We start from the raw sequence: 55,200 nt of genomic DNA on the forward strand, positions 1-55,200 counted from the left end.
GGCACGCTCCAAAGCGCATTACAAACTTTTTCTGACGCTGCGACCGCATTGTCATCGACCAATACTTACGGGGCGACCACGGCTTCGTCGAGCAACACGTCTGCGTTCAGCGTGACAACCGGCACCGGCGCCGCGGCGGGTAAATATTCCGTTTCCGTGACACAGCTGGCCTCTGCGCAGTCTTTGGTTTCTGCCACGCAGTCGAGCAATAAAACCGCACTGGGCGCCACGACCACTGATAATACCCGTACCCTGACCATCAGCCAGGGCGACGGCAGTAAACCACTGAGCATCAAACTGACCGATGATCAGACTTCACTGACCGGCGTTCGTGATGCGATCAATAAAGCCGGTGGCGGTGTCACGGCCAGTATCGTCAAAGTGGATGACAGCAGCTACAAGCTGGTACTGAGCGCGAACAATACCGGTACCAATTCAGAAATGACCGTCAGCGTCACCGGTGATGACCAGCTGAATAATATTATCGGATATAACTCATCCACCGGCACCGGTGCGATGACCGAAAATGCCACAGCAGGCAATGCCAAGCTGACCTTTAATGGCATCGATCTGGAACGTCAAAGCAACACCATCAGTGATGCGCAGGACGGGATTACGTTAAATCTGACCGGTACCACCACCACTGCTGCAACGCTGACAGTGGCGAAAGATACCTCTACAGCCTCCACCGCTATCCAGACTTTTGTTGATGCGTATAACAAGTTGCAGGATACGTTCTCCAGCCTGACCAAGTTCACAGCCACCGCGACGAACACCGATACGGCTGACAGTACCAACGGCGCATTACTGGGTGACAGCGCACTGCGTACCATCCAGACACGTCTGAAGTCAGCGATCACCGGCGTCTCGGGTTCTGGTTCAGTAAGTTCATTGCAGAGTATCGGTATTACCACTGACCCGGACACCGGTAAGCTGGAAGTTGACAGCACCAAGCTGAGTGCAGCGTTAACCAGTAACCCGAATGCTGTGCAGACCATGATGGTAGGTGACGGCAAAACCACCGGCGTGATGACCAACATCAGCAACCTGAACAGCGGGTTCCTGAACACCAGCACCGGTACGATTGCTAATGCCCAGACGGCTGTGAACACCACGCTGAAAAGCCTCACCGAGCAGTACAACAAGGTGAACACCAGCATTAACGACACCATCGCCCGTTATAAAACGCAATTCACGGCACTTGATGTCTCGATCCAGAAGCTCAACAGCACAGCGGATTATCTGACGCAGCAGTTCGAAGCTATGTCCTCATCAAGTTCAAGCTAGTAAGGAAACTGAATATGTATAATGCAAAAGGAACTCAGGCCTACGCACAGGTAGGCCTTGAAAGTGGCGTCATGAGCGCCACTCCGTATCAGCTGGTGACGATGTTATTCGACGGGGCGCGCAGCGCCCTGATCCGTGCTCGTATTTTTATCCAGCAGGGCAGCATTGCCGAAAAAGGCAAATCACTGTCTATGGCAATTAACATTATCGACAGCGGACTGAAAGCCGGATTAAGTCGTGAAAAAGGCGATCCTGAATTAGTGGATAACCTCGAAGCGCTTTATTCCTATATGGTCCGTCGTTTATTGCATGCAAATTTACACAACGATCAAGAGGCCATCGCTGAGGTGCTGACCTTGCTTGAAAATATCGCCGATGCCTGGCGGCAAATCGGCCCAAACTACCACCCGTCGCAGGACCAATATAATGGATCAACATCAGTATCTGGTTAATGAATATCAACTGATCCTGTCTTTAAGCGAGCAGATGTTGCGGCTGGCGAGAGAAGAGAAATGGGATGAGCTGGTTGAGCTCGAAGTCAGTTACGTCAAAGCAGTCGAAGCCACGACCCGGTTACCGATGTCAGAACAGACATCGGTAATGATTCAGAATGATGTCCGCCGCTATTTGCGCATTATTCTTGATAACGAAAATACGATTAAAACATTGTTACAAGCCCGGATGAATAAACTCACCGAGCTGATTGGTCAGTCGTCCCGACAACAACAAGTGAATACGACTTACGGAAAAATTGACCTCCGTTCGATTGCCTTCGGCGATCGCCAATAATTATTAAATATTTGTTTGTTTTCTTTCCAATATTTCTTGTGCAAAAATAAGGTTTCAGAGGCAGAGAGCGCCTGGCTGCCAGGGCTAGTTCTCTCTGTCTGCTCCCATAACTTACACATATTAACCGGCAGCCTGTTTGTATTAGCAAAGCGGGAATTATTTATCAGGCAGCACACTACAGGTTGCCGTCGTCATTTTCGGGCATCATCATCATGGTTCGTAAAATAAAAGTGACTCCAGGGATAGGAACCATTTCTCTGCTTATTCAGCATAGTGAACTTTTTATTCATGATGTTTATATTGATAAGCCACAATTGGTTCTCATTCAGAACGGAAGCCTCTCAATTACGGATCAGGCACAGCAAGTCACACTGCAGGCTGGCGAAATGCTGGTGCTTAACAGTGGACAAACGTTGAGCATGACTCACCATTTATCCGGAAATGGCCCTTTCAGCTGCGCCATCATGGCATGGGATCATCAGTTACTCAGTGATGCAGGCCTGCACGCAACCGGCTTCAGCCCGCCACTTCTTGCTGTTAATACCCTGCAAGTCATTCCGCACATCCCCGGTGCGTTCAAACAAAGTTTTACCGACACTCACTCAGCCATTCTCTGGCACCATGGTCTGCCCGCACCGATAACCCGCCACCGCATGCTCGAACAGTTACTCTGGCTTTCGCAACTGGGTGTGCGGTATTCCGTACAGCACAGTGAAAGCGTGACAGATAACGTACGTGAATTATTAGTCAATAATCTGCATAAATCATTTACCGCCGCTGAAGTGGCAGAAAAGCTGATGATGAATGAAGTGATGTTGCGCAGACGTCTTGCGGGCGAAAATTGTGTGCTGCGAAATCTGATGATCGATGTACGCATGACCCACGCACTGCGGTTGTTGCAATGCACCGATCTGGCCATTTCACATATTGCACATCAGGTAGGTTATGAAAGCGGCTCGCGTTTTGCCGAGCGTTTCCGGAAACGTTTTGGATTCGCCCCTACCGCCATCCGTGGTCATTTACGCCCCCTTTCTAGCCCTGCGCTGCTCACAATCGACAACATATAACAACTCGCGCCAAACAGATACAATACAAAACCTTGAGTAACATCACACAATATTTGATTACCAGATGTTAACGGAATATCATACACGCCGTTATTTTATTCATGGGCAGGAGTGAGTTGTGCACGTTTGGTGGGAAGTGATTAAAACAATTTACTGGGGCGGATTGGGCATTGCGGTGCTGTTCACTTTGCTGGTGAGCCGCGATACGATAAAAATAAGACTGTTAACTTCCGGTATTATCGGATTTACCTGGCCGATGAGTCTGCCGGTCGTCCTTCTCTTCTCTCTGTTCTGAGTTTGCCTGCACTGAATGTCCTCTTAATATCTTGAACCCGGCCTGCTGACCGGGATCAGATAACGGCAAGACTGTGTTATTGCAAGCCAGTGTTATTGCAAGACAATGTGTTATTTGCGAGTCTGCACCCAAAATCCGTGGATTAGACCCGGCAGGTAACCGCAAAGTGTCAGGATAATGTTCAGCAGAAACGCACCGCCGAAACCGTTGCCAATCAATACGCCCAATGGCGGCACAAGAATTGTGATCAATACTCTCCAGAATCCCATCTTACTCTCCCTTTGGTTATCATTGTGTTAACGATAGCGCATGAGAAATGAAACGGGCATCAGATGAAACCTAATTGATCAGCTCCAGCATAATTTCAACATCCCGCCGTGTTTTTTCCAGCATGTCGGTATCGCCGTTGCGGTGTTCAGCATCCGACACCTGGTGGATCTGGCGCATCTGCCATCTCACCTGATTCTTTTGTTCGTCGGTCATACTGCGACACATCACAATGATAAAGTTTCGCAGCATTATCTGTTGCATGGCAGTTTCTTCAGCTTGCTTGTTGACCGACATGACCAAATCTATAACATGTTTTTCTGCCATTGCAGGTTCCTGCGGGAGTGGAATAGTCAGGCCAGACTAACATGGTCTGGCAGCCGCTGATGGCGACTGATGATGTGATTAACGCCGCTATTTCTGCGCCTAGAATTGACCCGGACATCCAGATTATGTTTTCCATCGATCATGTTTTTAAGCGCCTGGCCGCTTCACCTTTCCGTCAGCGTTTCCATCTCGGTGCCAAAGAGTACCGGTATTGCCAGGATAAAGGGCCGGAGACGGTCAGCCAGCACGCGGCGGATTTCATTGCTAAGCGCCTTGCCCCGGCAGAGCCAGAGCAGGATGGAAAACAGACGCCGATGCGCGGTCACCCGGTATTCATTGCCCAGCACGCAACGGCCACCTGCTGTCGCGGCTGTCTGGAAAAGTGGCATCACATCCCCGCACATACGGCTATGACACCCGCACAGCAGCACTATGCCGTGACGGTGATTTTGCACTGGCTTCATCAGGAAATGCAGCGCCCTGCTCCGGTCGCTAAAGAACGAAAATCTAACAAAAAAATCTCAGACACACCGGACAACGCACAACAGATGAATTTGTTGTAAGAGGTGCATCACACTCGTTAAAAAATAAAAAGTGATAATGGTCACATTTTTCCCGCTTTTCCATCCCCAAGTAAGATCGTGCTCTATAATTTTAGAGGAATAAGAATTGTGCGACGGGTTGTCTTCAGCACGCCCTTTGAAGTTTTTGCAGTCTTTCGGATGAGCTTTTCCAGGTGAAACGAGTTTTACACTTGTTGTCAGGATAATTGCCCGTATTGGGAAAAGGAGGATGCATGTCTGAATATCATTATTTACTGGTTGGCGGAAGCCGCAACGGACAACGGCATGTTGATAAACAACATCAGTTTTCGTTGTGCTTTTGGGAAGACGCAGCACAGAACGCGGAACGCGAGTTTTACGGTAAACGCAACGAACGCTACAAAGTTAATCCGGAAAAAGGCGCAGACGGGAACTGGTATCTTGTGGGCTATTGTGGAAATTGTTCGAAAATTAAAGCCGACGAATTAACCACCCAGGCGCTCACCAAGCACGTGAAACCCCTGATGTAAAAATTGTTTTTTGAAAGCCATAAACCCCGCCATTAACGCGGGGTTTTGTTTTCAGGAGCCACCTGACTTTCAGGCCGCCATCCCCTGAATGTTGCGGGCGAAAAATTCAACATGCCCGCCCACCGTAAAATGCGCCTCGTGATGCCCTAGACGGCCAAGTGGCGCAATGCGCACAATTTCACCTTCAAATTCACCATCATGAATTCTGGTGATCGCCACATCAAGCTGATAGCTGGCCGGATGTACGCCTACCGGAAACGTCAGCAACTTGACCCTGTCACCGATCTCAAACCGGGTAAGCAGCGGCAGCGGTGCCTGTTCAAACAGATCCTGATCCATATGTGACTCCTTGTTTTCCAGTGGAATTAATTAGAGGATAGAATATATTGCCGCGTCCTGCCGGATACCGGCGTGAAGCACTTCTCTCTTTCAACATTTATATTGCGCAAGAGCTGGCGTAACCGTCTTTTGCCCCCCGAAAATCATGAGGAACCCCTGTGAAAAAACTGACGCCACAGCAATGCATCATACTGACCGGATTTACCGGCATCCTGCATGGCGAATTTGAGTGGTTTCACGAAGATTTGGAAAAGCGACTTGGCCGTGAAGTTCAGACCTCAGAACTGGGATACCCGGAGTTTATGGAAGAATGCCGCAGCCTGTATGAAGAGGATTTTAACAACCTGATGCCGGACTAAAAACGAAAGGCCGGGCAAACAGTATTGCCCGGCCTCCTGAGTTCATCGTCATTTAATACAAATCACTAAGGCTTCACGATGCCGCGGATAAAGTGTTCATTCACCCTGATCACATTGCCCGTTTCAACGTTAATGACCTGATATTGCACTGGTTTAACCTCATCCAGAACAGCGACAATTTCAAATAAACCTGGTGTAAAAGTAAGCGTGACAAAAACGCCAACAGGATAGACAGCCATAATTTTATCCTTTCAATCAACCTCTTATAATATACTTCCTTTCCCCCAGCGCGATAACACGCAAATCATTAATCACTCCAGGTTATTTCATCGCATACATTAATCACTCGGGATGAATGTTACATAAAAGAAATAAAGAACATGTATAAAATGAAGCGGAGGCACTTAAAATCGGATAACTCTGACAGACGTATCAGGAACATAATTAAATTTTACACTCTTCTTACGCAAAGGCGGTTTTCCGCCACACTTCTGCCTGCCAGTCCCTTGTTTTCGGGGTGATTTAAGTTAAAAATATAAATCCACTTTGTTACATTGAGAGCCTGCGCTGTGAGTGCCCAGATTTTTGAAACCGATGCGACTCATCCGCATCTGACACGACTGATTGCTGAGCTGGATGCCTATCAATATCCGCTCTACCCGCCGGAATCGTTTCAGGGAATTAACATCACTGAACTTGATGAAGGTGAGATCACGTGTTTTATGGCGAGGGTTGATGATGACTGGGCCGGTTGCGCCTGTCTGTTTATCACAAAACACGGCCTCGCGGAAATGAAACGTGTTTACGTGAGCCCGCTGTATCGCGGTCAGGGCATTGCCTCATTACTGATTGCCGCAATGGAAAAGAAACTGAAAGCGTTGGGGTACAAAGACCTGTTTCTGGAAACGGGTGTGTTTCAGGAAAAAGCCATCACGCTGTATGAAAAACTGGGTTATTGCCGGACAGAAGCGTTTGGCGACTATGCGTTGTCCCCGGATCCGCTGAGTGTTTATATGATGAAAGCGATGAGGTAACGCACGGGAAACGGCAGAAGCGGCAATAAATACCTCCATAACGCTGTCTTATGACAGGGTTATGGAGATGCAAAAAGCAATTACATCAGAACGTTGCTTTTTGTTGCAGTCTGGTCATTCGACGGAATAACCCATTTTTTAAGTGTGATGATAAAGAAATTTTTACCCTTGGTAATTTTCGCACCACGGTCACCACATTCCAGCGCAAGTTTGAAAAACTCATCACTGTTAATATTAAAAGCCAGCTCGACTTTTTTCACCATACCGGAATTAAGCAGATCTTCAGCTTCGTGCAATGATTTGGCCTGAATAACTGACATAACGACCTCGTGATATCGGAAGGGATTGTTTTAGCTCCTACATCCTATTTCACTTTTGTTTCTAAATTATGACAGCTTCATGAACATTAAGAATTTTGCCATTGCACTGATTAATAATTAGCCAATTTGTGCGCACGATCACCTCTACGTCAGACGGAAGCGCGGATCCGGCATCGGGGTATCCGGCAGTTGCGTCTGGTTGTTCATCTCACGCAGGTTAATCTCTACGTTGGTACACATGGCATCCAGCGGCAGATGGTTATTGGCCAGACCAAAAGGCATTTCCAGCTCTTCCGCCAGCGTATCAAGCGACAAAAAACTATAAGAAATAAAACCTGACACCAGCAACGTCATGTAGTGCAAATCCACCACCAGTGCAAACGGCAACAAACTACAGAACAGATATACCGTCCTGTGCAGCAACAGACCGTACGCAAACGGAATCGGCATGCTAACGATGCGTTCACACCCACCGACCACTTGTGAAAGCTGTAACAGCGTGGAATCCATATGGGTATAGACAATATCCGACAGTTCACCGCTGCGGCGTCGTTCAGCCAGCCATTGTGACAACCGCAGCTGAACCATATTTGTCGGCGCACGGCGCGACAGAATATCTTCCGCATCGTCACCCAGCAAACGCTGAAGATCCGGACGCGGATCGCTGGGACGCAACTGGTGCTTGAGGCTGAAACAGAACGCCAGCAGCAACGCAGTCACGCGCTGCGCCTCTCCCGGACACACAGCCATCACCTGACTTTGTAATGTCCGGCAGGCAATCAGCAAACCACCCCATAATTGCCGCGCCTCAATATAACGTGCGTACGCAACGCTGTTACGAAAGCCGAGGAAGATCGCAATAGAGACACCGAGCAGGCTGAAAGGCGCGAGTGTGAGTTTCACGCCAAGGGTCTCATACCAGGGAAGAGTGAGAATGGCGGCAAGTGACATCAGTAAATTGAGACTCAGACGGAACAGAATACTGGGCAGGACAGAACCATGCCAGGCGAACAAACGCAAGAACCAGTGACGAGGGGGACGGATTATCATTTTGTGCAGGTGCTTTATGCAGGTGAAGCGTTTTTTTTGCGATTCTGGCAAATAAACCTGCCCATGCAAAGGACAATTTTGTGACACCGGTAACATTTTTTCTGAAACTTACAGTTCTCCGTTACAACTCGCCGGTTATCCCATTCACAACGCTGATTTATTCCCTCTGCAACCTCAAGTTACTGCCCGTTAAGGTCGATAATAGTAACAGGAGGAAAGTAAATAAAGTGGCCAAAATTCCCCCATAACTGACTTCCTGTAACAATTCGATCAGATGCTCCGTAAAGATGCAACTCACCCTACTGACGTGAAGGACTGGAGCCATGAACATAATGTTAAGTATTGCGATGGTCACAGGTATTGCGGCATGGTTCTTTATCAGCTCATCAATAGATGATATCCGAAACGATTATTGAGTGATTCACAACCCCGCCGGGCGGCATCCCGTCCGGTCATTTTCAATCATGAGCGGTGTTAATTTCATTGTCTTTTTCATCTCTTAAATTAAACTTTTTATAACGTAACGTTTTGAAGCAATAATTACGCTTACTTCACGCCGAAATAGATTGTCAATTTATGTCAATCTGAGAGAGCATGGCGGAAAATTTAAGCATGGTGTACTGATGAAAATTCTTTTTATTGTACTCATCGTTCTGGCGGTCATCGGGTTGTTGATCTGGCTGATACTCCGGTCAGCCGCGAAGGATGCTGATAATGATTATTAATCATTTTCCCCTGCCTGCGCATGGATCTACAGGCTTCATAAGAATTACCGGACAATAAATATCCGAACACCAAACTTAATACAAATTAAAAACAATGGTGTCAGATTGTAAAAATTCGGGTGAAATAACTCGCATGATGATTAACAAGCTAATTAAAAGCCATCATGCGAATAACAACGGTAAAAGTACGCCTTAAACGTAAAAAACGGATGTGTTTCTGATGTTATTTATTAAGTGAAATAGGAAGAAGAAATAATTAGCAGTTATTAATACAAATTAATCAGTTAGAAAATAATATTTTCATTGTGTTCAATGGAGGTGATAACAGGGCAAACTTTTTGCTCACCCCCTGCACTCGCTTTATCCGCCAGATTCTCCCCTACACCGACATGTTCATCACATCCTGATACGCTGCTACCAGTTTATTTCTTACCTGGACCCCAAGCTGCAATGAAATCGAGGATTTTTGCAGATCGACCATCACGTCGTTCAGACTGACACCGGGAACACCCATCTCCAGCTTTTCAGATTCCAGTTTTGCGTTGTTCTGGGTCTCGCTGATCTTGCCTAATGCCGCTTTTAATTCGCTGGCAAAACCGGCCTCTGATGCGGTATCGGTCTTTGGTGCGGCACCGGCCTGGATAGCCGTGGCCTGCATCTGCTGTAAAACGCTCTCAATGCCTTGAATTGACATGCTTTCTCCGGTTATCGGGGTGTCGGTGAACAAATGGCTTCTTTCATGGAATGACACCCTATCACATCAGTTTTTTCCTAAACGCGGTAATTGAACCTAAAAACCATGGCTTATCGGGCCATTAACTTTGCGTTAAGCGGCAAATAATGGCTCACCTAGAAAATAGGCCTGCCTGTATGGAGGACTGAAAAATGTCACGCTTCAACGATTGCGCACTTGGGAGTCTGTTTTGTTAAGAGACAACATGAACACCACCATTCAACAGCTAAATAGGGATCTTGTATGAGTTCCGCAATAGCCGGCGCAGAAACCCCTCCAAGCGGTTTTACTGCGTTGCTTAATCGCCTGCGCGCCAACCCAAAAGTTCCTATCGCCATCGCTGCTGCGGCAGCCGTGGCTATTGTTGTTGTCATGATGCTGTGGGCTAAGCAGCCTACTTATAAGGTGCTCTTCAGTAATCTCGGTGACCAGGATGGCGGCGCCATCGTCACTCAGCTGACCCAAATGAACATTCCTTATCAGTTTTCTGATAACGGCGGTGCGTTGCTGATCCCTGCCGACAAAGTGTATGAAACGCGTCTGAAACTGGCGGCTGCCGGTTTACCTAAAGGCGGCGCGGTTGGTTTTGAATTAATGGATCAGGAAAAATTCGGCATCAGCCAGTTTAGCGAGCAGATCAACTATCAGCGTGCGCTGGAAGGTGAACTCTCACGTACCATCGAAACGCTGGGCCCGGTCAGCAGCGCCCGTGTCCATTTAGCCATTCCTAAGCCTTCCTTATTTGTCCGCGAACAAAAAAATCCTTCCGCCTCTGTGACCCTGAATTTACAGCCGGGGCGTGCGCTGGATGACGGCCAGATCAATGCCATCGTTTATATGGTGTCGAGCAGTGTTTCCGGCTTACCGCCTGCGAACGTTACCGTGGTGGATCAGAGCGGTCATCTGCTGACGCAATCTGATAACAACGGGCGCGACCTGAATGCTTCCCAGCTGAAATATGCCAATGAAGTGGAAGGCCGTCTGCAACGTCGTATCGAGTCCATTCTGCAACCGGTGGTCGGCAACGGTAACGTGCATGCGCAAATCACCGCGCAGATTGATTACGCCAGCCGTGAACAGACAGATGAAAACTATCAGCCAAATGGTTCAGCCGATAAAGCGGCTGTGCGGTCACGTCAGTTAAGCACCAGCGACCAGATTGGCGCGTCATCGGTCGGCGGCGTGCCGGGTGCACTGAGCAACCAGCCTGCTCCGGCAGCGACGGCACCGGTGACGAACCCGCCAGCGGCAAACAATGCAAATGGCACACAAAATCAGACCGGCAATAATGCGCAAAATGCAGCCACCACCGCGAATGCCAATGTGCCGTCTAACCGTCGTCGTGATGAAACCACCAACTATGAAGTTGACCGCACCATCACGCATACCCAGCACAGCGCCGGTGCCGTTCAGCGTCTGTCTGCGGCGGTTGTCGTTAACTACCAGGTCGGACCGGATGGCAAAGCGAAGCCGCTGACTGACGATCAGTTGAAGAAAATTGATGATCTGGTACGCGAAGCGATGGGCTTCTCTCAGGAACGTGGCGATACGCTGAACGTGGTGAATACACCGTTCAACGAAGCGGCTGACGATTCCGGCGAGCTGCCGTTCTGGAAACAACAGGCGTTCTTCGATCAGTTACTCAATGCAGGTCGCTGGTTACTGGTGCTGATTGTGGCCTGGCTGTTGTGGCGCAAGATGGTTCGTCCGATGCTGCGCAAACAGCAGGCAGAGAAAGATGCCGCAGCCGCAGCCGCGCTTGCCGCCACCATGCCACAGCCTGAAGGCAGTAAACCGGTCAAACTCAGCAATGACGAGCTGGAAAAACGTAAACGTTCACAACAGCGTGTCAGTGTTGAAGTTCAGACCCAACGTGTGCAGGAGCTGGCCGATAAGGATCCTCGTATCGTCGCCCTGGTTATCCGCCAATGGATGAGTACCGAACAACCATGACTATGACCGGAACCGAAAAAAGCGCCATTTTGATGATCACGCTGGGTGAAGACCGCGCGGTGGAGGTGTTCAAACACCTCTCCCCTCGCGAAGTGCAGCAAATCAGTGGCGCGATGGCGAATATCCATCAAATTTCTAACAAGCAGCTGGCGGAAGTGCTGAACGAGTTCGAGGACGAATCCGAGCAGTACGCCGCACTGAGCGTCAATACCAGCGAATATCTGCGTGCGGTACTGACCAAAGCGCTGGGCGAGGAGCGTGCGTCAAGCCTGCTGGAAGACATTCTGGAATCGCGCGAAACCACCAGCGGCATGGAAACACTGAACTTCATGGAACCGCTGATGGCAGCCGATCTTATCCGCGACGAACATCCGCAGATTATCGCCACCATCCTCGTTCACCTCAAACGTGGTCAGGCTGCCGATATTCTGGCGCTGTTCGACGAGCGTTTGCGCAACGACGTCATGCTGCGTATCGCGACCTTCGGCGGTGTCCAGCCAGCGGCGCTGGCGGAACTGACCGAAGTGCTGAACAACCTGCTCGACGGCCAGAACCTCAAACGTTCGAAGATGGGCGGTGTTCGTACTGCGGCAGAAATTATCAACCTGATGAAAACTCAGCAGGAAGAGGCGGTTATCGAAGCCGTTCGCGGTTACGACGGCGAACTGGCGCAGAAAATTATCGACGAGATGTTCCTGTTCGAAAACCTGGTGGATGTGGACGACCGCAGTATCCAGCGCCTGTTGCAGGAAGTCGAAGGCGAATCGTTACTGGTTGCACTGAAAGGGGCGGAACAGCCATTGCGCGACAAATTCCTGCGCAACATGTCGCAACGTGCAGCAGATATCCTGCGCGACGATCTGGCAAACCGCGGACCGATGCGTATGTCTCTGGTCGAGAACGAACAAAAAGCAATTCTGCAGACGGTTCGCCGCCTGGCAGAGTCCGGCGAAATGATGGTTGGCGGCGGCGAGGATTCTTATGTCTGATGCTCCTAATACTGACTCACCAGAGTCTGACAAACCGGCACCGGAAAAGAAAACGGCGGAAGAACGTCATGCTGAGCGCATCAATGCTTTGCCATGGCAGCGGTGGAGACCGGGCGACCTCAGAATGCCCGTCTTTACCACGCCCGATGAACCTTTGCTGGCCGGCGGCGAACCAGAGCAAGACGACGGTCTGCCAAAAGTTCAGGTAGACCAGAATGAATTGCTCAATCTTCAGCGTCACGCCGAACAACAGGGTTTCCAGCAGGGTCTTGAAGCCGGACAGAAACAAGGTTACGCCGCCGGTTTCCAGCAAGGTCTGGAAGCCGGGCAGCAGCAGGGTTTGCAGGAAGGTCAGCAACAGCAGGCGGTTCTGACTGAACACTGGCAGCATATGGTTTCTGACTTCCAGCAAACACTGGATGCGCTGGACAGCGTCATTGCTTCCCGTCTGATGCAAATGGCGCTGACTGCCGCCAAACAGATTATTGGTCAGGCGCCGATTTGTGACGGTTCCGCCCTGCTTAATCAGATCCAACAACTTATCCAGCAGGAACCGATGTTCAAGGGCAAACCGCAACTGCGCGTTAACCCGGCAGATTTCGAGCGTGTGGAACTGCAACTGGGAGCCAGCCTGAGCATGAACGGCTGGCGACTGCTGGCCGACAGCCAGATCCACAGCGGCGGCTGTAAAGTCAGTGCCGAAGATGGCGATATGGACGCTTCGCTGGCCACCCGCTGGCATGAACTGTGCCGTCTCGCCGCACCGGGAGATCTCTGATGACCGCCCGACTGAGCCGTTTGCTGAAAACGCTGGATGACGCGGAAAAACGCATGGCGCGTACGCCGTCAGTCCGTCGTTATGGCCGTCTGACGCGGGCAACAGGTCTGGTACTGGAAGCCACCGGTTTGCAGTTACCGCTGGGTGCGACCTGCCTGATTGAGCGCCATGACGGGCCGGTCGTGCAGGAAGTCGAAAGCGAAGTGGTCGGCTTCAACGGTCAGAGCCTGTTCCTGATGCCACTGGAAGAAGTGGAAGGTATTTTGCCGGGCGCGCGGGTGTATGCCCGTATTGCCGCCGACGGCCAGACCGCAGGTAAACAACTGCCGCTCGGTACGCAATTACTTGGCCGTGTGTTAGATGGCAGCGCCAAGCCACTGGATGGATTACCGCCGCCGGACACCGGCTATCGCGCGGCGCTTATCACGCCGCCGTTTAACCCGCTGCAACGTACCCCGATCACCGATGTGCTGGATGTCGGCGTCCGCGCCATTAACGCCCTGCTGACCGTGGGTCGCGGACAGCGTATGGGGCTTTTCGCCGGTTCAGGTGTCGGGAAATCCGTCCTGCTCGGCATGATGGCGCGCTACACCAAAGCCGACGTGATCGTGGTCGGACTGATTGGTGAACGTGGCCGTGAAGTCAAAGACTTTATCGAGAACATTTTGGGCGACGAAGGTCGTGCCCGTTCTGTGGTTATCGCAGCACCGGCTGACGTGTCTCCTCTTTTGCGTATGCAGGGTGCCGCTTACGCCACGCGTATCGCCGAAGACTTCCGCGACCGCGGTCAGCACGTATTGCTGATTATGGATTCCCTGACCCGTTATGCCATGGCGCAGCGTGAAATCGCCCTGGCGATCGGCGAACCACCGGCCACCAAAGGCTATCCGCCTTCCGTGTTTGCAAAACTGCCTGCGCTGGTTGAACGCGCGGGTAACGGCATCAGCGGCGGCGGCTCGATTACCGCGTTTTATACCGTACTGACCGAAGGGGATGACCAGCAGGATCCGATTGCTGACTCCGCCCGCGCCATTCTTGACGGCCATGTGGTGCTGTCGCGCCGTCTGGCGGAATCCGGCCATTATCCGGCAATCGATATTGAAGCGTCGATCAGCCGTGCCATGACCTCGCTTATTGACGACGCCCAGTACGGGCGCGTTCGTAATTTCAAACAATTGTTGTCCAGCTACCAGCGCAACCGTGACCTGATCAGCGTCGGTGCATACGCCGCAGGCAGCGATCCGATGCTCGATCGCGCTATCAAGCTGTATCCGCAGATGGAGAACTTCCTGCAACAGGACATCATGGAACGCAGCACATATGAAGACGCCTGTCTGGAACTAAACATGTTGTTCCCGGGCTAAACCAAGATAAGCGAGGCATAAATGGAAAGTTCATCGCCGTTAATCACACTTTGCTCGCTGGCGCAAAAAGCGCTGGATCAGGCGACCAGTCATTTGGGCCAAATCCGACAATCGCAACGTCAGGCTGACGAGCAGCTCACCATGCTGCTCAATTATCAGCGTGAATACCGGGAAAAACTCAATTCCACCATGACCGACGGGATTGCCGCGAATACCTGGCAAAACTACCAACAGTTTATCGGCACACTGGAAGTGGCGATTGAGCAGCACCGCAAACAGCTACAACAATGGGATCAGCGGCTGAATATGGCGGTTAACCAGTGGCAGGACAAGCAGCAACGGCTCAATGCGTACCAGACGTTGCAAACCCGCGCCAGTGAGCAGCAACGTTCTCTGGAAAATAAGATTGATCAAAAGCAGAACGATGAGTTCGCCCAGCGCAGCGCACACAGGAAGAAACAACCATGAATCTGAATATTTTGCCTGCAGCCGTTACCACGGCGAAGACCACCGCGAGCGCGGCGACCGGCAGTGCCTCTGTCAGTACGTCACCGGCAACGGACGTCAGTGCGATCACCGAGCCGGGCGCTACCAGCCCGGCGGATTTCGCCAGCCAGCTTGAAGCCCAGCTCGGCGAAAAAGTGGATCCGAAAATCACCAGTACGTTAGCCAAACTCGGCCAGCAAATCTCTGCCAAAGGGGTGGTCGTCGATAAAACAACCCTGACGCAGGCAGTGACTTCTGGTGAAGAAGACGGCAGCCTGATGCTGGATGAAAGTGATCTGAGCAAAATGATCGCCGCGATTCAGATATTGCCGACCGGCAATCTGAAAGGCACGGGCTCCGTCCCGGTCAAAGATGCCGCCCTGAGCGATAAAGATAAAGACAGCACTGACGCCGGTGCTGACCTTTCTGTTCAGTCATTGCTCGCGCAACTTGCGGCGCAGCAGCAACCGGCTCAGCAGATTCAAACCGCTACCACCGTCGCCACGCAAACCGTCAGCAGCGAACCCACCACAACCGATAAGCAGAGTTCACTGCTCGCCGGTCTGACCGCCTCTTCCTTACTGACGGCTGATGGCAAAACCGCCGCAGTAACGGACACCGATCCGAAAGCAGCGGCCGCCGCCTCAGGCAATACCGCGTCGGGCTCCGCACAACATGCCGCCAGCAGTAAAGCGGCCACCAGCAACACACCTGATTTTAGCAGCGCGCTGGCGTCAATGAGCGCAGCAGCCGGCAATGCCGCGGCTCTGCAGCAAAATGACAGCCGCGCTGCCGATAACGGCACGCAGGCACTGAATCAGCTCAACACCGCCGCCGTTGCTGTCTCTTCCGCGCCGGTTTCCAGCACGCCAACCATGACCAGCGCCGTGACCGCGCCAACAACGCCGCTGCTTAATGCACAGCTCGGTACACCGGAATGGCAGCAACAGCTGGGTCAGCAGGTGATGATGTTCAACCGTCAGGGGCAACAGACCGCGGAACTTCGTCTGCATCCGGCTGATCTGGGCTCTATCCAGATCAGCATGAAGATTGAAAACAATCAGGCACAGCTCCACTTTGTGTCCGGTCACAGCGGTGTGCGCTCGGCAATTGAAGCCGCCATGCCGGAGCTTAAAACCGCGCTGGCAGACAACGGCATCAGCCTGGGTCAGAGCAGCGTCGGCAGTGACAGTTCGCAGTGGCAGCAAGCCCAGCAGCAAAGTCAGTCAGGTTCGCAGCAAGGTAATGCCGCCAGTTGGGCAGCGTTCAGCTCCGGCAGCACTCCCTCTGCCAGCGGTGCCTTGCCGGTTCCGGCCTCCCTCGCTTCACGGGTCAGCGGCAACAACAGCGTGGACATTTTTGCGTAGGAATTTGCGTAAAAGTTCGCAGAATTGTTTCAGATAATTGCTGACGGTCAGTTCGTCCTTAATTCAAACGGCAGAGCTGACCTTATTTACCCCGCCTATTCTGACTATTGAACAACGGGATAAGCGGGATAATCGTTTTCAGAATTGACTCAGCAGTGTGGTGCTTCTCGCGCCAGACGGCTCATACTTACAGGAAATCGCCTCATCCATGTCTGACTCTGCTCTCTCGGCATCGCGTAAAAAAAAGCGGCCGTTAATGATCATTCTGCTGTTACTGATTGCCATCGGAGCCTGTGGTGCGGCCGGTTACGCCTGGTGGATGTTGCACAAGCAACAATCCGGAAATGGAACACAGACGACTGAAGTGAAAAAGAACGAACCGCCTGCGGCACCGATTTTCCTGGCACTGGATACCTTCACCGTTAACCTGCAAACGGCGGATAACGATCCTGACCGCGTGCTGTATGTCGGGCTGACCCTGCGTCTGCCGGACGAAAAAAATCGCGCTACGCTTAATGAATACCTGCCTGAAGTTCGCAGCCGCCTGCTGTTGCTGCTCTCCCGTCAGAAGTCGACGGAGTTAGCCAGCGAAGCGGGTAAACAACAGCTGGTTCAGGACATCAAACAGGTTCTGGACGCGCCACTGGTCAAAGGTCAGCCTCCTCAGGTGATCAACGACGTGCTTTTCACTGCTTTCATACTGCGATAAACAAATTATGGGCGACAGCATACTTTCACAGGCCGAGATCGACGCGCTGCTCAATGGTGACAGTGACAGTGATAATGCAAGCAACACTGCGGCTGCAGCAAAGACTGCCGCGTCTGATGACGGTGTAAAACCTTTTGACCCTACGACGCAGCGTCGCGTTGTGCGTGAGCGGTTGCAGGCTCTGGAAATCATTAACGAGCGTTTTGCCCGTCATTTCCGTATGGGGCTGTTCAACCTCTTGCGCCGTAGCCCGGACATCACCGTAGGGGCGATCAAAATCCAGCCCTACCACGATTTCGCACGCAACTTACCGGTGCCCACCAACCTGAACCTTATCCACCTGAAACCTCTGCGCGGCACGGCGCTGTTTGTGTTCGCACCGAGCCTGGTGTTTATCGCAGTGGATAACCTGTTCGGGGGCGATGGTCGTTTCCCGACCAAAGTGGAGGGCCGCGAATTTACCCACACCGAACAGCGCGTGATTAAGCGCATGCTCAGGCTGGCACTGGATGCCTACGAAGATGCCTGGAGCGGCGTTTACAAGCTCAGCGTTGAATATGTGCGTGCCGAATTGCAGATCAAATTCACTAACATCACCTCTTCCCCGAACGACATCGTGGTGACCACGCCGTTCCATGTGGAAATCGGTGCGCTGAGCGGTGATTTCAACATCTGTATTCCGTTCAGCATGATCGAACCTTTACGTGAGTTACTGACCAATCCGCCGGTCGAAAACTCACGTAATGAAGAAAGTCAGTGGCGTGAAAACCTGGTGCATCAGGTTCAGCAGTCTGAGCTCGAACTGGTGGCGAATTTCGTCGAAATCCCGCTGCGCCTGTCGCAGATCCTGAAACTGAAACCGGGCGATGTACTGCCGATTGAGAAGCCGGACCGCCTGATCGCTCACGTCGATGGCGTGCCTGTGCTGACCAGCCAATATGGCACCTTAAACGAACAATACGCCCTGCGCGTTGAACATTTGATCAACCCAATTTTAAATTCTCTAGATGAGGAACAGCCCCATGAGTGACACCAATAAACCGTCTGACGCCGGATCGGATAACGTTGACGATTTATGGGCTGATGCGTTTAACGAACAACAGTCTGCGGGCGGCGCGAAAGCGTCAACTGACGGTGTTTTCGCCGCGCTGGGTGCCCAGGACGGAACAGGCAGTTTGCAAGATATCGACATGATCCTCGATATTCCGGTGAAACTGACCGTGGAATTAGGTCGCACCAAAATGACCATCAAAGAACTGCTGCGTCTGTCGCAGGGTTCCGTGGTGTCGCTCGACGGTCTGGCCGGTGAACCGCTGGATATCCTGATCAACGGTTATCTGATTGCTCAGGGTGAAGTGGTGGTGGTCGCCGATAAATACGGTGTGCGTATCACTGACATCATCACCCCGTCCGAACGTATGCGTCGCCTGAGCCGCTGATGAGCCAGAATGCCGCGACGGATTCTCCGTACATTTCCGGCCCGGTCAATCACGCTACCACCCAGGCATCACCTCAGGCGATGCCTGCCAGTTCTGTACTGACACAAGTCAGTACTGTACTCGGCGGCATCCTGCTACTGATCCTGTTTATCGGCTGGGTGGTTAAGCGTGCCGGTTTCGCGCCACAGTCTAAAAATAACAAACTGCTGAAAGTGACCGCCAGTGTACAGGTCGGTCGCAGTGAAAAAGTAGTGATCGTAGAGGTCGACAATACCTGGCTGGTGCTGGGCGTGACGGCGCAAAACATCACCCCGCTGCATACGCTGAGCGCGCCTCCGGTTGAACAGACGCCAGACTCAGGCAATCCCAATCACCCACCCGCTGATTTCCGTCAGCTGATGCAGAAAATGTTGAAACGTCCGGGAAAGCAGGCATGACCTTGTTGAAATCCGCCCTTACCGCTGCCCGTCAGCGCCCTGTTCGCCTGGTCACTCACCTGTGTCTGCCGCTGCTATTGCTTGCCAGCCCGGCAGCTTTTGCACAGTTACCGGGGATCATCAGCCAGCAGATGTCTAACGGGACACAAAACTGGTCGCTGCCGATCCAGACGCTGGTGTTTATCACCACACTGACCCTGTTACCTGCGATGCTGCTGATGTGTACCAGTTTTACCCGCATCATTATCGTGCTGGGTTTACTGCGAAATGCACTGGGTACTCCTTCCGCGCCGCCAAACCAGGTGCTGCTCGGCCTTGGCCTGTTTCTGACCTTCTTCGTGATGGCACCGGTATTCGACAAAATTTACAGCGATGCTTATCAGCCCTTCAGCGAAAACAAGATCACCATGCAGGAAGCAATGGACAAAGGCGCTCAGCCGTTACGCCAGTTTATGCTGCGCCAGACCCGCGAAAGCGATCTCGCTTTGTATGCGCGTCTGGCCAATATCCCGCCTCTTGCAGGCCCGGAAGCCGTGCCGATGCGTATTTTGTTACCGGCTTACGTCACCAGCGAACTGAAAACCGCTTTCCAGATTGGCTTCACCGTATTCATACCGTTCATGATTATCGACCTGGTGGTCGCCAGCGTACTGATGGCGCTGGGGATGATGATGGTGCCACCCGCCACCATCTCACTGCCGTTCAAGCTGATGTTGTTTGTGCTGGTCGATGGCTGGCAACTGCTGCTCGGATCGCTGGCGCAGAGTTTTTACAGTTAATTCAAAACGCTAAAATTGTTGGGCGTTTTTTTGCTCCTCCCCCTGCGAAGGGGGAGGCCGGGAGGGGGTTTTACAGGCAACTTGAAATTCTGAGCTGCTATTCATACCCCACCCCAACCCTCCCCTTCGCAGGGGAGGGAGTCGCCCGTCTTCTTTTACGAGAATCTTATGACTCCTGAATCGGTAATGGCACTGGGTAACGAGGCAATGAAAGTGGCGCTGGCCGTTGCTGCGCCTTTGTTGCTGGCCGCGCTGGTGACCGGGCTTATCGTCAGCCTGTTGCAGGCGGCGACACAAATCAACGAACAAACGCTGTCCTTCATTCCTAAAATTCTGGCCGTTGTGGCGACTATCGTGATCGCCGGGCCGTGGATGCTGAATCTGCTGCTCGATTACATGCGCACGTTGTTTACCAACCTGCCGTACATCATCGGGTAATCTATGGTTTCCTTCGACAGCACCCAGTTAGCCGGATGGCTGAGCATGTATTTCTGGCCCCTGCTGCGAATTCTGGCGCTGATCAGCACCGCGCCGATCACCAGTGAAAAGTCAGTGCCAAACCGCGTGAAACTCGGTCTTGGGATGATGATTACCTTCCTGATTGCGCCTTCCCTGCCGCCGGTGGACACGCCGATCTTCTCCACGCCTGCACTGTGGCTGGCGATGCAGCAGATTATGATTGGCACCGCGCTGGGTATCACCATGCAACTGGCCTTTGCCGCCATCCGTATGGCCGGTGAAATTATGGGTTTGCAGATGGGGATTTCCTTTGCGACGTTTTATGATCCAAGCAACCGTCTCAATACCCCGCTGCTGGCACAGTTTTTAAATCTGCTGGCGGTGTTGTTGTTCCTGAGTTTCAACGCGCATCTGTGGCTGATTTCCCTGCTGGCCGACAGTTTTCATACCCTGCCCATCAGCCATAATCCGGTGAATGCCGAAGGTTTTATGGCCGTCGCCAAAGCGGGCAGCATTGTATTCAGCGGCGGGATGATGCTGGCTCTGCCAATCGTGACATTGCTGCTGACGCTCAACATGGCGCTGGGTCTGTTAAACCGCGTGACGCCACAGCTTTCCGTTTTCGTCATCGGTTTCCCGCTGACCCTCAGCATTGGGATTCTGGCGATCAGCCTGATGATGCCGATGCTCGCCCCGTTCAGCGAGCATCTGTTCAGTGAAATTCTGGATAAGATTGTGTTGATCATGAATCAGCTGGCGGCTGACTGAATGGCTTAACGCCGCACCAGCAGCGCCATCACTTCGTAATGCGCGGTATGCGGGAACATGTCGAAAAGCCGGACACGCAGAATGTGATAGTCCGGCAGTAACGCCAGATCCTGCGCCATAGTTTGGGCGTTACAGCTTGAATAGAGAATCGTGTCCGGCGCCATGTGGCTGAGATATTCGCACAACGCTTTGCCGATGCCGCGACGTGGCGGATTCACCAGCACCAGATCCGGCACCTCGCCTTTGCCGGTCGCAAAACCGGTGGAATCGAGCGCCTGAAACTCAACGTTTTGCAGCCCCAGACGCACCGCCGATTCTTTCGCACAGGCAATGGCTTCCGCGCTGATTTCGATACCGGTCAGTTTCATCTGCGGCGTTGCACAATGCAGACCAAAGCCGCCCACGCCACAGAACAGATCCCACATACTTCGAATATCCCCTCGCCCCCTCACCCAGTCACGCGCCGTGGCGTAAAGCTTTTCAGCCACCACCGGATTGGTCTGGAAGAAGCTTTGCGGGCGGATAAACAGGGGGACATGGTTAAAATCTTCTTCCAGCCGCTGAACATCCGTCAGTGGAATTTCAGTGTCACCTTCGAGGATCGCCATATGCACCGGCTGTATGTTGGCGGAAATCACTTTCAACTGTGGCAACTGCTGTTGCAACCACGGCAGTGCCGCACGCAGTTGCGCCAGTTTGGCGTCTGAACGCAACACAAAGCGCAGCATCATGCCGCCATCTTTCTGGCTTTCAGTCAGTAACAGGAATTTGAGCTCGCCGCGTTTGCGCGCAACGTTGTAAGGGGTCAGGCCCGCGCGGGCAATAAAGATTTTGAGAACTGAAAATACCGCCGGGAAACTGGTCGGATACAACGGGCACTCACACAAATCGACCGGCGTGCCGTCGCGGTGCAACATCCCAAGTAAAGGGCGTTCCACGCTGCCGCTGACCACCATTTTGGCTTTATTACGAAACGCACTTTCCGGGCCGGTGACCGGTTCACACCATTCAGCCACCGGCAAATCTGACAGCAAATCGCTGAGATCCCGCTGCTTGTCGGCTAACTGTTGTAAATAAGGTTTGTCGAGCCACTGGCAGGAACGGCAGGTTCCGGCGGTGTAAAGTGCGCAATGCATGAAAAATTTCCGGTCATCAGATGCAGTAAAAAACTGGCGCGCAGTTTATCACTGCGCGGCGGGAAAGACTCACTTACATCGAGGCTATTTGCGACGGGAAAAGTATCTGCGGCTGCTGGCAGGCACATACAACAGTAGCAGCACCAGCATATCGGGAATTTTTTGCATCAGCAGCGCATAGAGAAATTCGCCCTGTGTTTCGACGTTAAAGCGAAAGATACGCGGGCCGAACCAGTCAAATGACGCCAGCAGCATGTAACCGACCACGATCACCTGACAACCGATGAATGCCCGGCGCCCCCAGCGGCGGCCACGCATCATGGCGTACGCGGCACGGCATTCGGTCAACACGATCAGCAAACTGGCCAGCATGATGAAACAGTTCAGCCAGGACTCTGCACTGACTTCAATAAAGCTCATCAGCCCTGAAAAGCCCATAGCATCAAACAATAATATGAATTCGAGCAAGCGCGTCGCGACAATCGCCGACGCACCGATCATGACGGGAACAGGGATAAATGCCAGTTTCATAAATCCGTTTGGGCTCTCCATTTACGTTCAGGGCGGAATACATCCGCCCTGAAAATTATCTTAAAATTTAAGCACGTTGAGCGCGCTGAATTTCTTTGCGCCGTTGTTTCTCGGCACGCGACATAAACCACCAGGCAATCATGCCGATGATGCCCACCACCAGCAGGATCAGCGTCGCCAGTGCGTTGATTTCAGGGTTGACACCCATACGCACGCTGGCAAAAACCAGCATCGGTAACGTGGTCGCGCCCGGCCCGGCGACGAAACTGGCGATCACCAGATCGTCGAGCGACAACGTAAACGCCAGCAACCAGCCCGAAATCAGCGCTGGCAAGATCATCGGCAGCGTAATAATAAAGAACACTTTCAGTGGCGGTGCGCCTAAATCCATTGCCGCTTCTTCGATGGAACGGTCCAGTTCACGCAAACGCGCCGAGACCACGACCGCGACATACGCACTACAAAACGTCACGTGCGCCAGCCAGATAGTGAACATGCCACGTTCAGCCGGCCAGCCAAAAGTGTGCCCCATCGCCACAAACAGCAACAACAACGCCAGACCGGTGATGACATCAGGCATGACCAGCGGCGCAGTCAGCATAAACGCAAAACCGGTTGAACCGCGAAAACGCCTGAAACGCACCATCACCACGGCGGCCAGTGTACCGACCACCACGGCCATGGTGGCGGCAGCGGTGGCGATCGACAGGCTCATGCCGACAGCATTGATCATCGCCGAATCATGGAAAAGCTGAGTATACCAGCGGGTGGACCAGCCAGCCCAGACCGTTACCAGCTTCGAGCTGTTGAATGAGTAAATAACCAGCATCAGCATCGGGGCGTACAAAAACGTAAAGCCGAGCACCAGAATAAGAATTCGCCACGGCGAACGGACAACCGGTAACTGATTCATTCTTTATCTCCCAGCTCTTTGTTTTGGTATTTCTGGAACCACAGGATAGGCATGATCAGCAGCAACAACATGACCACTGCCACCGCCGAGGCTACCGGCCAGTCGCGGTTATTGAAGAATTCCTGCCACAGGACACGGCCGATCATATTACTGTCCGGCCCGCCGAGCAGTTCCGGTATCACGTACTCCCCCACCGCCGGGATAAAGACCAGCATTGAACCGGCAATAATCCCGCCTTTGGTCAGCGGCATAATCACTTTGAAAAAGGTTTTCATCGGACGCGCACCGAGATCCTGCGCCGCTTCCACCAGTGAGTAATCCATGCGGGTCAGCGCGGTGTAAATCGGCAACACCATAAACGGCAGATACGAATACACGATGCCGATATACACGGCCAGATTGGTGTGCAAAATCACCAGAGGCTGGTCGATAACATGCAGCCAGATCAGTACGTTATTCAGTACACCGTTGTCTTTAAGAATGCCCATCCAGGCATAAACGCGGATCAGGAATGACGTCCATGATGGCAGGATCACCAGCAACAGCAGGATGTTGCGCGTCGAGGTGCGGCTGTGTGCCACCGCCCACGCCAGCGGATACCCAATCAGCAGGCAAAGCAGCGTGGAAATCGCTGCCACTTGCAGCGATTGCAAATACGCATCGATATACAGCGGATCCTGGGTCAGGCCGATGTAGTTGGCGATGTTGAGTGCAATATCCAGCATGCCGTCTGACCAGGTAACCAGATCGGTATACGGCGGAATGGCCCGCGCCATTTCAGCAAAACTGATTTTGAAAACAATCAGAAATGGCAGTAAAAACAGCAGCAGGAACCAGACCAGCGGCAGCAGGATCACCAGCTTGCGGCCATGCCGCTGTTGCAGACGACCGGTGAAGGCTTTAAATCCGCCCGGAGGTTTGCTGGCCGGGGTTTCGGAGATTACAGACATTTTCATCCCCCTTTAAACAGTCAGCACGACACAGCTGTCGGCTTCCCAGCACAGGCGCACTTCGTCGCCCCAGGTTGGCATACCTTTGCGGAAACGGTGACCGTTCTGCAACTGCGCCGTAATCATCTGCCCGCTGTGCAGCCTGACGTGATAAATCGACAGGTCGCCAAGATAGGCGATATTGACCACCTCTCCGACCGCGAAGTTGCAGCCATCCTGCGGCACGTCTTCACACAACATGATTTTTTCCGGACGCAGCGCAACATACACCGGCACGCCGTCAACCACAGACACATCCGGATCGACTTTCAGCGGATGCCTCAGCCCCGGCGAGGTCAGCAGCAGCGCATCGTCCAGACGCTCTTTCAGCACACCTTCAAATATATTCACGGAGCCGATAAATTCGGCGCTGAAACGGCTGGTCGGGTGTTCATAAATTTCTTCCGGCTCGCCGATTTGCACGAATTTACCGCGGTTCATGATGGCGATACGCCCCGCCATGGTCATCGCCTCTTCCTGATCGTGTGTCACCATCACACAGGTCGCGCCGACGCGCTCAAGAATATCCACCACTTCCAGTTGCATACGGTCGCGCAGCTTTTTATCCAGCGCCCCCATCGGCTCATCGAGCAGCAGCAGTTTTGGTCTTTTCGCCAGGCTGCGCGCTAATGCCACACGCTGACGCTGACCGCCGGAAAGCTGGTGCGGCTTACGTTTGGCGAATTCCTGCATATGCACCAGCGTCAGCATTTCCGCCACGCGGCTTTTGATTTCCGCTGACGGCAGTTTGTCCTGCTTGAGGCCGAACGCGATGTTTTGTTCGACCGTCATGTGCGGGAACAAGGCGTAAGACTGGAACATCATGTTGATCGGACGCTGATACGGCGGCACCTGCGAAAGATCTACGCCATCCAGTACGATTTGGCCCTGCGTGGGCGGCTCAAAACCGGCCAGCATACGCAACAGGGTTGATTTCCCACAGCCGGACGCGCCGAGCAGTGCGAAAATCTCGCCTTTATAAATGGTCAGGCTCACATCATCGACGGCGGCCTGGCCATCAAAAGATTTGGTCAGATTGCGGATTTCCAGCAAAGGCGTGAAACCTTTCTGGGTCTTAGGCTGCGGGCGGGGGATAGCGTCGTTCACTCAGAGAAATCTCCGGTATCAGAATAAAGCAGTTCAAATAAGCATAACAGTCAGGGGGGAAAGTGCCTGATCGGTATACCCAAAATACAGCCGGAAGCAAAACGTCAGCGGCCCCGCCATCAATAAGCGGAGCCGCGTTAACGATACTCAAAATCATTCTGGTTGCATCAAGGCGGCAAGTGAGCAAGTCCCCGGGAGCTGACACACGTCAGTGACCGGGGCGCGTTCGCGCAACCAACGCAGAGGCAGCCTGAAGGATGAAGAGTATTATTTGCCGGTTTTAACCTTGGTCCACGAACGGGTGATCACGCGGTCAATCTTCGGATCCTGAACTTTCAGGGTGAAGAGTTTCGCCTGAACATCGGCCGGTGGATAAATGCCCGGGTTGTTACGCACATCTTCGTTAACCAGTGGTGTCGCGGCTTTGTTTCCGCTGGCGTAGTAAACGGTGTTACTGATTTGCGCGATAACTTTTGGTTCCATCAGGTAATTGAGGAACTGATAGGCTTCATCGAGATTTTTAGCATCTGCCGGGATAGCAAACACGTCGAAGAAGGCCAGCGCCCCTTCTTTGGGAATGCTGTACGCCACGTTCACACCGTTTTTCGCTTCTTTCGCGCGGTTACCCGCCTGCATCACATCACCAGCCCAGCCGATTGCCACACAAATGTCGCCGTTCGCCAGGTCGTTAATGTACTGAGAAGAGTGGAAATAACGGATGTTCGGACGCAGTTTCAGCAGCAGATCGTTGGCTGCACCGGTGTAATCTGATGCTTTGGTGCTGTTCGGATCCAGATGCAGATAATTCAGGACTGTTGCGTAGATTTCCGCAGGGGCATCGAGGAATGAAACGCCGCAGCTTTTCAGTTTCTCGAGGTTTTCAGGCTTGAGCACCAGATCCCAACTGTCTACCGGGGCATCTTTACCCAGTACGGCTTTCACTTTATCGACGTTATAGCCGATACCGGTGGTCGCCCACAGATAAGGGATCGCGTATTTGTTGCCCGGATCATGTTGCGCCACCATCTTCAGCAGCTCAGGATCCATATTTTTGTAGTTTGGCAGTTTGCTCTTATCCAGAGGCTGGAACACACCAGCCGCCAGCTGACGTTCGAGGAAGCTGGCCGACGGTACCACCAGATCGAAGCCGGTGCTGCCTGCCATGAGTTTGCCTTCCAGCACTTCATTGGAATCAAACACGTCGTAAACCACTTTAATGCCGGTTTCCTTCTGGAAATCAGGCACGGTATTTGGTGCGATATAATCGGACCAGTTATAGATATGCAGCGTTTTTTCATCCGCAGACGCTGTGACGGACGCAGCCATAACCAGGCCGGCGACAACACCCGATAACCACTTTTTACGCAGGGTGAACATCCGTTACTACCTCCAAGACAGGGAATATAAATCGAATTTGTATCATTGAGACGGATACAAAACCTTTCACACAACTGCCAACCGACACCCATGGAATATGCATAGGCATTCAACGTTGACGCATACGCTGCCTGCGAATTAACCGTTTGGTTTTACGACGTAATCACGCTTGATGCAGAGTCAGAAGCATAGCGCCTGCAACCCTTGTGTACCAGCCTCCTGAGACAAAACCGGCGTTTATCGATTAATTATGCAGATTTAGTCTATACCGTCTGGCATTTTGCCTTTTAACAAAGTGAAATATCTGGCAACAACCACACAAATGCAGCATAACTTATGGCGAAAGCGGATAAAGGCAGCGGAGCCGCAATAAGCACGGCTCGCAGGAAAGGATCTTCAGAGGGGGGAAATGAATGTCCGGAAATGGAAAATTAATGCAGTAAAGGCAGATTCACAGAAGTGACCGGCATGCCTTCTTCTTCCTCGCCAAGGAAAAGCAGGTCATTGGCGTGCGCTTCGAGAATAATCATCGACATCTGCTCCTCAGCCTGTTGCAGGAAGAAAGCAAACTGCTCTTCCGTCACACCCACTGCAATCGTCAGTGACTGGCAAACAATCAGTTTCGGCAAATTGTCGTCCTGAATATCCACGAACGCTTTAATGGTCAGTGAACTGGCATTAATCGAGCTCAGATCGGCCACCAGCGGGATCAACGCCGTCGGTTTGACTTCGGCCAGTGCAGAAAACAAAATCACATTATCTACAATATCGAGTTTGGCATCAAAAATGCCGTCAAAATTCTGCATATGCGGCAAATGGAGAGCCTGACAGGAATCACACTCGAAAAAAGAGATGCCCAGCTGATCCAGCCAGCGCCGCAGCAGCGCTAAATCAGGGACGATGAGCGAATCCATAGAATGCCTCACGAGTTCAACACAACGAAAAAAACAAACCCTTCGTAACGCCAGCGGCATTACGAAGGGGTCATAGCTTACGGAATATTGCCGGTCAGCGCTACGATCATTACCGGATTGATGGACATTTAACGCACGGGAATAAGAATTAGCCACCGGATTTCAGACGGAATCCCGGCCGCGCTCTTTGTTCGATATAGTCAATCATCATACCGGCGATATCCAGACCGGTGGTGGCTTCGATCCCTTCGAGCCCCGGCGAAGCATTGACTTCCATCACCAGCGGCCCGCGGTTTGAACGTAAAATATCAACCCCGGCGACGTCCAGCCCCAGAGTCTGCGCGGCTTTAACCGCAATGTCTTTCTCCTGCGGCGTAATTTTGACATTGGTGGCCGTCCCGCCGCGATGCAGGTTCGAGCGGAAATCACCCGGTTTGGCCTGACGCTCAATCGCTCCGACCACTTTTTTCCCCACCACCAGACAACGAATGTCGCGCCCTTCTGCTTCGCGGATATATTCCTGAACCAGAATATGCGCGTTCAGGCCGCGAAATGCGTCAATGACACTTTCTGCCGCCTGACGGGTTTCTGCCAGCACCACACCAATCCCCTGTGTTCCTTCAACCAGCTTCACCACCAGCGGCGCACCACCGACCAGCGCAATCAAATCAGCGGTGTCATCCGGCGCATTAGCAAAACCGGTCGTCGGCAGATCAATGCCTTCACGCGCCAGAATCTGCATGGAACGCAATTTATCGCGCGCCCGGGTGATCGCCACCGATTCATTCAGCGGGAAACTGCCCAGCATTTCAAACTGACGCAGCACCGCTGTGCCATAGAAGGTAATCGCGGAGCCAATTCGTGGGATCACCGCATGGTACTTATCCAGCTGATGCCCGCGATAGTGCACGCTGGGCGCAGCAGGATTGATATTCATGTAGCAGGACAGTGGATCGATAATGTCGATCTCATGTCCGCGTGCTTCAGCCGCTTCTTTCAGGCGTTTACACGAATACAACGACCCGTCACGGGAAAGAATTGCAATTTTCATCCAACACTCCGTCGCCGTTTAGCGTGTTGCCCAACCTTGCTTGTGCAATGCGTCCAGCATAAACGGACGTTGTTCCTTTTTAAGGGTACGAATAATCAAATCACTCCAGGTATCGCGTCGGGCATTGCTGTCGCGTTGCAGATAATACGCCGATAGCGCGTCGTCATATTCTGCCAGTTGCTCTTTATCTACCGGCTGGTAGCTGTTTTCATGCACCAGCAGAGACTGCGGCATACGCGGCTTGACCTGATGATCCTGCGCGGGGGTTCCGATACATAAACCAAACAAAGGCATCACAAATTTAGGCAGTTTCAGCAGATTCACTACGTCTTCCACCTGATTACGGATACCGCCGATAAACACACCGCCCAGCCCCAGTGACTCCGCCGCCGTCATGGCATTTTGCGCCATCAACGCGGTGTCCACACAACCGAGTAACAACTGCTCGGCCAGACCCAGCTCGGCTTGAGGGTTGATCTGTAAATTACGATTGAAATCAGCACAGAAAACCCAAAATTCAGCGGCGCTGGCGACATATTTCTGACCACCGGTGTACTGCACCAGCGTCTCCCGCAGCACAGGATCGGTAACGCGGATAATCGAATAACATTGCAGAAAGCTCGAAGTCGAAGCAGCCTGAGCGGCGGCAATAATGGCTTCACGTTGCTCGTCCGGGACCGGTTGATCGGTAAAAGCACGGATGGAGCGGTGTGAGCGCAGAAGATCGATGGTCGGCGTCATTAAAAAATTCCTGAGCGGTAAGGATAAATAAAAAAGTTGCCCCAATCATTCATGCTGTGAGCACCGTTTGCAAGGATTCCGGCACCTGTAGCTGTAACAATGTACTGTGTCTGAAAAAGAGTGCCGGTTCATTCAGATAGGTCAAAGGTATCGGACTGACAGGTAATTCCTGCTTTTTTTTATGGTTTGTAACAGGCATAGTAGCGACATCAAAAAGGTGATGTGGTTAACAAAAACAGACATTCCCCTTTCATTTATCTTGTTGGCATTAACAAAGGAGTCTCCATGTTTGCAGTAATTTTTGGGCGTCCTGGCTGTCCTTATTGCGTACGCGCTAAAGAGTTGGCTGAAAAACTGACTGAAGAACGTGATGATTTCAACTTCCGCTACATCGATATTCACGCGGAAGGCATCACTAAAGCCGACCTGGAAAAAACCGTGGGTAAACCGGTAGAAACCGTTCCGCAGATTTTCCTCGATCAGAAACACATCGGTGGCTGTACTGACTTCGAAGCCTATGCCAAAGAGCATCTGGCGCTGTTCAGCAACTGATCCGCGATAAAATAAAGATATACACAGCCAAAAGGCGCTCAGTGAGCGCCTTTTTTATGGCTTCTACATCATGACATGTCAGTGTTGCCTGAACTGCCGGTAAGCAATGACCAGCAAATGAACCAGCATAGCGCCCAGAACACACCAAAATATCGCACTGGTGGCATAGGCCAGTTCCTGCATCAGCGGACGAACGCGTGGATAAAAGGCCATGCGCAATAAAAAGCACACAGGGATGGAAACCAGCCCGCCGACAAAGGACGAAAATATCGCCGAATCGCGGGAAATCAGCGACGTCACCACGCCGGGAATTAAAAATAATAACAGGCCATATTCCGGGCCTGGCGCGATATTTCTAACAATAATCCAGCCATTCTTTAACATAAGAAAAATAATTAAGAACATTGTGCAACAAATTAATGGGGCTACCACTTTTCGCCAAATTGCCATTTTACTTCCTCCTTAAAGTTGGCGAGATTTCACAGGTTCTCTGCATAAAATGCGTTCTTTGTTACCTGTCAGAGCCTTCTGGCTCATTTCCCCAGAGCGTTCCGCACTCCCGCGAAACACAAAAAAAGCTTTCAGAAGATTTATACGGGCATTTCTCTGGCTGAACTGGCGTTCTGTGACTAAAATGACGCCCGAAACCCAATTTTCCACCCCGCCGGGGCTGAAACAGACCGCGCGATCCTGAGTAGGAATTTTCTGTTTCTGAATTTATCCTTTACATTCTCCTATATCAAGAATTTGTTGGTAAACAATAAGTTATCCTTGTGAATATAAACGTCGCTAGTTTGTTAAACGGGAATTACATCCTGTTATTATTTGTGGTTTTGGCACTCGGTCTGTGCCTGGGGAAAATTCGCCTGGGTTCCGTTCAGCTCGGAAATTCTATCGGCGTATTAGTGGTTTCGCTGCTTTTGGGTCAGCAGCATTTCAGTATTAATACTGAAGCGCTCAACCTCGGCTTTATGTTGTTTATTTTCTGCGTAGGCGTCGAAGCAGGGCCAAACTTTTTTTCCATTTTCTTCCGTGACGGCAAAAATTATTTCATGCTGGCACTGGTGATGGTCGGCAGCGCCATGTTACTGGCACTCGGACTCGGACGTTTGTTCGGCTGGGACATCGGCCTCACCGCCGGGATGCTCGCGGGTTCAATGACCTCAACCCCGGTTCTGGTCGGCGCCGGAGACACGCTGCGTAATACCATGGGCGGTAACAAGATGCTCGGGCCTGAACTGGATAACCTGAGCCTGGGCTACGCCCTGACCTATCTCATCGGTCTGGTGAGCCTGATTTTCGGCGCACGTTATCTGCCGAAGCTGCAACATCAGGATTTGCCTACCAGCGCCCAGCAGATCGCGCGCGAGCGTGGCCTGGATACCGACAGTAAACGAAAAGTGTATCTGCCGGTGATCCGCGCCTATCGCGTGGGACAGGAGCTGGTGGCCTGGGCTGATGGCAAAAACCTGCGTGAACTGGGGATCTATCGTCAGACTGGCTGCTATATAGAGCGAATCCGCCGTAATGGCATCCTGGCGACACCGGACGGCGACGCCGTATTGCAGGTGGGCGATGAGATCTCACTGGTCGGTTATCCGGACGCACACTCACGCCTGGACCCGAGTTTCCGTAACGGTAAGGAAGTGTTTGACCGCGACCTGCTCGACATGCGTATCGTGACCGAAGAAGTGGTGGTCAAGAATAACCACGCGGTCGGCAAGCGTCTGAGTCAACTGAATCTCACCGATCAGGGCTGTTTCCTCAACCGCGTGATCCGCAGTCAGATTGAAATGCCTATCGATGACAGTATCGTGCTGAATAAAGGCGATGTGTTGCAGGTCAGCGGCGACGCAAAACGGGTGAAAAGCGTGGCGGAGCGTATCGGGTTTATCTCCGTACACAGTCAGCTCACGGATTTGCTGGCCTTCTGCGCCTTCTTTATTGTCGGCCTGATGATCGGCCTCATCACTTTCCAGTTCAAAAACTTCAGTTTTGGCATCGGTAACGCCGCCGGACTGCTGTTCGCCGGGATCATGCTCGGCTTCCTGCGAGCCAACCACCCTACTTTCGGTTATATCCCGCAGGGCGCGCTAAATATGGTGAAAGAGTTTGGCCTGATGGTGTTTATGGCGGGTGTCGGCCTCAGTGCCGGTGCGGGTATCAATAATGGTCTCGGCGCAATAGGCGGCCAGATGCTGCTTTCCGGCCTGATTGTCAGCCTGGTGCCGGTGGTGATTTGCTTCATCTTCGGGGCATATGTTTTACGCATGAACCGCGCTTTGCTGTTCGGAGCCATCATGGGTGCACGAACCTGCGCCCCGGCGATGGAAATCATCAGCGACACGGCACGCAGTAACATTCCGGCACTCGGTTATGCAGGAACCTATGCCATTGCTAACGTATTACTGACGCTCGCCGGTACGCTTATCGTCATCATCTGGCCCGGTGCATGACGTAACTCATTGAAGTGTAATGGGGCAAAAAAAAATCAATATTTTTTTAAATTTTTGCCCCCTCGCACGAACTTTTAAAGTTAGCCAGAGTCTTAATTAGTGCCACTGCTTTTCTTTGAAGTCCCCAAATTTGGAGAGCCCGTCAATCCCGCCTTATTAGGTTCAAGATTGCCGGGTTTTTTCTTTTCTAAATTTATAACTCTTTTAAAACAATAAGTTAAACACATACCCCTTGTCATGTAGCGACAAAGTGGCGACACGAATTTGCACTGGCATGCTCATTTCGCTAATTTAAGTTACCCATTACTTGATGTTCATGGCACAGTTCAACCGACAATGAGGCACCGGGCTCACGTTCTTCCCCATCCGTTTGCTAGTCATTTCATGATGAATGGTAGAAATATTTTAGTTTTACAAAGAATCCTTGCCATCCTGATATAAAAATGGCAATGCGTTATGACCATTTTGAAGATGCAATAAAATTAAATCCTCTTAATACAAAAAGGAAATAATATGAATGAAGACGGGAAATTAAAAAAAATCTATTTATCAATGTCTGCTGGAATGAAAATCGCCACTTCTTTTGGCGTTGGGGCTGTGCTATTGATATTTGCATATGCTGGCTTCTTAGTGTGGGTAACTTGGCCCATAGACAAAATGACTATCGCTAATGCTGGCGTGTTTGGTGATAGTTTTGGGATTCTAACCTCTTTATTTTCCGCACTTGCTTTTGCAGGTGTAGCATACACCTTGGCGATACAGAGAGATCAAATCCACATTCAAAAGCAAGAATTAATTGAACAAAAACTAGAAACTGTAAATAGCAGAAATGAAATTCAAAAACAAGGTTTTGAAAATACATTTTTTCAAATGTTAAAAATGCACAATCAGCTTATAAGCGAGATAACGTCACATCAATCAGGAGTTCGAGGCATTATAACTAAAGATGGAAGAAGCGTCATTAAAGACATGGTAACAAAGTTAAAAGAACAGTTTGCAAGACGTGAGCTTGGACATGGCAATGAACTTGATAAGATACAAGATGCTTTTGATGATTTCTATACGGCGCAAGGTTTTCAGTTAGCTCATTATTTTAGATTTTTATATAATATTTTTCGTTACCTATCCGAGTCCAATATAGAAAACAAAGAATTATACGTGAGATTAGCAAGAGCACAAATTTCGAACCAAGAACTTTTTATTATTTATTACAATGCGTTGACATATAGGGGAGAAAACTTCAAAAAATATATAGTCGAATTCAAGCTTATGGACAACCTCGAACCGCAGCAACTATTCAAACTGGAACACCGTGAGTTAATTCCTAATGTTGGTTTTCAAGAATGAATCTGATGCCTAGCCAATCATCACATCAACCTAAAAATGTCGCATCAGTATAGTAACACTGCCCTTAATAGGCCTAAATTGCCTTTGCAAAACTCTGTTTTCTATAAAGTTTGGATTTTACATTATCATAAACGCTTGATCGCTGGTTCAAGTCCAGCAAGGGCTACAAAATTTTATTTTTAATAATCATATGATTAAGCCACTTCTCACAGAGTGGCTTTTTTGTTTTCCATAGTTACTTTCCCCTTTTGTCCCCCCACTTTATTTTTGCCCCCTTTCAATGTCTTCTTAGTAACGGCTTAGGTAATTATTTAAAGCAGTCTCAAAAGTCTCACGAACATTAGAAAATGGAATTTCTTCGACACTTTCCCAAAACTCACCATTTTTGCAGGACACTTCCCAAAGCCGACCCTTTGTCCAAATAGCGTAAACAGGATTTCCTCGATTTCCGAAAACCTGTGCCCTGGGTAATTTTTCCCCCTTCGCCATGAAATAAATCACCGCGCTGGAAATTTTCAACGAACGCATAAAATCAACCTTTTGCCGCTTTTGTTCTGCCGCCTCAAAATCAATTTAACTGTATATAATTACAGTATTTAAGTTTCGCAAATTTCAGTTTTTCAAATTAACGCCAAATCAACTGCAGCCCGCGCCATGCCTGCCCTGTTCTCTTTTCATAGGTTCACTAGTTTGATCTTCTCAGCGATCCACCAAACTAACAAAAAGCAGATAAAAACCTTTTAATTCATTATGTTGTTATTTTCCCTCGATCCTTCTCAGATCCAGAAAGCTGAAATTTACTGAAATTCTTTTCAATCCTTTCAGTTTGGGAATGACGGGAAAAGCCCAGGCGCGGCGCGTCCTGGCGGGCTGATTTGTAGAATTTTAAAACTGAAAAAAATTACCAACGCAAAAAGCGCAGGCGGGTGCGGTGTAGTGCAATTTCCGTCTGGTCTTGCTTTGTTTCGTGGCCGTGTGGCCCCACTGGCTTACGCAGGCGGCTTGATCGTTTTGAAAGGGTTCAGGGCGTGGAATGGAATACTGCACGGCGCTGCGTGCGATTGAGGCGGGTTATATATAGGCACAAAAAAGCCCGCAAACGGCGGGCATTTTTGTGCCTGTTATATCATTCTACTACCGCAAATGATAAATCATCTTGATAAGCATATTTATTAAATAAATCATACAGCTCTTCAGCAATAAGCACCGAATCTTCGATTTCTACACCTCGCAGGTTCTTCCCCAGATTGTTCCTGCTAAACTTAAAATTTCGTAAGTGGTATTTCTTTAAGATAGCCCCCATTGAATCAACAATCTCTCTTTCATGATGGCGTATGTTGTCCCCTATCGCTTTATCAAAATGCATATAATCCCATTCAATTAAGGCATATTTTCTTTTGGGGACAATGACAATATAAGGTTGCTGTTTTTTACGACACAATGCAAACCAATGATTTATATCATCTTTTGACCCATCTGCAAATTTCTTCATCTTTTGGATCCTTCAGATCTCGATAAATCGTTGTAAGTGACTGATGCGCTTATCCATTAGCATTTTTTATCTCTCCTGCGTCAAAACTAACAATATTTGACTTAAAAGAGAAATAAATTATTAAGATTATTCTTCGTCACCCAATGATTTCACTGTATTTATTCTTAAGCGTCACAACTTTATTTCCCGTGTCTGTTATGGCTAATGCGTTTAACGGCGTGCCGGTATTATTGTGAGAATGCGTGGCCGTCAGCTGTGCCAGCTGCTTTACCACATCCAGGGTATCAAGCATCAGTTGGCAGACGTTGATTGACTGGCTGCCAATCCACACCACCGGCGCAATCACTTCCTGACGGGTGCCTGCTACGCTACTGCGCAACTTACCGACCTTTTCAATCAGTTGGCCGATCACGTTGGTTTCCGCGTTGCCCTGGATACTGGCTACATAATTGGCCTGGGTGGCCAGGCTGTAATCTCCCTGGGCAATCTGCACAATTGCACCGGCCAGCAAGGTGGCTTTACCCAGCACCGTGGTTTTGTCCGTGGCTTGCACGGTGGTTTCCCTGGCCACCAGCGTGCGCGTTTCATCATCGGCCGTGACAACCCGGCTCATGGACGTTTCGCGGATCACCTGATCGGTTTGCCGCTCCCAATCGCCCGCCACCGTCACCCGCTGCGATACACCATCACGCTGCTGTTGCAGCTGTTCGCCATACTTCACGGCAGGCAGGCTGTTGCCCTGGGCAAAGGTTTGACGCACAAACGGCTTATCGGCGCGACCACCATTAAATCCGACTTCTACCAGCGTGCCGGGCGGTGGAAACTGAAACATCCCGGACTCACCGCCCGCCATCGGCAATGGCAGCGGCACGGCCGGATAAAGCGGCGTGTCTTTTGCCGGATTGCCGTCTGCGTCTAACAGTTGCAAGTCCACGGCATAACGTGGCCTGAAGGGATCGGCAATGTTGCCGTTGCTGACGTCTTCGCTGGGCGCTTCCACCCTGGCGAACTGCGGTAGATGCAAGCCGCTGGCCAGCTCTGGATAATTGGTTTCCACCTGACGTTGAAACGGCGTTTTCTGCAATGCCTGGCCGGTGGCTTTGTTGCGTGGCGTCCAGGTGATTTCCATATCATCATTATGCAATCTGACCTTAGTCAAACGCTGACCGTTCACCTCTACTCCGGGGCGCAAAGACTGGATCAGCGGCACGGTCATGGCATTGCCACCGGCCACGCTTTGGTTAAATTCGGCGGGGATGTCCACCGGCTTACCGGCAAACAGCGCATCAGCGGCCGCCCCGACAAAAACGCCACCATCGGGCAGCTGATACCACATGTAATCGGTAATGCTGAACGCTTTCCCCAGGTTGGCTAACAGCTGATAGCCGGTGCCGGAATGGGTGAAATGGGGGATCGGCGTGTCGTTATAAGCAGCACTTTCAGCCAGGGAAAACGCCAATCCGCTTTCCTCAGTCAGCCAGCCGGTGATTTGTCGCAGCGTGGGATGCTGAAAAGAGCACGGCCATAGACGCTCAAAAACGCCGACCAACTCCCGCACAAAAAGCCGCTGATAGCCATTTTCCGCAGGCTGCGAACGCTCCACAAAGCCGGTAAACCAGCGCAACACCAGATCGTGATAACCCACGTCCAGGCGCACCAGTTTCCCCGTATTCATTGCCGCATTCAGTGATTTCATACATCAGGCGCACAACCAGATCACGACGCGCCACCAACGCCCCGCCCTGTGCCTGGGTATAGGATGCCCAGCACCCCACATCGGCAGCAGCCAGCACGGCATCCATAGATTTGTTTTCCAGGGTGATATCACGCATGCGGCGCAGCTCACGCCAGACCGTTACCGGCGCACCACCGATTTGCTGAAACTGACGGATCCGCCAGCGGCTTGCCCAGGCAGATACCGCCTTGGACATGTCTTTCAGGTTTTCGCCGGTTTCTTCATCCGTTTCACCATCCAGGGCGTAACCGTCGATATTTTTAGAAATGTATTTAGCGATATAACCTGTAGCACTGCCCTTCTCTTCGTCGATAGGCTCAACGTGAAAACGCGCCTTTAGCGCGTGTGCGGATTGCAGTTCTTCGGAATCTTCACGGCGGGCGTAATAACAGAGAATGTCACGCACTTCGGCCACATCAGCCGGACGCATAAAAAGCAGCATATGCCAGTGCGGCGTCCCGTCGTGATGCGGTTCGACTACGCGAAAACCAAAGACGTGGATCCCGGCGCGGGAAAACGCTGCGCGGGCTTTTGCCCACACACCGCAAAGGTATTTTTGTGTTTGCTGCGGGCTGGCCGCGTTCCACTGAGACACGAACCCGCCTTTGCTATGAACGGCGTGATACTTTGAAGGCGCGGTGATCGTGTAAAACTCCCCGGCCATACCCATTTCATTGGCCAAATCTTCAAAGCCACGCATACGAACCATCAATTCACAACGGCGTTTTGCCGGATTGGCGTTGCTTCCGTCCACCATGTCAGCCAGGGAAATACGCTCCCCAGTTTCCTGATTTTCTAAATCACACGATTTGAAAAACTCCCGGTTACGTTTCTTTTGCTCCACCCATTCCCCTTGCGTGGAACGGCTGACATACGCCGATGCCGCCTTTTGAACCTGGCCAACGGCAATGGCCATATGTTCACGCAGCAGATCACGGCTTCGTTTCAACTTACCGCGCCACCATTCCGGTGCCATCATCCGCAGCAAACCCGACTCAGCATTACGCGCCGTGAAGTTGTTGTCCGCTTTGAAGGAATGCCAATAAGGCGGCGTGATACTGAACTGGTTCACCAGCTCAGCCAAATGACGGTAAGCAGCTGTTGCACGCCAATCTAATTCTTCGGGTGATTTGGAATCTTCCAGGAAAGCCGTGCGGATAAAATCATTGAAGCACTCGGCCATAAAATCTGCGATACGGTGTGCCAGGTTGCGCACGTCGTCACGATCAAAGCCTGGGAGTTTTTCCATATCCTTGGCAAACGGGATATGCACCCCGCCCGCGCCCTGGAAATCCGTTGCGTACTGTTTGCGAACTTCGCGCAGACGTGGCAATACATTTTTACCCAATGTTGTGCGCAAAAATGTATTGGCACGGCGGCGGCCATTCTGGCCGCTCTCCATTAATTTGCTGTAACGGTCGCCAAAATAACGCGCCAAGTAACTTGGCATTTCTGCCAAATACTCAGCACGCCATGCGTGATCGTCTTTGTTGATATGCCATAACTGGCGTTCGGTCAGACTAATCCCAGAAGGGGCACCAGGGGCAAATTGCTCTTGCTGCCACTGGCGGGTTTCATGATGCTGGCCGTTAAAGGCAATTAGCTCCATTTATAAGGCGCGACCAAACTGTTCGGATTCCTGCCGCAGCAATTCCACGGCTTCCGCTGCGTTTAATCCCTCGGTCGCAATATATGCAGCCAAACGCTCTAAACGGCCGGAATATTTCACAGCTGCATCGGCCATCGATTCTGCACGGGCATTCTTCAACATATTGTCCAGACTTTCAGCGTCCTGATAAGCCGGTGATGATTGTTCAAAACTCCGCAGTACTGGCGTGCGTTTCGGACGGTCATTTCGGGATAGATTCATGGTAAAACTCCAAATTTTGGCAGCAAGAAGCCCCGGCAACATGGAGGAAGCAACGGGCATTCGAAGGATTTAATTAATGAAAACTAAGCGGGGAAATCGTTGTTTCGTATTTTTTAGAAAGCGGCGCAAGCGGTGACAGGTTAAGCGCCCCCATGCCGTGCAATTCCTTGGTCGTATCAAACCAGGTGCTGATCAGCGCATGAGCATGACCTTGCCCCAAAGAACCGGCCAAAAAATACAGGGCGCGAATGCTGGCCATTGTTTCGACTTGTTCGACCAACGTTTCAGACTCACGATAGGCGCGAACCCAAAACGCAGCATTGGCCGCAAACCATTGATGCGGGTTATTAAGGTGAACCGTGTCATTGAACATGAAAGGCGTCAGCGCAACGCGGCCTTTTGACACGTGGCATTTACTCAGGAACAAACGGCTGTAATTGAACTTAACGCCAAAAGCTGAGAATGATTCGGTCAACCCAATTTCGTCTACGGTGATAATTTTCATACTTCCCTCAGTGCATCGGATTTGAAATTTTTTGTTCGTCAGTTCGACGGCTAACACTACAAACAACCACGCCTTTGAAATCTTCCGGGGTCAGCGAACGGGTTTGTTGCTGCATTTTTCTGACCTTCAAAACGCCCTGCCACAGCGCGATTTTTTCCGCCTCGGTCAAATCGTCCCAGGCACATTTCACATGGCGGCTTTTCAGCTGGGAGAGGAAACAGAGATCGCGGCGTTCATCTTCTGGAAGATTTTCCCAATAATGTTTCACCCGGTTTTCAGTGCCTGAAATCATCTTTCGGGCTTCACTAATCCATTTCGGCAATTGCTGTTCCACGCTTACCCCCTTAACCCCATCAGGCGGAACCACCAAGGGCGGCGCTTAATCTTCACCATCGGGTGATGCTGACCACTTAGAAACGCTACTTTGCTAGCAGCAGGCTGCCAACGCTGGCCGTTAGGCAATTCAAGCCAGCCGTGGCCATAGCTTTGCAGCTGGGCGGTTGGCGATTGCTGCTTTAATAGTTGTGCGAAAACTTGCATCGAATAGCCTCAATTCAGGCCTGGCATGACGCCGCATGAACCTAAAACGTCCATTGCAGATGCCAGCACTGGCGTGGTGTGAAAACGCGATTCAACAGACACAACGAGCAAGGACAGATCGCGGATCGCCTGATTGGCTCGGTCTAAAATGGCGTTTCTACGTGATTGCGTCATAGGCGCAGGAGATATGGCTTCACCGGCAATAACACCGATTGCGGCCGTGGCACTTAAAGCGTGCATTGGTAAATTATTTGGCTTCGCTTCATTTACCGGCACCGCGGGTAAACATTTCAGTTGTGCCAGCAAACCATCCAGAACTGCCGAATCATCAGTGATGTCCGTCAGCATGATCAGCTCGTTTACTGTTAAACGATGCGGCTGATCTGGATTCAATTTGTTGCGTAACACTTGGGCAGAGATACCTATAACCGCTGCCAGCTCAGTAAGGTTATGAGCCAAAGAGAAACGGCGGCAAGCGGTGTCAAAATGCGGATGTATTGAAGTTTGGTAATCAAACATGGCTGTAACCTCTACGATATTGCAATATCGAACTAAGCAACCGAAAGGTCACATTCTGATAACGCATCTACCGTTAGAGCGGCGATATTAATCATCACTTTTTCTCGCTTCATGTCTTTGCGCAAGCGGTGACGAGGTAAACGCCCGTCGGCAAGCATATCGTTGATCGTATCCTCAGCTAAACCAGTGAGTTCGCTATAACGTTCAATTGTGACGTGGGGGGTGATCAGAGTGATTGAAATGTTAGGTCTCATGGGGCAACATCTCCATTTGGCTTGTGGCGAGCCTCAATAAATAGTGATTACAAGTGAAGTTTCCCAAATCGAACTTCATGGCGAACATTAAGATCGCTTTGGGAATCTGTCAATTGATTTTTGTTCTTTGGAGCGAACTTGATGGATTTTAAAACAGGTGGGCAGCAGGTGATTTTGCGACTTGTTGAGGCTTATGGATTCTCAACACGCCAAATGCTTTGTGACCATTTAGGTGTTTCAAAAAGCACCCTTGCGACCAGATTTATGAGGGATATATTTCCAGCGGAATGGGTCGTTCAATGTGCCATAGAAACAGGTGTAAGCTTGAAGTGGTTAACTACTGGTCAAGGAAACATGTTCGAAGGAATTAATGCAGACCTTGTAGAAGTACCAAAGAAAAAAATACTTGATGGGAAAATTCAAGATGCAAGTTATCTGTGTATTGATAAGGCATTATTTACTCGAACATTCGAATCTCCAGTTGTAGTGATAGAAAACGGTAATACCTATATTGCAGAGTATAAATATACTGCGACTGATGATGGTGTTTGGATTATTGGAATTGATAATTCGATCAGCATTCGAAAAGTAATCAGACTGCCTGGAGAAAGAGTCAAAGTGGGGACTAATGAAGACAATTTTGAATGCTCAATATCAGACATTGAATTTATAGGAAAAATTATTTTCCATATTGGGGAGTTATGATGACGAAGATAACAATTGAGTTCCTTATACCTCAATCTGAAAACAATAGCTTTTGTAATAACAAAGATGCATTCATTCATATTTTACAAGCTGACTCTAATATAAAAATAACTAAAAACACTCTCACCTACAACACAAAACAATTCCCATTCAATGTATCAATTCTGAAAGCTGCAGAAAAAAAACACTTATGTTTTCATTTATCTATCCATAGTGAAATTGAGGCTCTTGATGATTTCACTAAATTAAAAAGACTTTTATTAAAAAATTTAACTAAAATATTTGATTCCCCACTGCAAGTTTTATGGGACGATATTGATAAACACTACTCGACCATTGCATATCCGATGATCAAAGATATTGAGAATTTGATGAGAAAATTTCTAACAGAATTTCTTCTCATCAATGTTGGTGCTGCTTGGATTGACAGTTCTGTTTCCCACCAAATCAAACAAAAAGCTGATAAGAAACCAGAAAGTAACAATTCAACATTTTTCTCTTCTCTAGACTTCATCGATTTAGCAGAATTTTTATTTGAAAAATACACTAACCATAACCAACAGATTATTTTCGCAAATATACATAAAGCCACTACAATTGAAGATATTTTCAAAATAAAAGAAATGCTGCCGCGTTCAAATTGGGAGCGCTATTTCAAAGATGCATTAGACTGTGAAGAAAAATTAATAAGTGAAAATTGGAAAAAACTCTATATTTTAAGGTGCAAAATTGCTCATAATTCTTCATTCAGTAAAAAAGAATTAGAACAGCTCTCAACTCTAATTAGTGAAATGCAACCAATAATAATAAAAGCGATTGATAGCTTAAAAGATATTCATATTCCTGAAAGTGAAAAAGCTATAATTCTAGAAAATAATATAGCACACGAAAATGATGAAGGTGAGTTTGCAGTTTCTCCTGAAAATGCTGATGAAATCGAATTAGGTAATCATGCTAATAGCGAACATCAAACCCCATTGAGCAAAATGATAGCTAATGCTAGAAAAATCGCAATGGAAAATTATTTATTACAATTTGAAGAATCAAAAGAAAGGGCACTTCGATATTCGGAAGAAATTAATTATTTAGTCTCAAATTCAAAACGCATCCATGAAGATATTGCTAGGTATAACTCACCATTAAAGTATGACATACATAATAAAAATATTTCTAACATACGAAAAGAATATGACTTTATAAACAGCAATACTAGAATCAACCCTGAATTATTTGATATTAAGAAGCAAGAAGCTGCCCATGAAAAGAAATTAGCAATCACAAAACATTTGGACTCTTTGTTAAATACTAAAGCGCAGGATCTTGCTGACCAATCAAACGTACAAAAAAATAAAAAAAATGCAAAGCTTACGACTTCTTCCGACAAGGATAATTCAGGATCGCTATTGCCTCCTTCTATCCCCCGAGAATCAGAATTAAAGCCTGATGATAAAGATCAAAATGAACCTGAATGATAATAAGGTTTATTATTCAATAAACATACATTGACCACTGTTTTTATATACAGTTAAATATCTCCTTCTTTGGAGGAGATGACACATGGCAGTCCGTAAACTTACAACAGGCCAATGGATTTGTGAATGCTACCCTGCTGGCCGTACAGGCCGCAGGGTACGTAAACAATTTGCCACCAAAGGCGAAGCGCTTGCCTTTGAACGCCATACTATGGATGAAGCTGAGAATAAACCATGGCTCGGCGAGAAAGCGGATCGCCGTACGCTGGAAGATATCGCCAAGCTTTGGTACAACCTACATGGCCAAGCCCTCACCGCAGGCTCAAAGACCTATAAGAAAATCTGCCTAATGGTTGAAGCTTTAGGCAACCCCCCCGCTACAACTTTTACCGCTAAAGACTTCGCCCACTATCGTGACAAGCGCCTAAACGGCGAAATCTACTTTTCTGATCGTTGGCGTCAAGGTGCTGACCCAACTACAGTAAATCTGGAACAAAGTCATTTGAGCGGAATGTTTAGCGAGCTAATTCGTTTGGGAGAATGGAAACAGCCTAATCCCCTGGAGACTCTCCGGAAATTTGCCACTACTGAAAAAGAAATGTCATGGCTCACACATGAACAAATAAACATATTGCTTGAGGCTTGTAGCCAAGGAAGACCAGATTTACCTCTGGTTGTTAAAATTTGTTTAAGCACAGGTTCGCGTTGGCGGGAGGCTGAGACATTAACGCGCTCTCAAATCACCCCACATAAAATCACTTTTGTAAGAACCAAAAGTAAGAAAAACAGAAGCGTCCCGATCAGCAAAGAGCTTTATGAAGAAATCATTGCGCAGCCTGGTGACCGATTTTTCAGTGAGTGCTACTTCCGTTTTATGGCTGCTATCGACTCAACAGATATCGTTTTACCGCGTGGTCAGTTAACACATGTACTTCGCCATACATTCGCTGCGCATTTTATGATGTCCGGTGGCAATATACTTGTTTTACAGAGAATCCTTGGCCACTCCGATATTCAGATGACTATGCGCTATGCTCACTTCGCCCCTGAACATCTTGAAACTGCCCTCCACTTCAACCCATTAGCCACTATGAAAACTGGCGACAAAGTGGCGACAGAGGAAGGCAATAGTCCTGATTAGTCACCCATAACCACATAATCAACACCTTGAAAAATATGTAATTTATTGATTTTAAAGACCCGGTGACATTACCGGGTTTTTTCTTTTCTGCTTACTGTAGATTTCAAATTCATCACACCTCCGCCGTTCTGCGTGCTTAAACGCAAAATCCTTTCTGCAAACAGTCTTAAAAATACCTAAAGCACTAGGACTTAAAAGAAACTTGCTTCCAACGCGCGTAATTTTGCTTCCGGCATTCATTACTTTCCGGGAGGTTAAAATGGCAATACCTGTTTATTTATGGCTTAAGTACGATGATGGTACAGACATCAAAGGTTCGGTAGATATCCTTCAGAGAGAAGGCAGCATCGAGGTTTTAGAACTGATGCATGCAGTTGAAGTCCCCGTCGATTCACAGACGGGGAAACTCATCGCAAAACGTATCCATTGCAGTTATGCGTTTGAAAAGGAGGTCGATGCCTCAAGCCCTTATCTCTACAAAGCAGTCTCTTCAGGTCAGACGTTAAAGAATGCTGAGTTTAAATTTTATTGCATTGATTATGGGGGACAGGAGAAAGAATATTTCCGCGTAACATTAGAGAATGTAAAGGTTATATCTGTCGAACCTTTTATGCATGACATCAAGAATGAATTATTCGAACGCCACACTCATCATGAATACGTTGAATTAAGCTATGAAAAGATAATCTGGCACTATCTGGGCGGAAATATAGTCCATTCTGATACCTGGAATGAAAGAGCATAAAGGATAATATATGTCATGGACTTATGAAGTCAGCTCCCGGAAATTTTATCATGACGGGACTTATCAGTTCACCGGTTCTTATGCTGGCGCACCTGGTTATAAAAATGACCCGGCACAGGAATGCCTTAAGGACCGGGGACCTTTACCCAGAGGTAGCTATCAGATTGGTTCGCCTCATACCTCCCATAGAACCGGAAAATACTCATTATCTCTGACACCTTCCAGCAGCAATAATATGTGCGGACGGGACGCATTTAAAATTCATGGAGATAGCAGTCAGCACCCCGGCGAGGCATCAAGTGGCTGTATTGTAACCAGTCTCACTGAAAGGAAAAGAATATGGGCAAGCGGCGACAGGGAGTTAACCGTAAAATGAAATATATCCTTCTTTTTTTCCTGAATGGCGTCGCATTCAGCACAATGGCACAGGAACCACAAGATATTTGCATGAAGCCTGGTTCATACATTGAATCTGCCATGAAAGATGCTATGCAGTATGAATTAGATGTTGACGTTGGAGCAGTTAATAACCAAAAAACACTCATGACGTTAATAAGTAAAACGAAAGTAACCCCTGCTTTGGCAGCTCAACTTGCCAAAAAAGATCAGGTCGAGTCAGGGAAAGATCAAACGGGAATGACGTGGAAGGATTATTATTCAACGTATACTGAAGGGAATGTCTACAACCTGATAGTGAAATTCACTTTTGAAGATAACGCTGGAAAGGAAAATATCTTCATAGGATCGGCATTCAGAAATGATGATGAATGCTCTGTAGGCTTTGGCGGTTATATCACGGTAGAACGCGGGTTTTAACCACACCGGCTTAATATCCTCTGACTGCCTCAGAAACGGGCAGTCAGATAACATTTTTCCCTACAACCCCACCACACCCTCAACCTCATGCTGAAACACATAAGGATCAGACAGTAGTTCAAACTGTTCATCGTCCTGATAGGTCACGGCAACATGATAGTCATCACCGGCAAAGGCTTTTACCGCTTCGATATCCCGCCAGTAGGTTGCCAGGAAAAAATGCTCCCAATCCCCTTGCGAAACGCTTTTGACCAAAGCGCCTAAATTGCCTTCGATACCCTGAGAATGCTGGACGCCCGTCAGTTGCAGATGTTCAGCAAATCCGGCTGCATGTTTTACGGGTACGCATCCGTGCCATGTTCTAACTATCACGTTTTCATCTCCTCAATCATATTCACTTCAATAACATAGCGAAAATTTAACGTGAGTTGAAGAGCATCAGAACGTGTTTCAGCGCTTATTTCTCATTCTCAATCACCCGCACCAGCGTGCCGTCGATATCGATCATTGCGCCCATTCTCAGCCCGAATGGCTGCATTTTTGGCAGATGAATGCACGGATGGGATTTTTTATCCTGCCCGATTCCTGCCGCCATAAACGCATCAAAAAGTGCATCGGCGTCATCGACGCGCAGGCAGCAGCTAAACCAGCTGGTGAGCGGGTCGAGATCCGTGTGCAGGAAGAATTCCAGCGTAAGGGTTCCGCGGGTCATGATCAGCCAGCCGTCATCAACGTAAGTAGTGATGAATCCAAAGCTGCCATAAAAGCACTGGGTTTCTTCGAAATTACGGGAAGGAAGATTAGGGGTGGCGTAGTCGGTCATCCTGGCCTCATCAGCAGTAATGCATTGAATGTTGCGCCATGATGCCTGAGTGGGAAGGATGAGGAAAGAAGGAAAAATCAGTGAGTCATCCCCTGCCAACTGGCAGGGGAATCAGACACATGGCTCGCGGTTCCTGAAACTAACAGGGGCGCGCCGGCTTATCAGAACTGATAAACCAGACCGACGGCTACAATGTCATCGGTATTGATGCCGGCGTCGCGGGTCAGGCGGGTGTCATCCATCAGATTGATTTTATAATCAACGTAGGTGAGCATGTTTTTGTTGAAGAAGTATGACGCGCCTACATCAACATATTTAGTCAGGTTCTGGTTGCTGTAACCCGGAACATTTCGGGCATGTGATTGTACATACGCAATCGAAGGACGCAGACCAAAATCGAACTGGTACTGTGCAACGGCTTCAAAGTTTTGTGCTTTATCCGCGTAACCGTAAGCCGTGCTGCCCGCTTTACCGAAACGGTTGGCGTTGTAGCTCTGGGTGTACATCGCTGCCAGATAGATATTGTTTGCGTCGTATTTCAGGCCGCCGCTGTAAGCCGTTGCCTTATCACCGTTACCAATGATTGCCGGATTGTTACGGCCATTTTGTTCGCTGGTACGGTCAGACGCCATCATCGCTGCTGCTGCGCTGAAACCTTCGCCCAGATCATATGTCAGGGACATGCCGTAGCCGTCACCATTCTGCGCCAGGACATCGCGGCCATTGTTAGATTCAGTCGCACTGCCATTTTTGCCCTGATACTGCACCGCCACATCCAGTCCATCGACCACGCCGAAGAAATCTTTGTTGCGGTATGTCAGTACACCGTTCGCACGCTGGAACATGAAGTTGTCCGCGCCGTAGGTATCGCCACCGAACTCAGGCAAAACATCCGTCCATGCTGCCACGTCATACATCACGCCGTAGTTACGACCGTAATCCAGTGAGCCCCACTGACCGAATTTCAGACCGGCAAAACCTACGCGGGTGAAATTGTTTGCATCTTCACTTTCTGCAGTATTCAGGGAAGCCTGATATTCCCACTCACCGTAACCGGTCAGTTCATTATTGATTTGAGTCTCACCACGGAAACCTAAACGCATATATGACTGGTCACCGTCAGCGCTGTCATCGTTGGAGAAATAATGCAGGCCGTCGACTTTACCGAACAGATCGAGTTTATTACCGTCTTTATTATAAATTTCGGCAGCGCCAGCAGTGCCGGCCATCATCAGTGCGGGAATTACCAGAGAAAGCGCGCGTAATTTCATCATCAATATCCTTGATTATTTATAAACTGTTTAAATTTCCGTCCGGCAATTTTATTATCCGCCACCATGAAGTTATATTTCTCCTTCGGGCCAGACAGATGGGCGTAAAAATAAACGAGGGTAAGTTTCGTTGCAACCAGAAAAATTTTGAAATACCTTTCGTTTGGTGTTTGTTTAAGTTTAAAACTGCCCACAACACAATAATAAGACAATTAAAAACATACAGTTACGGCATTGTTTGACCTGGAGTGATTTCATATCATTCTCACAGTGATATTTAAATCCTATAATAATTTCACCGCGATACTATGGCATGAAAACATAATTCACAGAATTCAGCCTGTTCTCTGTCATGTTTTGTATTTTTCTAAAAATAAGGTTGCATTAAGGACAACAAAAAGCCCCTGAAATAGGGGCTGTAGATGACTATTCGCAAGAACAGGTTATTACATAATCCGTTCGAGGCGCTGGCCTTTACCGCCTAAACGCCCGTCGGTCTGATTCCATTCCTTTTCGTACGCCTGATAGGCAAATACAAATGCCTGATGACCATCTTCAAATAGCTGGTCAGGACGTCTATGCCAGCCGGAATAAGCATCGTAGCGCAAAATCTCATAGCCACCGTCAACCGGGTGGAGAAGGTAGGTATAATGTTCACAAAATTCCGGCGCATAAGGAATATCCTCCCCTGCTTCCAGTGTGATAAACAGACCGCCGAGGCGTAATTTAATCATTGATATCCTTTTTCATGATCCACAACCGGGTGGTTTGGGTGGCGGTGACATATGTCGTCTCAGCCGCCAGATGCATCCCCTGACGCTGATAAAATCCGATGGCGGGCAAATTACTTTGCAACACATCAAGCCAGAGAACGGGCTGGTTACGCGCTCTTGCCACACGTTCGGCGAAGGCAAAAACTTCAGATCCCAAACCACGTGAACGGTTCAGCGGGGTGAAGTACAGTTTGCATAACTTCGCCCCCTGACCTTCTGCAACGTCCAGCGGCGTATTAAAATTCAGTCTGGCGAAACCGACCGCCTCACCGTTATCCTGCGCAACCAGCCAGCAGCAATCCGGACTTTCCAGGCTCAGGGCTAGCGCCTCATCACCAAAATCCTCCTCCAGGAAAGCATTCAGTTCGTCCCCGCTTTGCCATAAACTACCAAAATAATGGCGATAGGTCTCCCGCCCCAGGCGCTGCAACAGGCTTAAATCGCCGATGTCAGCCTCACGAATCTCCATTCTGACACTCTCCTGTGAAATCACTCGTTACCGTATTCAGACTTTGTCTGTCCCCCGATCAGGGGGTATGACCATCCGCTTAAGGCTTCCTTAAGTTCTTCTCTTTACACTCTATTTCATCGTGAAACTATACCGTTATTCAATGAATGCGGATATTCAGACCAGACCCCTTTACCTGCAGGGCAGCACAAATTAACGTATCTGAAATTTTTTCGTCCTGTCAGCAAGTTACCGGATTCTTTTGATGGCTATTTTGGCCTGTATAAATGAGGGTAGTATTATGGAGCAACTAAATCATTTGATTTTTCTATGGATTAACGCCACACCGGATTCGCCGAAAGCGCTGATTCAGCTGGCCACTTTTCTGGCTAATGACCTGATTATGATTGTCCCGCTGCTGATTATCGGCCTGTGGCTGTGGGGCCATCAGGAGCGTATCGATAAGCAACGCGAAATGATCAGTAAGACAGCCATTGCGCTTCTTTTTGCGATGACGACGGCTAAAACGTTTTCCATGTTGTTCCCTCATGCCCGTCCTTTTGTGGAAGGTTTTGGTTATAACTTCCTGCATCATTCACCGGATGATTCCTTCCCGAGTGATCACGGTACAGTCAGTTTCACCTTCGCACTGGCCTTCCTGTTCTGGCACCGTGTCTGGTCAGGTGCTTTACTGATGGTAACCGCCTTGTCGATCGCCTGGTCACGCGTTTACCTTGGTGTGCACTGGCCGCTGGATATGCTGGGCGGCTTCCTGGTAGGTATGCTGGGGTGCCTGTTCGCGCAACTGGTGTGGAACTTGTTCGGCGAACCGATTAATGCCCTGATGTGCAAGGTTTACCGTTTCGGTTTTGCTTTCCCGATCAAGAAAGGTTGGGTTCAGCACTGATCCCCTGCTCCGTTATTCAAAGCATAAAAAAACGAGGCCACCTGAGCCTCGTTTTTTATGTCAGCAGATTATCATTTGCCGAAAATACTGCCCCACAATCCACTGATCTTCATCATCACGAAGTCCCAGATACGGCCAATAAAACCGGTTTCTTTCACTTCCTGCAACGCCACCAGAGGACGCTGTTCGATGACCTTGCCGTCCAGACTGAAATCTACTGTACCCACTACCTGATTTTTCGCCAGCGGTGCTTCAAGCTGCGGACTGGTCAGATTGAAACTGGCCTTGAGATTCTTCAGCTGGCCTTTAGGCATGGTCAGCGAGGCATTTTCAGCCACGCCGAGTGGCACCATTTTCTCCTCACCAAACCAGACGCGCTGGCTGGTAAAGGCATCACCCGCCTTGATTGGCGTGAGCGTTTCATAGAAACGGAAACCCCAGGTCAACAGGCTTTCGCTTTCATTAAAACGGATCCTGTCGCTTGGCGCACCCATCACCACAGCGATTAAACGCATGCCGGTGGAATCGCTGGCGGAAGAAACCAGATTGTAGCCCGCGCCCGACGTGTAACCGGTTTTGATGCCGTCAACGTTCAGGTTAGAGCTCCACAACAGGCGGTTGCGGTTAATCTGCTTGATGTGATTGAAGGTGAATTCTTTTTCTTTGTGCAGCGCATATTCATCCGGCGTATCGCGGATCAGCGCCTGCGACAACAGGGCCATGTCAGTAGCTGAGGTATATTGCCCGTCCGCATCCAGCCCGTGAACGGTTTTGAAATGGGTGTTTTGCAGTTTCAGCTGTTCGGCATAGCGATTCATCAGATTGACGAATGAATCCTGGCTGCCCGCCACAAAATCCGCCAGCGCAATACTGGCGTCGTTACCTGACTGGATCACAATACCTTTGTTAAGCTCAGAAACCGGCACGCGGTCGCCCGGTTTGAGGAACATCAGGGAGGAGCCGCGCAGCACCGGATTGCCGGTTGCCCAGGCGTCATTACCGACGGAAACCAGATCATCTGATTTGATTTTGCCGGATTTGATCGCCTGCCCGACCACATAGCTGACCATGATTTTACTCAGGCTGGCAGGGTCAAGACGCGCATCGGGATTAGATTCCGTCAGGATCTTCCCGCTGTTGTAATCCATAAGTACCCAGGATTTCGCGTTAATCTGCGGCGCGACCGGGGCGTTATCCGCCTGAGCGGCAGGCAGCGCCAGCAGCAATACTCCACCGCCCAGCGCGTAAATGAAAGTCCGTTTGAATTGGGAAGAAATTGTCATAGGTATCAGCGCTTTTGTCCGGGTAACTGAAATTTATCTTATCTTTCAATCAGATTGTGCAACTCTGTCAGAGGTAAAACCTACTGCTTTCCGGGTCGGGAATAAACCTAAATAGTGTAAAGATCTTAAGAATAGTAGAGTTTTCCGCTGCTTGCGCAGATTCAACTGATGATAAAAACAGCAGTAAGCACTTGACCATTCCATCCGGCTGGGGCAGTTTGTCTGTAAATCACATACAAAATACCTATAACAATAAAGGGCTTATTCACCACAGAAATCAATGCGAGTGAACAGGCGCAGGGGCATCAATGACAGGTCTGGTGGTAAAAGCGCTGATTGGCGCACTGGTTGTGATTCTGATCGGCGTGTTGTCTAAAACCCGCAATTATTACATTGCCGGACTGGTTCCGCTGTTCCCCACTTTTGCGCTGATTGCCCATTATATCGTCGGCACCGAACGCAGCATTGAAGCCCTGCGCACCACCATTATTTTCGGACTGTGGGCCGTTATCCCTTACATGGTGTATCTGATTTCTCTGTATTTCTTCATCGGCTCGATGAAACTCCCCTACGCCCTGTTTGGCGCCGTGGTCTGCTGGTCACTGGCAGCATGGTTGCTGATAAGCCTGTGGACTCGCTTTCACGCCTGATGAAGATCGCGTGACAATGTTGTTCACAAAACACTCAATATTTGAAATTGCGCTACGCTGAATGAAGGCTTTCAGATGAGGGAATCCGCCCCATGGATCTCGCAATATTTGAACTCGACCACACGCTGATTTGCGATGACAGTCACAATCTGTGGTTGCACTGGCTGGTTTCGCAGGGCTACACCCCCCGCGATGAACTCAGTCATTACCGGCTGAATGCCGTTCATCAGCACAATACTCCGGCCAGCGGTGTTATTTGCCCGCAAACCACCGAGCGTTACCGCCGCTATCTTTCTCAGACGTTACAGCCCATGAGCGGCCTGAACTGTGCCACCGTGGCGAACTGGGTTCAGCGGTTTATCCATCGGGATATCATGCCACGGGTTTATCCGCAGGCGCGTGAACGGCTCGACTGGCACCGTATGCGCGGGGATGAAATCCTGATTATCTCCGCATCGGGCGACCATCTGGTCATGCCGGTCGCCCGACGTCTGGGTGCGAATGCCGGACTCGGGCTGCAAGCCGGTATCGTTAACCAGCGTTTCAGCGGCAGGGTCGAAGGTAAACTGACCTTTCATGAGGGGCGTCTTGAGCGCTTAAAACTGTGGCTGGAGAATCGCGAGCCGACGTTCTATCAGCAAATTTTCGCCTACAGCCATACGCTTTATGATCAGCCTTTGCTGGAGTTTGCCGATGTCGCTACGGTCATTAATGCCAGCGAGCCCCTGCAAAAGCTCGCTGCTGCAAAAGGCTGGCACAACCTGCACTGGTCACGCTACGCGCATCGGCAACAAGACGCATGCTGACGGCTACAGCCGGAAATCACGAATAAAATTCTCGTTTTCACGCGTCAGTTCATCACGAATAAAATCGATGAACTGACTCAGTGCCGCCGGACGCCGCTTGCCTGCCGGTGACTGCAACTGCAACGTACGCTGACTCAGTTGTTCAATATTTACCGGTTTCACCCGCAAATTGTCGCGGCGCGCTTTGTACATAATGGAAAAATGGCTGCATGCCGCAATCGCGCCCGGTGTCTGCACCATAAAATCGTACAACGTCGAGAAACGGTTACAACTCACCGCAGGCTCAAGAAAAATGCCGCTCATCCGGCAGGACAAATCAAACAACTGGCGGATGGTGCTGCCCTGCTCGTTCATCGCCAGCGGGTACGGGTGCAAATCCGTCAGCTGCACCTCAGATTCCGCCAGCGGATGATCCGGACGCATCACCATGCGCACCGGCGCGGGAAAAGACGCCAGAATATCCACACCGCGCTCCGCCACCAGACTGAACTGCAACGCCAGTTCCACTTCGCCGTTGTGGATCATCTCCGACACTTCCACCGCCGTGCCGACGTTGAGATAAAACATCACACCCGGATTGTTCAGCCGGAACTGTGAAAACAGCTGCGGCAGCAAATCAAACGCCAGCCCGTCGGTGCAGGCCATGCGGATCACCGTGCGGCGTACCGCGTTCAAACCCTGGATTTCTGCCATGGCGTGTTCCATGTCCATCATGCTTTTGCGCACATGGTTTTCCAGAATTTGTCCGGCATCGTTCAGCACCATGCCGCGGGCATGACGCTCAAAAAGCGGCGCACCGATACGTTCTTCGAGGCGCTGGATCTGGCGACTGATGGCAGACACTGCGACAAATAATTGCTTACTCGCCGCACTCAGCGAACCGGTGTTTGCCACTACCAGGAAATAGCGAATTTCCGTACTTTGCATGGCCGTATTGCCTCATAACTGTGCAGACAAGCATTACAATAAAAGCAACGCTAAGTTGCAATTATTATTATTGTGGCAACGCTTGCGCCGCGCGTAGAGTGAAACTGCTAAAAAAACCAACAATAAATCCTCAAAACATTAAAAAGCAGGTTATTCATGACAGCGGAAAATATCGTTGAACAGGCATTAGCCTGGTTCGATCAGGGTGAATACAAAAGAACACTGGCACGCAGGGTGGCTATTGCCACCGAAAGCCAGAGCAATCAGCGAGACGCTGAACTGGCACGTTATCTCGATGAAGAGATTAAACCGGCACTTTCAGCGATGGGTTTCAGCCTGCTCAGCGTGGAAAATCCTCATGCCGCCAATCGTCCTTTCCTGATTGCTACACGCATTGAAGACAGCGAATTGCCCACCATACTGAGCTATGGCCACGGCGACGTGGTGTTCGGCGACGATGAAAACTGGCGCAGTGATTTGTCGCCATGGACGCTGAAAGAAGAAGGTGACCGCTGGTACGGACGCGGCAGCGCCGACAACAAAGGCCAGCACAGCGTTAATATTGCGGCGCTGGAACAAATCTTCAAAGCACGTGGTGGCCGTCTCGGCTTTAACTGCAAACTGTTGTTCGAAATGGGTGAAGAAATCAGCTCGCCGGGGCTGGCCGAACTGTGCCGCAACTATCACGACCAACTCAGCGCCGACATTTTCCTGGCCTCCGACGGCCCGCGCCTGAGTGCTGTGCGCCCGACGCTGTTCCTCGGCTCGCGGGGCGCGGTCAATTTCCGTCTGACCATCAATGCCCGCGACAACGCCTATCACTCCGGCAACTGGGGCGGTCTGCTGACCAATCCCGGCATTCAGCTGGCCAATGCGCTGGCCTCGCTGGTCAGTCAGCAGGGGCAACTGCAGGTGGAAGCGCTTAAACCGCCTGCAGTCAGTGAGGCAGTGCGAGACATTCTCCGTGATGTTGACGTCGGTGGCGGCGAAAGTGATCCGCAGATCGACCCGGACTGGGGAGAAGCCGGTCTGACGCCAGCCGAGCGTTTGTATGCCTGGAATACGCTGGAAGTGCTGTCATTCCTGACCGGTAATCCGCAGCGCCCGATGAACGCGATTCCCGGCAACGCCACGGCAGTGTGTCAGCTACGGTTTGTGGTCGGCACTGACTGGCAAAACCTGGCGAAACACGTGCGTGACCATCTTGATGCA

At 50.1% G+C, this 55,200-nt stretch carries 69 protein-coding genes and 1 pseudogene (2 of these 70 running past the window's edge); 36 read left to right on the forward strand and 34 right to left on the reverse strand.

Features of this window, described 5'->3' with window-relative positions; genetic code table 11:
• From fliD to DXU84_RS11335, 5 genes are all read left to right on the forward strand, one after another.
• Window positions 1-1,287 carry the 3' portion of a flagellar filament capping protein FliD gene (fliD, locus tag DXU84_RS11315; protein ID WP_013575779.1) on the forward strand. Its footprint begins 150 nt before the window's first position, so the window shows 1,287 of its 1,437 coding nt (coding positions 151-1,437); the start codon falls outside the window, past its left edge; its stop codon occupies window positions 1,285-1,287.
• 14 nt (window positions 1,288-1,301) lie between these two features.
• Window positions 1,302-1,739, forward strand: a complete 438-nt coding sequence (gene fliS / locus DXU84_RS11320; RefSeq protein ID WP_013575780.1) for a flagellar export chaperone FliS — start codon at window positions 1,302-1,304, stop codon at window positions 1,737-1,739.
• Window positions 1,714-2,076, forward strand: coding sequence for a flagella biosynthesis regulatory protein FliT (gene fliT, locus DXU84_RS11325; protein ID WP_013575781.1), 363 nt, complete (start codon window positions 1,714-1,716; stop codon window positions 2,074-2,076). The genes fliS and fliT overlap by 26 nt, the downstream gene beginning before the upstream one ends.
• Before the next feature lie 419 nt (window positions 2,077-2,495).
• Window positions 2,496-3,143 carry an AraC family transcriptional regulator gene (locus tag DXU84_RS11330; protein ID WP_228389000.1) on the forward strand — a complete coding sequence of 216 codons (648 nt, stop codon included), beginning with the start codon at window positions 2,496-2,498 and terminating at the stop codon, window positions 3,141-3,143.
• Window positions 3,144-3,261: 118 nt separating this feature from the next.
• On the forward strand, window positions 3,262-3,438 hold the full coding sequence (locus DXU84_RS11335; protein WP_013575783.1) for a GhoT/OrtT family toxin: 177 nt from the start codon (window positions 3,262-3,264) through the stop codon (window positions 3,436-3,438).
• 110 nt (window positions 3,439-3,548) lie between these two features.
• On the opposite strand, the gene DXU84_RS11340 is transcribed toward DXU84_RS11335, so the two are convergent.
• The gene (locus DXU84_RS11340; RefSeq protein ID WP_015690040.1) at window positions 3,549-3,707 is read right to left on the reverse strand and encodes a YqaE/Pmp3 family membrane protein; all 159 of its coding nucleotides are present in this window, start codon (window positions 3,705-3,707) and stop codon (window positions 3,549-3,551) included.
• A gap of 70 nt (window positions 3,708-3,777) precedes the next feature.
• Window positions 3,778-4,032 carry a hypothetical protein gene (locus DXU84_RS11345; protein WP_013575785.1) on the reverse strand — a complete coding sequence of 85 codons (255 nt, stop codon included), beginning with the start codon at window positions 4,030-4,032 and terminating at the stop codon, window positions 3,778-3,780.
• 41 nt (window positions 4,033-4,073) lie between these two features.
• On the opposite strand from DXU84_RS11345, the gene DXU84_RS11350 reads away from it, so the two are divergent.
• Together DXU84_RS11350 and DXU84_RS11355 are read left to right on the forward strand one after the other, a co-directional pair.
• A complete protein-coding gene (locus DXU84_RS11350) occupies window positions 4,074-4,595 on the forward strand; it encodes a DUF4186 domain-containing protein (protein ID WP_013575786.1) in 522 nt (173 codons plus the stop codon).
• Between the two features lie 233 nt (window positions 4,596-4,828).
• Entirely contained in the window at window positions 4,829-5,104 is a 276-nt protein-coding gene (locus tag DXU84_RS11355) for a hypothetical protein (RefSeq protein ID WP_013575787.1), read from the forward strand.
• 69 nt (window positions 5,105-5,173) lie between these two features.
• On the opposite strand, the gene DXU84_RS11360 is transcribed toward DXU84_RS11355, so the two are convergent.
• The gene (locus DXU84_RS11360) at window positions 5,174-5,443 is read right to left on the reverse strand and encodes a hypothetical protein (protein ID WP_013575788.1); all 270 of its coding nucleotides are present in this window, start codon (window positions 5,441-5,443) and stop codon (window positions 5,174-5,176) included.
• Window positions 5,444-5,601: 158 nt separating this feature from the next.
• Between DXU84_RS11360 and DXU84_RS11365 the strand changes: the two genes are divergently transcribed.
• Window positions 5,602-5,802, forward strand: coding sequence for a hypothetical protein (locus DXU84_RS11365; protein WP_013575789.1), 201 nt, complete (start codon window positions 5,602-5,604; stop codon window positions 5,800-5,802).
• Between the two features lie 65 nt (window positions 5,803-5,867).
• Here DXU84_RS11365 and DXU84_RS25005 read toward each other — a convergent pair whose 3' ends face one another.
• On the reverse strand, window positions 5,868-6,041 hold the full coding sequence (locus DXU84_RS25005) for a hypothetical protein (protein WP_013575790.1): 174 nt from the start codon (window positions 6,039-6,041) through the stop codon (window positions 5,868-5,870).
• A gap of 330 nt (window positions 6,042-6,371) precedes the next feature.
• Here DXU84_RS25005 and DXU84_RS11370 point away from each other — a divergent pair, with 330 nt between their 5' ends.
• The gene (locus DXU84_RS11370) at window positions 6,372-6,836 is read left to right on the forward strand and encodes a GNAT family N-acetyltransferase (RefSeq protein ID WP_013575791.1); all 465 of its coding nucleotides are present in this window, start codon (window positions 6,372-6,374) and stop codon (window positions 6,834-6,836) included.
• Between the two features lie 80 nt (window positions 6,837-6,916).
• Here the strand turns inward: DXU84_RS11370 and DXU84_RS11375 are convergent, their stop codons facing one another.
• The 3 genes from DXU84_RS11375 to fliE all read right to left on the reverse strand — a co-directional run bounded on the left by DXU84_RS11375 (window position 6,917) and on the right by fliE (window position 9,625).
• Window positions 6,917-7,156: a hypothetical protein gene (locus DXU84_RS11375; protein ID WP_013575792.1), complete on the reverse strand. Its 240-nt coding sequence runs from the start codon at window positions 7,154-7,156 to the stop codon at window positions 6,917-6,919.
• A gap of 144 nt (window positions 7,157-7,300) precedes the next feature.
• Complete coding sequence (locus DXU84_RS11380) at window positions 7,301-8,206, reverse strand: bestrophin family protein (RefSeq protein ID WP_153375747.1); 906 nt, start codon at window positions 8,204-8,206, stop codon at window positions 7,301-7,303.
• 1,104 nt (window positions 8,207-9,310) lie between these two features.
• Window positions 9,311-9,625, reverse strand: a complete 315-nt coding sequence (gene fliE / locus DXU84_RS11385) for a flagellar hook-basal body complex protein FliE (protein ID WP_013575795.1) — start codon at window positions 9,623-9,625, stop codon at window positions 9,311-9,313.
• Between the two features lie 282 nt (window positions 9,626-9,907).
• On the opposite strand from fliE, the gene fliF reads away from it, so the two are divergent.
• From fliF to fliR, 13 genes are all read left to right on the forward strand, one after another.
• The gene (gene fliF / locus DXU84_RS11390; protein ID WP_013575796.1) at window positions 9,908-11,617 is read left to right on the forward strand and encodes a flagellar basal-body MS-ring/collar protein FliF; all 1,710 of its coding nucleotides are present in this window, start codon (window positions 9,908-9,910) and stop codon (window positions 11,615-11,617) included.
• Window positions 11,614-12,606, forward strand: a complete 993-nt coding sequence (gene fliG, locus DXU84_RS11395) for a flagellar motor switch protein FliG (RefSeq protein ID WP_013575797.1) — start codon at window positions 11,614-11,616, stop codon at window positions 12,604-12,606. The genes fliF and fliG overlap by 4 nt, the downstream gene beginning before the upstream one ends.
• Before the next feature lie 124 nt (window positions 12,607-12,730).
• Window positions 12,731-13,384 carry a flagellar assembly protein FliH gene (gene fliH, locus DXU84_RS11400; protein WP_370447467.1) on the forward strand — a complete coding sequence of 218 codons (654 nt, stop codon included), beginning with the start codon at window positions 12,731-12,733 and terminating at the stop codon, window positions 13,382-13,384.
• Window positions 13,384-14,748, forward strand: coding sequence for a flagellar protein export ATPase FliI (gene fliI, locus DXU84_RS11405; protein WP_013575799.1), 1,365 nt, complete (start codon window positions 13,384-13,386; stop codon window positions 14,746-14,748). The genes fliH and fliI overlap by 1 nt, the downstream gene beginning before the upstream one ends.
• 21 nt (window positions 14,749-14,769) lie before the next feature.
• A complete protein-coding gene (gene fliJ / locus DXU84_RS11410; protein ID WP_013575800.1) occupies window positions 14,770-15,216 on the forward strand; it encodes a flagellar export protein FliJ in 447 nt (148 codons plus the stop codon).
• Window positions 15,213-16,601, forward strand: coding sequence for a flagellar hook-length control protein FliK (locus tag DXU84_RS11415; RefSeq protein WP_153375750.1), 1,389 nt, complete (start codon window positions 15,213-15,215; stop codon window positions 16,599-16,601). Before fliJ ends, DXU84_RS11415 begins: the two co-directional genes overlap by 4 nt.
• A gap of 208 nt (window positions 16,602-16,809) precedes the next feature.
• Entirely contained in the window at window positions 16,810-17,310 is a 501-nt protein-coding gene (gene fliL, locus DXU84_RS11420) for a flagellar basal body-associated protein FliL (RefSeq protein ID WP_037034434.1), read from the forward strand.
• 7 nt (window positions 17,311-17,317) lie between these two features.
• On the forward strand, window positions 17,318-18,340 hold the full coding sequence (fliM, locus tag DXU84_RS11425) for a flagellar motor switch protein FliM (protein WP_013575803.1): 1,023 nt from the start codon (window positions 17,318-17,320) through the stop codon (window positions 18,338-18,340).
• Window positions 18,333-18,749, forward strand: coding sequence for a flagellar motor switch protein FliN (gene fliN / locus DXU84_RS11430; protein WP_013575804.1), 417 nt, complete (start codon window positions 18,333-18,335; stop codon window positions 18,747-18,749). Before fliM ends, fliN begins: the two co-directional genes overlap by 8 nt.
• Window positions 18,749-19,186 carry a flagellar biosynthetic protein FliO gene (fliO, locus tag DXU84_RS11435; protein WP_013575805.1) on the forward strand — a complete coding sequence of 146 codons (438 nt, stop codon included), beginning with the start codon at window positions 18,749-18,751 and terminating at the stop codon, window positions 19,184-19,186. The genes fliN and fliO overlap by 1 nt, the downstream gene beginning before the upstream one ends.
• On the forward strand, window positions 19,183-19,965 hold the full coding sequence (fliP, locus tag DXU84_RS11440; protein ID WP_013575806.1) for a flagellar type III secretion system pore protein FliP: 783 nt from the start codon (window positions 19,183-19,185) through the stop codon (window positions 19,963-19,965). Before fliO ends, fliP begins: the two co-directional genes overlap by 4 nt.
• A 168-nt stretch (window positions 19,966-20,133) precedes the next feature.
• Entirely contained in the window at window positions 20,134-20,403 is a 270-nt protein-coding gene (fliQ, locus tag DXU84_RS11445) for a flagellar biosynthesis protein FliQ (RefSeq protein ID WP_013575807.1), read from the forward strand.
• A gap of 3 nt (window positions 20,404-20,406) precedes the next feature.
• Window positions 20,407-21,192: a flagellar biosynthetic protein FliR gene (gene fliR / locus DXU84_RS11450; protein WP_013575808.1), complete on the forward strand. Its 786-nt coding sequence runs from the start codon at window positions 20,407-20,409 to the stop codon at window positions 21,190-21,192.
• A gap of 5 nt (window positions 21,193-21,197) precedes the next feature.
• Here the strand turns inward: fliR and rlmC are convergent, their stop codons facing one another.
• The 9 genes from rlmC to nfsA form a co-directional block, all read right to left on the reverse strand.
• A complete protein-coding gene (rlmC, locus tag DXU84_RS11455; protein ID WP_121019249.1) occupies window positions 21,198-22,328 on the reverse strand; it encodes a 23S rRNA (uracil(747)-C(5))-methyltransferase RlmC in 1,131 nt (376 codons plus the stop codon).
• An 84-nt stretch (window positions 22,329-22,412) separates the two neighbouring features.
• A complete protein-coding gene (locus DXU84_RS11460) occupies window positions 22,413-22,859 on the reverse strand; it encodes a YbjO family protein (RefSeq protein ID WP_013575810.1) in 447 nt (148 codons plus the stop codon).
• Between the two features lie 67 nt (window positions 22,860-22,926).
• Complete coding sequence (potI, locus tag DXU84_RS11465) at window positions 22,927-23,772, reverse strand: putrescine ABC transporter permease PotI (protein WP_013575811.1); 846 nt, start codon at window positions 23,770-23,772, stop codon at window positions 22,927-22,929.
• Window positions 23,769-24,722, reverse strand: a complete 954-nt coding sequence (potH, locus tag DXU84_RS11470; protein WP_013575812.1) for a putrescine ABC transporter permease PotH — start codon at window positions 24,720-24,722, stop codon at window positions 23,769-23,771. Before potH ends, potI begins: the two co-directional genes overlap by 4 nt.
• A 12-nt stretch (window positions 24,723-24,734) precedes the next feature.
• On the reverse strand, window positions 24,735-25,868 hold the full coding sequence (gene potG, locus DXU84_RS11475) for a putrescine ABC transporter ATP-binding subunit PotG (protein ID WP_013575813.1): 1,134 nt from the start codon (window positions 25,866-25,868) through the stop codon (window positions 24,735-24,737).
• 267 nt (window positions 25,869-26,135) lie between these two features.
• On the reverse strand, window positions 26,136-27,245 hold the full coding sequence (potF, locus tag DXU84_RS11480) for a spermidine/putrescine ABC transporter substrate-binding protein PotF (protein WP_013575814.1): 1,110 nt from the start codon (window positions 27,243-27,245) through the stop codon (window positions 26,136-26,138).
• Window positions 27,246-27,676: 431 nt separating this feature from the next.
• The gene (locus tag DXU84_RS11485; protein WP_013575815.1) at window positions 27,677-28,159 is read right to left on the reverse strand and encodes a YbjN domain-containing protein; all 483 of its coding nucleotides are present in this window, start codon (window positions 28,157-28,159) and stop codon (window positions 27,677-27,679) included.
• Between the two features lie 148 nt (window positions 28,160-28,307).
• Window positions 28,308-29,210, reverse strand: coding sequence for a 30S ribosomal protein S6--L-glutamate ligase (rimK, locus tag DXU84_RS11490; protein ID WP_013575816.1), 903 nt, complete (start codon window positions 29,208-29,210; stop codon window positions 28,308-28,310).
• Window positions 29,211-29,228: 18 nt separating this feature from the next.
• Window positions 29,229-29,951, reverse strand: coding sequence for an oxygen-insensitive NADPH nitroreductase (gene nfsA / locus DXU84_RS11495; protein ID WP_013575817.1), 723 nt, complete (start codon window positions 29,949-29,951; stop codon window positions 29,229-29,231).
• Between the two features lie 285 nt (window positions 29,952-30,236).
• On the opposite strand from nfsA, the gene DXU84_RS11500 reads away from it, so the two are divergent.
• Entirely contained in the window at window positions 30,237-30,503 is a 267-nt protein-coding gene (locus DXU84_RS11500) for a GrxA family glutaredoxin (protein ID WP_013575818.1), read from the forward strand.
• Between the two features lie 78 nt (window positions 30,504-30,581).
• Here the strand turns inward: DXU84_RS11500 and ybjM are convergent, their stop codons facing one another.
• A complete protein-coding gene (gene ybjM, locus DXU84_RS11505; protein ID WP_013575819.1) occupies window positions 30,582-30,953 on the reverse strand; it encodes an inner membrane protein YbjM in 372 nt (123 codons plus the stop codon).
• 323 nt (window positions 30,954-31,276) lie between these two features.
• On the opposite strand from ybjM, the gene DXU84_RS11510 reads away from it, so the two are divergent.
• The 3 genes and pseudogenes from DXU84_RS11510 to DXU84_RS11515 all read left to right on the forward strand — a co-directional run bounded on the left by DXU84_RS11510 (window position 31,277) and on the right by DXU84_RS11515 (window position 34,306).
• Entirely contained in the window at window positions 31,277-32,959 is a 1,683-nt protein-coding gene (locus DXU84_RS11510) for an aspartate:alanine antiporter (protein WP_013575820.1), read from the forward strand.
• A 351-nt stretch (window positions 32,960-33,310) separates the two neighbouring features.
• Window positions 33,311-33,471, forward strand: a pseudogene (locus DXU84_RS25120) (site-specific integrase); the annotation flags it as partial.
• A 1-nt stretch (window position 33,472) separates the two neighbouring features.
• On the forward strand, window positions 33,473-34,306 hold the full coding sequence (locus DXU84_RS11515; protein ID WP_153375754.1) for a putative phage abortive infection protein: 834 nt from the start codon (window positions 33,473-33,475) through the stop codon (window positions 34,304-34,306).
• A 288-nt stretch (window positions 34,307-34,594) separates the two neighbouring features.
• Here DXU84_RS11515 and DXU84_RS11520 read toward each other — a convergent pair whose 3' ends face one another.
• The 10 genes from DXU84_RS11520 to DXU84_RS11565 all read right to left on the reverse strand — a co-directional run bounded on the left by DXU84_RS11520 (window position 34,595) and on the right by DXU84_RS11565 (window position 41,221).
• On the reverse strand, window positions 34,595-34,834 hold the full coding sequence (locus DXU84_RS11520) for a hypothetical protein (RefSeq protein WP_153375756.1): 240 nt from the start codon (window positions 34,832-34,834) through the stop codon (window positions 34,595-34,597).
• 598 nt (window positions 34,835-35,432) lie between these two features.
• A complete protein-coding gene (locus DXU84_RS11525) occupies window positions 35,433-35,798 on the reverse strand; it encodes a hypothetical protein (protein ID WP_153375758.1) in 366 nt (121 codons plus the stop codon).
• Window positions 35,799-35,934: 136 nt separating this feature from the next.
• Window positions 35,935-37,443 (reverse strand): hypothetical protein, encoded by a 1,509-nt coding sequence (locus DXU84_RS11530; protein WP_370461766.1) that lies wholly within the window; start codon window positions 37,441-37,443, stop codon window positions 35,935-35,937.
• On the reverse strand, window positions 37,331-39,142 hold the full coding sequence (locus tag DXU84_RS11535; protein WP_228389001.1) for a replication endonuclease: 1,812 nt from the start codon (window positions 39,140-39,142) through the stop codon (window positions 37,331-37,333). The genes DXU84_RS11530 and DXU84_RS11535 overlap by 113 nt, the downstream gene beginning before the upstream one ends.
• Window positions 39,143-39,403, reverse strand: a complete 261-nt coding sequence (locus DXU84_RS11540) for a DUF2732 family protein (protein ID WP_153375760.1) — start codon at window positions 39,401-39,403, stop codon at window positions 39,143-39,145. It lies immediately after the preceding gene.
• A gap of 73 nt (window positions 39,404-39,476) precedes the next feature.
• The gene (locus DXU84_RS11545; RefSeq protein ID WP_153375761.1) at window positions 39,477-39,908 is read right to left on the reverse strand and encodes a hypothetical protein; all 432 of its coding nucleotides are present in this window, start codon (window positions 39,906-39,908) and stop codon (window positions 39,477-39,479) included.
• Between the two features lie 7 nt (window positions 39,909-39,915).
• Window positions 39,916-40,242 carry a hypothetical protein gene (locus tag DXU84_RS11550; RefSeq protein WP_153375763.1) on the reverse strand — a complete coding sequence of 109 codons (327 nt, stop codon included), beginning with the start codon at window positions 40,240-40,242 and terminating at the stop codon, window positions 39,916-39,918.
• 2 nt (window positions 40,243-40,244) lie between these two features.
• Window positions 40,245-40,448, reverse strand: a complete 204-nt coding sequence (locus DXU84_RS11555; RefSeq protein WP_153375765.1) for a phage filamentation protein Fil family protein — start codon at window positions 40,446-40,448, stop codon at window positions 40,245-40,247.
• Window positions 40,449-40,457: 9 nt separating this feature from the next.
• Window positions 40,458-40,967, reverse strand: a complete 510-nt coding sequence (locus tag DXU84_RS11560; RefSeq protein ID WP_153375767.1) for a phage regulatory CII family protein — start codon at window positions 40,965-40,967, stop codon at window positions 40,458-40,460.
• Between the two features lie 32 nt (window positions 40,968-40,999).
• Entirely contained in the window at window positions 41,000-41,221 is a 222-nt protein-coding gene (locus DXU84_RS11565) for a regulator (RefSeq protein WP_153375769.1), read from the reverse strand.
• Between the two features lie 141 nt (window positions 41,222-41,362).
• Here DXU84_RS11565 and DXU84_RS11570 point away from each other — a divergent pair, with 141 nt between their 5' ends.
• The 6 genes from DXU84_RS11570 (at window position 41,363) to DXU84_RS11595 (ending at window position 46,100) form a co-directional block, all read left to right on the forward strand.
• A complete protein-coding gene (locus tag DXU84_RS11570) occupies window positions 41,363-41,926 on the forward strand; it encodes a phage repressor protein CI (protein ID WP_153375771.1) in 564 nt (187 codons plus the stop codon).
• Window positions 41,926-43,398 carry a HEPN domain-containing protein gene (locus DXU84_RS11575; RefSeq protein WP_153375773.1) on the forward strand — a complete coding sequence of 491 codons (1,473 nt, stop codon included), beginning with the start codon at window positions 41,926-41,928 and terminating at the stop codon, window positions 43,396-43,398. Before DXU84_RS11570 ends, DXU84_RS11575 begins: the two co-directional genes overlap by 1 nt.
• An 85-nt stretch (window positions 43,399-43,483) precedes the next feature.
• Entirely contained in the window at window positions 43,484-44,539 is a 1,056-nt protein-coding gene (locus DXU84_RS11580; RefSeq protein WP_153375776.1) for a tyrosine-type recombinase/integrase, read from the forward strand.
• Between the two features lie 259 nt (window positions 44,540-44,798).
• Window positions 44,799-45,284, forward strand: a complete 486-nt coding sequence (locus tag DXU84_RS11585; protein WP_112152304.1) for a type VI secretion system tube protein TssD — start codon at window positions 44,799-44,801, stop codon at window positions 45,282-45,284.
• Window positions 45,285-45,294: 10 nt separating this feature from the next.
• Window positions 45,295-45,660: a tlde1 domain-containing protein gene (locus tag DXU84_RS11590; RefSeq protein ID WP_013575864.1), complete on the forward strand. Its 366-nt coding sequence runs from the start codon at window positions 45,295-45,297 to the stop codon at window positions 45,658-45,660.
• The gene (locus DXU84_RS11595; RefSeq protein WP_013575865.1) at window positions 45,624-46,100 is read left to right on the forward strand and encodes a hypothetical protein; all 477 of its coding nucleotides are present in this window, start codon (window positions 45,624-45,626) and stop codon (window positions 46,098-46,100) included. Before DXU84_RS11590 ends, DXU84_RS11595 begins: the two co-directional genes overlap by 37 nt.
• Before the next feature lie 60 nt (window positions 46,101-46,160).
• Here the strand turns inward: DXU84_RS11595 and DXU84_RS11600 are convergent, their stop codons facing one another.
• The 5 genes from DXU84_RS11600 to DXU84_RS11620 form a co-directional block, all read right to left on the reverse strand.
• Entirely contained in the window at window positions 46,161-46,472 is a 312-nt protein-coding gene (locus DXU84_RS11600) for a hypothetical protein (protein WP_037034440.1), read from the reverse strand.
• An 85-nt stretch (window positions 46,473-46,557) separates the two neighbouring features.
• Complete coding sequence (locus tag DXU84_RS11605; protein WP_013575867.1) at window positions 46,558-46,923, reverse strand: bleomycin resistance protein; 366 nt, start codon at window positions 46,921-46,923, stop codon at window positions 46,558-46,560.
• A 161-nt stretch (window positions 46,924-47,084) separates the two neighbouring features.
• Entirely contained in the window at window positions 47,085-48,194 is a 1,110-nt protein-coding gene (gene ompC, locus DXU84_RS11610) for a porin OmpC (protein WP_015690049.1), read from the reverse strand.
• A 446-nt stretch (window positions 48,195-48,640) separates the two neighbouring features.
• Complete coding sequence (locus DXU84_RS11615) at window positions 48,641-48,928, reverse strand: hypothetical protein (protein ID WP_013575869.1); 288 nt, start codon at window positions 48,926-48,928, stop codon at window positions 48,641-48,643.
• Window positions 48,921-49,436, reverse strand: a complete 516-nt coding sequence (locus DXU84_RS11620; protein ID WP_013575870.1) for a GNAT family N-acetyltransferase — start codon at window positions 49,434-49,436, stop codon at window positions 48,921-48,923. Before DXU84_RS11620 ends, DXU84_RS11615 begins: the two co-directional genes overlap by 8 nt.
• A 280-nt stretch (window positions 49,437-49,716) precedes the next feature.
• On the opposite strand from DXU84_RS11620, the gene ybjG reads away from it, so the two are divergent.
• Window positions 49,717-50,322 carry an undecaprenyl-diphosphate phosphatase gene (ybjG, locus tag DXU84_RS11625; protein ID WP_153375778.1) on the forward strand — a complete coding sequence of 202 codons (606 nt, stop codon included), beginning with the start codon at window positions 49,717-49,719 and terminating at the stop codon, window positions 50,320-50,322.
• Between the two features lie 71 nt (window positions 50,323-50,393).
• Here the strand turns inward: ybjG and DXU84_RS11630 are convergent, their stop codons facing one another.
• The gene (locus tag DXU84_RS11630; RefSeq protein WP_013575872.1) at window positions 50,394-51,605 is read right to left on the reverse strand and encodes a serine hydrolase; all 1,212 of its coding nucleotides are present in this window, start codon (window positions 51,603-51,605) and stop codon (window positions 50,394-50,396) included.
• Between the two features lie 308 nt (window positions 51,606-51,913).
• Between DXU84_RS11630 and DXU84_RS11635 the strand changes: the two genes are divergently transcribed.
• Both DXU84_RS11635 and DXU84_RS11640 read left to right on the forward strand, forming a co-directional pair.
• On the forward strand, window positions 51,914-52,255 hold the full coding sequence (locus DXU84_RS11635) for a GlpM family protein (RefSeq protein ID WP_013575873.1): 342 nt from the start codon (window positions 51,914-51,916) through the stop codon (window positions 52,253-52,255).
• Between the two features lie 92 nt (window positions 52,256-52,347).
• Entirely contained in the window at window positions 52,348-53,061 is a 714-nt protein-coding gene (locus tag DXU84_RS11640) for an HAD family phosphatase (protein WP_013575874.1), read from the forward strand.
• A gap of 3 nt (window positions 53,062-53,064) precedes the next feature.
• Here DXU84_RS11640 and DXU84_RS11645 read toward each other — a convergent pair whose 3' ends face one another.
• The gene (locus DXU84_RS11645) at window positions 53,065-53,988 is read right to left on the reverse strand and encodes a LysR family transcriptional regulator (protein ID WP_153375780.1); all 924 of its coding nucleotides are present in this window, start codon (window positions 53,986-53,988) and stop codon (window positions 53,065-53,067) included.
• A gap of 156 nt (window positions 53,989-54,144) precedes the next feature.
• Here DXU84_RS11645 and DXU84_RS11650 point away from each other — a divergent pair, with 156 nt between their 5' ends.
• On the forward strand, window positions 54,145-55,200 hold the 5' portion of the coding sequence (locus DXU84_RS11650; protein WP_153375782.1) for a M20 family metallopeptidase. The gene runs 366 nt beyond the window's last position; only the first 1,056 of its 1,422 coding nucleotides appear in the window; its start codon is at window positions 54,145-54,147; the stop codon falls past the right edge of the window.

This window comes from Rahnella sp. RcJ3, from assembly GCF_009498575.1.
In the GTDB taxonomy this organism is placed as follows: domain Bacteria; phylum Pseudomonadota; class Gammaproteobacteria; order Enterobacterales; family Enterobacteriaceae; genus Rahnella; species Rahnella aceris.

Coding starts and splice junctions, on each gene's coding strand:
- fliS (WP_013575780.1), top strand. CDS start 1,302: ATGTATAATGCAAAAGGAACTCAGGCCTACGCACAGGTAGGCCTTGAA.
- fliT (WP_013575781.1), top strand. CDS start 1,714: ATGGATCAACATCAGTATCTGGTTAATGAATATCAACTGATCCTGTCT.
- DXU84_RS11330 (WP_228389000.1), top strand. CDS start 2,496: ATGACTCACCATTTATCCGGAAATGGCCCTTTCAGCTGCGCCATCATG.
- DXU84_RS11340 (WP_015690040.1), bottom strand. CDS start 3,707: ATGGGATTCTGGAGAGTATTGATCACAATTCTTGTGCCGCCATTGGGC.
- DXU84_RS11345 (WP_013575785.1), bottom strand. CDS start 4,032: ATGGCAGAAAAACATGTTATAGATTTGGTCATGTCGGTCAACAAGCAA.
- DXU84_RS11350 (WP_013575786.1), top strand. CDS start 4,074: ATGGTCTGGCAGCCGCTGATGGCGACTGATGATGTGATTAACGCCGCT.
- DXU84_RS11355 (WP_013575787.1), top strand. CDS start 4,829: ATGTCTGAATATCATTATTTACTGGTTGGCGGAAGCCGCAACGGACAA.
- DXU84_RS11360 (WP_013575788.1), bottom strand. CDS start 5,443: ATGGATCAGGATCTGTTTGAACAGGCACCGCTGCCGCTGCTTACCCGG.
- DXU84_RS25005 (WP_013575790.1), bottom strand. CDS start 6,041: ATGGCTGTCTATCCTGTTGGCGTTTTTGTCACGCTTACTTTTACACCA.
- DXU84_RS11375 (WP_013575792.1), bottom strand. CDS start 7,156: ATGTCAGTTATTCAGGCCAAATCATTGCACGAAGCTGAAGATCTGCTT.
- DXU84_RS11380 (WP_153375747.1), bottom strand. CDS start 8,206: ATGATAATCCGTCCCCCTCGTCACTGGTTCTTGCGTTTGTTCGCCTGG.
- fliE (WP_013575795.1), bottom strand. CDS start 9,625: ATGTCAATTCAAGGCATTGAGAGCGTTTTACAGCAGATGCAGGCCACG.
- fliF (WP_013575796.1), top strand. CDS start 9,908: ATGAGTTCCGCAATAGCCGGCGCAGAAACCCCTCCAAGCGGTTTTACT.
- fliG (WP_013575797.1), top strand. CDS start 11,614: ATGACTATGACCGGAACCGAAAAAAGCGCCATTTTGATGATCACGCTG.
- fliH (WP_370447467.1), top strand. CDS start 12,731: ATGCCCGTCTTTACCACGCCCGATGAACCTTTGCTGGCCGGCGGCGAA.
- fliI (WP_013575799.1), top strand. CDS start 13,384: ATGACCGCCCGACTGAGCCGTTTGCTGAAAACGCTGGATGACGCGGAA.
- fliJ (WP_013575800.1), top strand. CDS start 14,770: ATGGAAAGTTCATCGCCGTTAATCACACTTTGCTCGCTGGCGCAAAAA.
- DXU84_RS11415 (WP_153375750.1), top strand. CDS start 15,213: ATGAATCTGAATATTTTGCCTGCAGCCGTTACCACGGCGAAGACCACC.
- fliL (WP_037034434.1), top strand. CDS start 16,810: ATGTCTGACTCTGCTCTCTCGGCATCGCGTAAAAAAAAGCGGCCGTTA.
- fliM (WP_013575803.1), top strand. CDS start 17,318: ATGGGCGACAGCATACTTTCACAGGCCGAGATCGACGCGCTGCTCAAT.
- fliN (WP_013575804.1), top strand. CDS start 18,333: ATGAGTGACACCAATAAACCGTCTGACGCCGGATCGGATAACGTTGAC.
- fliO (WP_013575805.1), top strand. CDS start 18,749: ATGAGCCAGAATGCCGCGACGGATTCTCCGTACATTTCCGGCCCGGTC.
- fliP (WP_013575806.1), top strand. CDS start 19,183: ATGACCTTGTTGAAATCCGCCCTTACCGCTGCCCGTCAGCGCCCTGTT.
- fliQ (WP_013575807.1), top strand. CDS start 20,134: ATGACTCCTGAATCGGTAATGGCACTGGGTAACGAGGCAATGAAAGTG.
- fliR (WP_013575808.1), top strand. CDS start 20,407: ATGGTTTCCTTCGACAGCACCCAGTTAGCCGGATGGCTGAGCATGTAT.
- rlmC (WP_121019249.1), bottom strand. CDS start 22,328: ATGCATTGCGCACTTTACACCGCCGGAACCTGCCGTTCCTGCCAGTGG.
- DXU84_RS11460 (WP_013575810.1), bottom strand. CDS start 22,859: ATGAAACTGGCATTTATCCCTGTTCCCGTCATGATCGGTGCGTCGGCG.
- potI (WP_013575811.1), bottom strand. CDS start 23,772: ATGAATCAGTTACCGGTTGTCCGTTCGCCGTGGCGAATTCTTATTCTG.
- potH (WP_013575812.1), bottom strand. CDS start 24,722: ATGTCTGTAATCTCCGAAACCCCGGCCAGCAAACCTCCGGGCGGATTT.
- potF (WP_013575814.1), bottom strand. CDS start 27,245: ATGTTCACCCTGCGTAAAAAGTGGTTATCGGGTGTTGTCGCCGGCCTG.
- DXU84_RS11485 (WP_013575815.1), bottom strand. CDS start 28,159: ATGGATTCGCTCATCGTCCCTGATTTAGCGCTGCTGCGGCGCTGGCTG.
- rimK (WP_013575816.1), bottom strand. CDS start 29,210: ATGAAAATTGCAATTCTTTCCCGTGACGGGTCGTTGTATTCGTGTAAA.
- nfsA (WP_013575817.1), bottom strand. CDS start 29,951: ATGACGCCGACCATCGATCTTCTGCGCTCACACCGCTCCATCCGTGCT.
- DXU84_RS11500 (WP_013575818.1), top strand. CDS start 30,237: ATGTTTGCAGTAATTTTTGGGCGTCCTGGCTGTCCTTATTGCGTACGC.
- ybjM (WP_013575819.1), bottom strand. CDS start 30,953: ATGGCAATTTGGCGAAAAGTGGTAGCCCCATTAATTTGTTGCACAATG.
- DXU84_RS11515 (WP_153375754.1), top strand. CDS start 33,473: ATGAATGAAGACGGGAAATTAAAAAAAATCTATTTATCAATGTCTGCT.
- DXU84_RS11520 (WP_153375756.1), bottom strand. CDS start 34,834: ATGCGTTCGTTGAAAATTTCCAGCGCGGTGATTTATTTCATGGCGAAG.
- DXU84_RS11525 (WP_153375758.1), bottom strand. CDS start 35,798: ATGAAGAAATTTGCAGATGGGTCAAAAGATGATATAAATCATTGGTTT.
- DXU84_RS11535 (WP_228389001.1), bottom strand. CDS start 39,142: ATGGAGCTAATTGCCTTTAACGGCCAGCATCATGAAACCCGCCAGTGG.
- DXU84_RS11540 (WP_153375760.1), bottom strand. CDS start 39,403: ATGAATCTATCCCGAAATGACCGTCCGAAACGCACGCCAGTACTGCGG.
- DXU84_RS11545 (WP_153375761.1), bottom strand. CDS start 39,908: ATGAAAATTATCACCGTAGACGAAATTGGGTTGACCGAATCATTCTCA.
- DXU84_RS11555 (WP_153375765.1), bottom strand. CDS start 40,448: ATGCAAGTTTTCGCACAACTATTAAAGCAGCAATCGCCAACCGCCCAG.
- DXU84_RS11560 (WP_153375767.1), bottom strand. CDS start 40,967: ATGTTTGATTACCAAACTTCAATACATCCGCATTTTGACACCGCTTGC.
- DXU84_RS11565 (WP_153375769.1), bottom strand. CDS start 41,221: ATGAGACCTAACATTTCAATCACTCTGATCACCCCCCACGTCACAATT.
- DXU84_RS11570 (WP_153375771.1), top strand. CDS start 41,363: ATGGATTTTAAAACAGGTGGGCAGCAGGTGATTTTGCGACTTGTTGAG.
- DXU84_RS11575 (WP_153375773.1), top strand. CDS start 41,926: ATGACGAAGATAACAATTGAGTTCCTTATACCTCAATCTGAAAACAAT.
- DXU84_RS11580 (WP_153375776.1), top strand. CDS start 43,484: ATGGCAGTCCGTAAACTTACAACAGGCCAATGGATTTGTGAATGCTAC.
- DXU84_RS11585 (WP_112152304.1), top strand. CDS start 44,799: ATGGCAATACCTGTTTATTTATGGCTTAAGTACGATGATGGTACAGAC.
- DXU84_RS11590 (WP_013575864.1), top strand. CDS start 45,295: ATGTCATGGACTTATGAAGTCAGCTCCCGGAAATTTTATCATGACGGG.
- DXU84_RS11595 (WP_013575865.1), top strand. CDS start 45,624: ATGGGCAAGCGGCGACAGGGAGTTAACCGTAAAATGAAATATATCCTT.
- DXU84_RS11605 (WP_013575867.1), bottom strand. CDS start 46,923: ATGACCGACTACGCCACCCCTAATCTTCCTTCCCGTAATTTCGAAGAA.
- ompC (WP_015690049.1), bottom strand. CDS start 48,194: ATGAAATTACGCGCGCTTTCTCTGGTAATTCCCGCACTGATGATGGCC.
- DXU84_RS11615 (WP_013575869.1), bottom strand. CDS start 48,928: ATGATTAAATTACGCCTCGGCGGTCTGTTTATCACACTGGAAGCAGGG.
- DXU84_RS11620 (WP_013575870.1), bottom strand. CDS start 49,436: ATGGAGATTCGTGAGGCTGACATCGGCGATTTAAGCCTGTTGCAGCGC.
- ybjG (WP_153375778.1), top strand. CDS start 49,717: ATGGAGCAACTAAATCATTTGATTTTTCTATGGATTAACGCCACACCG.
- DXU84_RS11630 (WP_013575872.1), bottom strand. CDS start 51,605: ATGACAATTTCTTCCCAATTCAAACGGACTTTCATTTACGCGCTGGGC.
- DXU84_RS11635 (WP_013575873.1), top strand. CDS start 51,914: ATGACAGGTCTGGTGGTAAAAGCGCTGATTGGCGCACTGGTTGTGATT.
- DXU84_RS11640 (WP_013575874.1), top strand. CDS start 52,348: ATGGATCTCGCAATATTTGAACTCGACCACACGCTGATTTGCGATGAC.
- DXU84_RS11645 (WP_153375780.1), bottom strand. CDS start 53,988: ATGCAAAGTACGGAAATTCGCTATTTCCTGGTAGTGGCAAACACCGGT.